The following is a 56,570-nucleotide window of genomic DNA, read 5'->3' as shown; positions in this document are numbered from 1 at the left end:
GCCGTCCGCGCCCCGCGCGTTCACCGAGAGGATCACCGGGGTCGGCGGCGGGTCGATCAGAGTGAACGTTTCGAGCCAGCCCGCGGGGTTCTTGGCGAGCAGCAGCCGCAGGTCGCGGTCCTGGAACTGCACGACGTCGTAGCGGCCCGCGACGGCCTGCACCTGGTACATGCGCTCCAGGGCGACCTGCGGGGGCACGCCGAAGCAAGCGGCCACGGCCGCCGACGTCGCCGCGTTCGCCTTGTTGGCGCGGCCCGGCAGCTGGAGGTTGATCGGCCAGGCCGAGCCGTGCGGGTCCACGACGTGGTCGCCCTGGAGGGCCCAGCTCGCGGTCGGCCGGCGGAAGCCGCACTCCCCGCAGAACCAGTCGTCGCCGGGGCGCTGCATCACGCCGCCGCACGCCGGGCACGACCAGGCGTCGTCCTTCCACTCCTGGCCGGCGGCGACCCACACCACGTTCGGCGAGGAGGAGGCGGCCCAGACGATCAGCGGGTCGTCCGCGTTCGCGATCACGATGGACTTCGAACCGGCAAGCCCCTCGCGCCACTTCTCGGCGAGCATGCGGGTCTCACCGGCGCGGTCCAGCTGGTCGCGCGAGAGGTTGAGCAGCGCGATCGCCTTCGGGTCGGTGTCGCGGGCGACGCCGGCCAGGTACTTCTCGTCGACCTCGATCACGCCGTACTTGGCCTCGCCGCCGCCGGCCAGGGCGGAGGTGATGCCCGCGGGCATGTTCGCCCCCAGCGCGTTCGAGACGACGGGGCCGCTGGCGCGCAGGGCCTCCGCGAGCAGTCGCGTGGTCGTCGTCTTGCCGTTCGTGGCCGAGACGAGCACCACGTCCAGGTGCTGGGCGACCCGCGCGAGCAGCTCGGGGTCGAGCCGCAGCGCGACCTTGCCGCCGATCACTGATCCGCTGCCGCGGCCCGCCGCCCGCGACACCGCGGCCGCGGCCCGGCCGGCCGTCACGGCCAGCTTGGCGCGCGGAGTCATCGGCTCCGAGTTGCCTGCCATCTTCCTGGGTCCTCCTTGCGTACGGCGCCGCGCCTGCCCCCGGCATCGTTTATGGGCTCAGCCTATCGAGATCCTCTGACAAGCCCGAACAGCGGCACCACCAGCGCATCGTGGTGCCTACTGGACCGTACCCTTACGGCCATGCGACACGGCTCGATCCCGGGCGCCTCAGGGCGCGTACGACCCCTGACCCTGCTCGGCGAAGCCGTGCTCCACCAACCCTGCGCCCAGGTCACGGACTTCGGACCCGGTCTCGCGCGCCTGGTCGAGGACATGTTCGCGACGATGTACGCGGCGCAGGGCGTGGGCCTCGCGGCGAACCAGGTCGGCGAGGGCCTGCGGGTGTTCGTCTTCGACTGTGAGGATGACGACGACGTGCGCCACGTCGGCCACGTCGTGAACCCGCGCCTGGTCGAGGCCGACGGCGAGGTGATCCGCGGCCCCGAGGGCTGTCTGTCGCTCCCCGGCCTGGAGGCGGGCACGCCCCGCTTCGACCACGCGCGCGTGGAGGGGGTCGACGTCGAGGGCGCGCCCGTGGTGATCCACGGAACGGGCTGGTTCGCCCGCTGCCTCCAGCACGAGTGCGACCATTTGGAGGGCCGTACGTACACGGAGCGGGTCACCGGGTGGCGGCGCAGGAGGGTCCTGCGTCAGGCGGCGAGGGCGTCGTGGGCCGTGCCTTCCTGAGGTGTCGCGGGCGGGCTCAGAACCCGGGGCCGCCCACCTTGTCGCCCGCCGCGGCGAGCCGGCCCCACAGCAGGTCGGCGAGTCCGCGCACCAACTCGGCGCGCTCGCACGGGCGATCACCGAGCCACCAGTCACCAGCGGCGTGCATCATGCCGACGATTCCGTGGCCCCAGACGCGCGCGAGCTGCTGGCTGCCCGGGCCGAGGTCCACACGCTCCTCGATGACCTCGGCCAGCTCCTCGCCCATCCGTCGCAGCAACGGGAACGAGTGCCGTCCGACGTCGAACCCGGATTCGGCGGGGGAGCCCTCCGACGGATGCATGAGGAAGCGGTAGACCTGAGGACGGGCCTCGATCGCCGCGAGGTAGGTGTCGAGCGTCGCCTCCACGCGCTCGCGGCGCTCCGCGGGCGCGTCCAGGGCGGCCCGCAGCGAGGCGAGCAGCGCGTCCGTGTGGCGCGTGGCGAGCGCCGCGTACAGGCCGCCCTTGTCGCCGAAGTGCCGGTACAGGATCGGCTTGGTGATCCCGGCCTCCGCAGCGATCGCGTTCATCGAGGCGCCTGGGCCGTCCCGGAGCACCACGCGGTCCGCGGCCTCCAGCAGCTCGCGCCGCCGACGCTCGGCGGCGGACTGCTGGTCCGCGCGCTGATCGGTCCGCTGTGTGGTCACCATGAGTTCTTCTCCCCGCCCCTGCGATTGCCTGACGCACGCGAAAGGTAACACCCCATGGCTATTCGGTATCGAACGCGCACTCGGAGGTTGACATGGGCTACTCGCCAGTAACAGACTCGCGTTACCTTAAGTAACACAGCATTGCGTGCGCCCTGGAGGGGTTATGGCCGAGTTCACCATGGATCTCAACGACGAGCAGAAGGAAGTCCGTGACTGGCTTCACGGCTTCGCCGCCGATGTGATCCGCCCCGCGGCCGCCGAGTGGGACGAGCGCGAGGAGACCCCCTGGCCGGTCATCCAGGAAGCGGCCAAGCTCGGAATCTACTCCCTGGACTTCTACGCGCAGCAGTTCTTCGACCCCTCGGGCCTCGGCATCCCGATGGCCATGGAGGAGCTGTTCTGGGGCGACGCGGGCATCGGCCTGTCCATCGTCGGCACCGGCCTCGCCGCCGTCGGCGTCCTCGCCAACGGCACCGAGGAGCAGATCGGCACCTGGATACCGCAGATGTACGGCGACGTGAACGACGTGAAGGTGGCCGCCTTCTGCTCGTCCGAGCCGGACGCGGGCTCCGACGTCGCCGCCATGCGCACGCGTGCCGTCTACGACGAGGCCAAGGACGAGTGGGTCCTCAACGGCACCAAGACCTGGGCGACGAACGGCGGCATCGCCAACGTCCACGTGGTGGTCGCCTCCGTGGACCCGGAGCTCGGCTCCAAGGGCCACGCCTCCTTCATCGTGCCGCCGAACACCCCCGGCCTGTCCCAGGGCCAGAAGTTCAAGAAGCACGGCATCCGCGCCTCGCACACCGCCGAGGTCGTGCTGGAGAACGTCCGGATCCCCGGCTCCTGCCTGCTCGGCGGCAAGGACAAGCTCGACGAGCGCCTCGCCCGCGCGCGCGAGAAGGCCAAGAAGGGCGGCGAGCGCGTGAAGAACGCCGCGATGGCCACCTTCGAGGCCTCGCGTCCCGCCGTCGGCGCCATGGCGGTCGGCACCGCCCGCGCCGCCTACGAGGAGGCACTGGAGTACGCGAAGACGCGTGAGCAGTTCGGCCGCCCGATCATCGACAACCAGGGCGTGGCCTTCCAGCTCGCCGACATGCGCACCCAGATCGACGCCGCGCGCCTCCTGGTGTGGCGCGCCTCCTGGATGGCGTCCACGGGCAAGAAGTTCGAGAACGCCGAGGGCTCCATGTCCAAGCTGTTCGCGAGCGAGACCGCCAAGAAGGTCAGCGCCCAGGCCGTCCAGATCCTCGGCGGCAACGGCTTCACCCGCGAGTACCCCGTGGAGCGCATGCACCGCGACGCCGCGATCTACACGATCTTCGAGGGCACGAGCGAGATCCAGCGCCTGGTCATCGCCCGCACCCTTTCGGGCATGCCGATCCGCTAGCCCCCTGGGCGTGCGCCGGTGGCCCTACCCGTCCTCGTCGGCGGAGCCGGCCGCGCCGGCCAGAGCGGAGGCGGGGTCGGAGGTCGCCGGGCCCGCGGGCGTCCAGCGGCCCCGCTGCTTGCGGTAGGGCCACCAGCGGCCGTCCCGGCCGAGCCGCAGTTGGGCCTGTCCGTCCGCGGTGCTCCAGCGGCAGCGGGCGGCCTTGAGGGCGGGGCGCTCGTCGTCGTCCCAGGCGGCGTCGAGCGCGGCACGCGCGCGTGCGAGCCCGTCCGCGTCCGGCGCCCACTCCTCGTCCAGTACGTCGAGCGCGGCGGCGCCCCCGTACTCCCAGGCGCGCACGGCGAGCGTCAGGCCCTCCCGGCCGCGGCCCCCGGTCTCGGCGAGCCGCGCCCGGATGTGCGGCGCGGGGGACGCGGCCGCCAGGCGCACGGCGTCCTGCGGGACCGTCAACTCCGGCAGCGCGGCCCGCTGTTCGTGGCCGGGGGACAGCGCGTCCGCGAGCAGCCGGTGCGCCTCGGTCGCCGCCTGCGCGCCGAGGAAGCCGAGCGCGTCGACGTCCGTGCCCGCGGGCGGCGGCGTCTCAGTGTCGAGCGACGGCGGCAGTCCGGGCTCGTCGGGCAGCGGCGGAGGACCCGGCAGCGGCGGCAGCACGATCGCCGACGCGTACGCCTCGGCGGCGTCCACGCCCTCGGTCTCCTGGTCCTCGCGCGGCGCCTCCTGTTCGGTGCGCACGGTGCTGCGCACCTGAAGCTCGTCGAGCAGCGCGCGCTCGCCGCGCCCGCGCAGCAGAAGCAGCACGAACGGGTCCTGGTCCAGCAGGCGCGCGAGCTGATAGCTCAGCGCCGCCGTGTGTGCGCAGTGGTCCCAGGCGTCGCAGTCGCAGCGCGGCTCCAAGTCGCCGATCCCCGGCAGGAGTTCCACACCCGAGGCCGAGGCGTCCTCCACGAGGTGCGGCGGCATGTCGCGGTCCAGGAGCGCCGCGATGTGCCCGGCACGCTCGGCCGCCATCGTCAGGAAGCCGTCCCACTCGTCCTCGTCCAGGCACTGCAGCAGCACGTCCGAGCGGTACGTCGCGCCGCCCCGGTCCTCCACCACCGCCGTGATGCGGCCCGGCCTGACCGAGACCGCGCCCACCGCACCGGCGCGCGCGAGCCTGCGCCCCGCCTTCAGTTGCGCGGTGTCGAGCGCGGTGTCCTCCAGCGCCTTCAGCCAGGCCTGCCCCCACCAGGTCTCGGCGAACGCGCGCCCGCGCGCGGGTGGCAGCGCCGCGAACGTGCGCATGTCGTCTTCCGTGTGACTCATCGATTGCCCCCTCGCAGCTCGACCAGGTCCGCCAGTTCCGCGTCGGTGAGTTCGGTCAGTGCCGCCTCGCCGGAGCCGAGCACCGCGTCCGCCAACTCCTGCTTGCGGAGCAGCATCTCCGCGATGCGGTCCTCGATCGTGCCCTCGGCGATCAGCCGGTGCACCTGCACCGGCCTGGTCTGCCCGATGCGGTACGCGCGGTCGGTGGCCTGCGCCTCCACGGCCGGGTTCCACCAGCGGTCGTAGTGCACGACGTGCTCCGCGCGCGTGAGGTTGAGTCCGGTGCCCGCGGCCTTCAGGGAGAGCAGGAACACGGGCACCTCGCCCTCCTGGAAGCGCCGCACCATGGACTCGCGCTCCGCGACCGGGGTGCCTCCGTGGAGGAACATCACCGGGACGCCGCGGGCCGCCAGATGCTGTTCCACGAGGCGGGCCATCTGCACGTACTGCGTGAACACCAGCGCGCTCGCGTCCTCGGCCAGGATCGTGTCCAGGAGCTCGTCGAGGAGTTCCAGCTTCCCGGAGCGGCCGGTGATGCGCGGCTTGTCCTCCTTGAGGTACTGCGCCGGGTGGTTGCAGATCTGCTTGAGGCCGGTGAGCAGCTTGACGATCAGGCCGCGCCGCTCGAATCCGGCCGCCCCGGCGATCTCCGCGAGCGTCTCGCGCACCACGGCTTCGTAGAGGCCCGCCTGTTCGGCGGTCAGGGACACCGCGCGGTCCGTCTCGGTCTTGGGCGGCAGCTCCGGTGCGATGCCGGGGTCCGACTTGCGCCGACGCAACAGGAAGGGCCCCACGAGCTTGGCCAGGCGCTCCGCCGCTGCCGGGTCCTTGCCGCCCTCGATCGCCTGGGCGTAGCGCGTGCGGAACGTGCCGAGGCGGCCCAGCAGGCCGGGTGTCGTCCAGTCGAGGAGGGCCCACAGCTCGGAGAGGTTGTTCTCGACCGGGGTGCCGGTGAGCGCCACGCGCGCGCGTGCGCTGATGGTGCGCAGCTCCTTGGCCGTCGCCGAGTACGGGTTCTTCACGTGCTGCGCCTCGTCGGCGACGAGCATTCCCCAGGGGGCGGTGCCGAGTTGGGCCGCGTCCAGGCGCATCGTGCCGTACGTGGTGAGGACGAACTCGCCGTCGGCGAGGTTCTCCAGGGAGCGGCGCCCGCCGTGGAAGCGGCGCACCGGGGTGCCAGGCGCGAACTTCTCGATCTCGCGCTGCCAGTTGCCCATCAGGGACGTCGGGCACACCACGAGCGTCGGCCCGGCGCTCTGCGGGGAGGTCTGGCGGTGCAGGTGCAGCGCGATCAGGGTGATCGTCTTGCCCAGGCCCATGTCGTCGGCGAGGCAGGCGCCGAGGCCGAGCGAGGTCATCCGGGCGAGCCAGTTGAGTCCGCGCAGCTGGTAGTCGCGCAAGTCGGCCTGGAGTGCCGCCGGTTGGCCGACCGGCTCCATGCCCTCGGGGTCGGCGAGGCGGTCCCGCAGGGTCGTGAGCCAGCCCGTGGGGCGCACGTCGACCCGGCGGCCCTCGATCTCGGTCGAGCCCGTGAGAACGGCGCTCAACGCGTCGACGGGGGTGACCTTGCGGTCCTGGTGGGAGCGGACGCGGCGGGCCTCCGCGGGGTCGATGAGCACCCACTGGTCGCGCAGCCGCACCATCGGGCGGTTCGCCTCGGCGAGCACGTCCAGCTCCTCGCGGCTCAACTCCTGGTCGCCCAGGGCGAACCGCCAGTCGAAGGCCAGCAGGGCGTCGGCGGACAGGAAGGACGGCCCGTCGGAGGACAGCCCGTCGGGGTCCTCACCCTCGGCCGGGCCGATCACCGCACGGGCCGTCAGCTTGCGGGCAAGCTCCTTGGGCCAGTGCACCTCCACGCCGGCCGCCGACAGCGCCCGCGCGCCCTCGCCGAGCAGCTCGGCGACCTCGTCGTCGGCCAGTTCGACGGCGTCCGGAACGGTCGCGGAGAGCAGCGGCGCGAGCGGCGTCCACGCGCGCGTGGCACGGCGCAGCGCCAACAACGCGTCCATACGGGCACGGTCGCCGAATGCCTGTCCGGAGGCGCCGGTACCGGCCCACACCTGGGCCGCGTCCGCGACCAGGGTGGGGTCGCTGACGCTGTGCAGCTGAAGCACGGCGCGGAACGGGGCGCGGGGCTCGTCGTCGGCGAGCAGTTCGAGCCCGGGGACCTCCACGCGCAGCGAGATCCGTACGCCCGCGTCGAGTCCCGCCGCGACATCCCCCGCCCAGGGGCGCAGCTCGGGCACCCGCTGCGGAGCCCGCGCCGCGAACGCCGGTGCACCGGCGGCGTGCGCGGCGGCGGGGGAGCGCGGCAGGGCGTCGGCCACCGCGTCCAGGAACGCGCGCAGCAGTTGCTCCGGGGCGTGCAGGCGCGGCGGTTCGTGCCCGTCCAGCGGCACGGCGTGCGCCTCGGGCGGCATCGCCGCGGCCAGCTCCCTGACCCGGTCGAGGTCGGCGGCCAGCAGCGGTCCCGCGCGCCACGCGTCGTGTCCTTCGGCGCTCACGCCGGGCAACAGGAGCCCACGGGCGACGAGTTGGAGCGCCAGGAGGCCGGCCGTGCCCCAGAAGCTCGCGGTCGGGTCGGCGTCCGCGGTGGCACGCGCGCGGGTGAGCACCGGCAGCGCGGTGCGCACGGGCAGGGTGACGGCCGGCACGGTCACGGAATCCACGGCGTCCTCGCCGGGCAGCGCGAGGCGCAGCTCAGTGCGGGCGCCCGCCTCCGGCAGCGGCGGCTCGCCGCCGTCGGGCCGCCAGAAGGCCACGGTCGACGTGCGGGCCGGGTCGGCCGGAGTGAACACGACGCCGCAGCGCGCGAGTTCGGCGGTTTCGGAGGGAGTGGGCGGAGCGGTGCGGGTCTGCTCGGAGATGGCGACGTCCTCGTATTCATCAAACTTGACTACTCACCCTGGAGGCGCCGAGGGTACACCCCCGAAACGGCCCGACGCGCCTCCATATGTCGTGATCTGGATCACCTGACCCTTAAGGGTGGGGCTTACCCCCCTCTCGAGGTGGGGTGAACCCAGGCGGTACTCGGGTGGTGGCGCCATGGTCGATCAAGGTCCGTGATCCATAGGTTCCTAGAGGTCGGGCGACGCGTAGCCCGCCGCATCGACCTCACCCACCACAGACCGGAGACCGCCATGCCCTCGGCCGTCGGAACCCTGCCGAAACCCGCCACCAGGCCGGTTTCCCCCTCCCAAGGGGGAAGCGAGTTCACGCCCCTGCTGCGTGCCGTCAAGGGGCAGGGGCTGCTGGAACGGCGCACCGGCTGGTACGTGCGCACCATCGTGGTCAACGCCCTGTGCCTCGGCGCCGTCGTCACGGGCATGGCCCTCATCGGCGGCTCGTGGTGGGTGCTCGCCCTGGCCCCGGTCCTCGCGGTGCTGTGCGCGCGCACAGCCTTCATCGGGCACGACGCGGGCCACGCCCAGATCACCGGGAACCGCTCGGTGAGCCGGCTGATCGGCCTGGTCCACGGCAATCTGCTGCTCGGCATGTCCTACAGCTGGTGGAACGACAAGCACAACCGGCACCACGCCAACCCGAACCACATCGAGAAGGACCCCGACGTCGCCGCCGACGTCCTCGTCTTCACCAGCAAGCAGGCCGCCACGCGCGCGGGGTTCCGCGGCTGGCTCACCCGCCACCAGGCCTGGCTCTTCTTCCCGCTCACCCTGCTCGAGGGCCTCGCCCTGAAGCTCTACGGATTCCAGGACCTGCGCCGCCAGGGCCGCCGCGAACGCCTCGTGGAGGGCGCCTTCCTGGTCGCGCACGTGGCCGGATACCTCGCCCTGCTGCTCACCACGATGTCGCTCGGCCACGCGCTCGTCTTCGCGGCCCTCCACCAGGCGCTGTTCGGGCTGCACCTGGGCATGGCCTTCGCGCCCAACCACAAGGGCATGGAGATGCCCGACCCGGACGGCGACAAGTGGGGCCACCTGCGCCGCCAGGTCCTCACCTCCCGCAACATCAAGGGCGGCGCGCTGACCGACTGGTTCCTCGGCGGACTCAACTACCAGATCGAGCACCACCTGTTCCCGAGCATGCCCCGCCCCCACCTGCGCCTCGCCCAGCCCATGGTGAAGGCGCACTGCCGGGGGCTCGGCATCCCCTTCGTGGAGACGGGCCTCGTCGACTCCTACCGCCAGGCGCTGCGCCACATGTATGAAGTGGGAGAGCCGCTGCGGGCCGACATCTGACGACCTCCACGCGGTACGCGGGGACGCGGAATCAGGGATGTCTCAGGGTCCCTCGACGGAACTGCGGGCGACGTGGGCCCGTTTCTCACAGCAGAGGGCGAGCCCGCCCCACCCAGGCGAGGGCGGGCCGCCCCCGAAGGAGGCCACACATGTCGAAGAACGCGAAGATCGCCGCGGGAGGTGTGGCGGCCGGCATCATCCTGCTGATCTGGCTGCCCTGGTGGGCGGCCCTGCTCATCGTGCTGGGCGCGCCCACCGCCGCGTACCTGATGCTCGACCCCTCGCAGCGGCGCAGGCTGCGCCGCGTCTCGCGCAAGGAGCTGGGGCGCTGAGGAAAGCGTGACGGCCAAAGCCGCGCGGGGCGTTCGCGCCCCGTGCGGCCTTGGCGGTTCACGTGGGGCGTACGGCCATCTTGTCGAGCGCTTCGAGCAGGCTCGGCAGCTCCTTGCCGCGGCCGACCGGCAGCACCTCGCCCGGCTCGTCGTCGAGGAGCACGAAGGCGATGTCGTCGGTCCGCGCGACCATCGACCAGCCGGGCCCGTCGGCGCGCAGCGTCCGGGCGTCGCCGGAGGCGAACGAGGACCGCACGCGGCCCAGGGGCGGCGGCGCGTCCACGTACCCGCGCACCTCCGAGAGGACCCGCCGGATGCCGGTGTGCGAACCGCTCGGAGCGGCCTGTGCCGCGTCGCCCTCCTGGGGCGCCTCGGCGTCCTCATCCGTGGCGAACTGCGAGTCGTCGAGCTGCTCCCGCCAGACGGCCCACTGGAGCGCTATCTCGTCCGCTCCTAGGCGTCGTTGGGCCGGGCCCCACGTCTCCGTGTCGGGCGGCGTCAGCGGCGGCGTGTCCGCGTACTCGGGGTCGGGCTCGGGGTCGTGCGGCGCGGGGACGCCCGGGGCGGCCACCGCGAGCGCGAGCGGCCAGCCCGGCAGCGCCGCGACCATGCTGTCCTCGTCGGGCGAGAGCTCGTACTCCATCCCGCAGTCCCACGACGCGATGGCGACGGCGACGAGCGACACGTCGTCGACGACGACGGTCCAGCGGGCACCCTGCCCGTCCTGGCCGAGCACCAGGCCGTACCCCTCGGCCAGCGGTGCGAGCCCCAGGGCCGCGCAGGCCTCCGGGTAGTCGTCACCGAGCACGCTCGGGAACTTCGCAGGCGTCAGCAACACCGCCGTCAGCACGTACAGCGCGTCGTCCCCTTCGACCGCCGCTTCGTCCACTCCGGTCACGCCGGCCTCCCCTGAACTTCGTTCCACCGGCGAGACCTTAGCCAGTGCCCGACGGCGCCGTACAGGGGGGTCCGCGGTCGATGACCAGGAAAATCAGCGGCAGGTCGGCTCCTGTAGCCCTGCCGTGAACAAAGTGTCGACATCCAGTGCCCTTGACGTGCGCTCCCGCGCGTGGGTCACCCGACGGGCAGCCCAAGGAGGGAGCGGGCGACGGTTCGTGGCGGTTCGTCGCGTTCCCGCGCGAGGGCGATGACGGCCCTGCAGGCGAGTTCGTTGACCCCGAAGGCCAGTGCGCTCGGCTCGACCCAGCCCGCCGCCTCGTCGGCGCGCTCCTGGTCGTCCTCGACGCATGCCGTCACGTAGGCGGCAGCGGCCTCGAAGAGATTGTGCGCACGCTCCCTCCGGCCCGGCGTGCCGCCGTCCTCGCGCCACGTCCTCCACGCCTTGCGGACTCGATCGATCATGGACGCCACCGTCCCCCTGCCGGTAACCGCCGACGTGTGTCGCGCGGTTGCGGCCATGGTGACAGACCCGGCCGCGGAGCGGATCCCGCGCGGTGGGGCTCAGTCGGGTTCGGTTCTCGGCTCCTTGACCGCGGGTCAGGCCTCTCCGTCCTCGAACTCCCGCACCGCGAGCGCCAGGAAGCGCTCGTCCTCGTCGACGTACGAGGTCAGGCGCCAGCCGGCGGCGTCGAGGAGCGGGCGCAGATTGGACTCGGCGCGCAGGTCGTCCGGCGTGAGCGCGCGCCCGTGACGGGCGGCGAGGGCGGCCCGGCCGATGGGATGGAAGAGCGCGAGCAGTCCGCCGGGACGCGCCACGCGCGCCAACTCGCGCAGATTCTCCGCCGGTTGCGGCAGATGGGAGATGAGCCCTGCGCCGAACACCGCGTCCAGCACGCCCGCGCGGAGCGGCAGCCGGGCCACGTCCGTGAGCAGCAGTCGCCCCTCGGTGTCCCTGCCCGCCCGCACGGCCCGCTCCAACATGGCCGGCGTCAGGTCGGCGCCCAGGACCACTCCGGAGGGCCCCACGGCCGCACGCAGCGGCGACAGCGCCCGCCCCGTGCCGCAGCCGGCGTCGAGCACGCGGCTTCCCGGGCGCAGCCCCATCGCGGCCACCGCGGACGCGTAGGCGGGGCCGTCGTCGGGAAAACGGACGTCCCAGTCCGCGGCCCTGGCCGTGAAGAACTCCTGCACACGTGTGGCGTCATCGTTCATGCGCTCCATGATTGCGCAGCGCACTGACAGCGGCGCCCAGGCGCGTCCTGTGACACGAGTGGGGGACACGGGCGCCGAAAGGTCCCTTCTCCGTCGAAGACTTCGGCGAAGACATCGCATGCACGTGCGGTGCGCATGTTCGACACTCCCGCGACCGTTCCGAACCGCATCTCCTCCGTATTCCAAAACCTTTCGGACTGCGCCCCTGTTGCGCGCCCCCGCCGGAATACCGTCCCTGACCCATGGGACACCTGGACCACGCCGCCTTCGGCTGGCTTACCCCCGTGCTGTCGTACGCGATGGCGTGCATCGGCGCGGCGCTCGGGCTGCGCTGCACCGTGCGCGCCCTGAACACCACGGGCCGCGCCCGGCGCAACTGGCTGCTCACCGCCGCCTCCGCCATCGGCACCGGCATCTGGACCATGCACTTCGTGGCGATGCTCGGCTTCACGGTCACCGGCACCGAGATCCGCTACGACGTGCCGCTGACCATCCTCAGCCTGCTGGTCGCCGTGGCGGTCGTCGGCGTCGGCGTGTTCGCGGTCGGTCATCACCGCGAGCGGGGGCGCGCGCTGGTCCTGGGCGGCCTCACCACGGGCATCGGCGTGGCCAGCATGCACTACCTGGGGATGGCGGCCCTGCGCCTGCACGGGCAGGTCCACTACGACCCGCTGCTGGTGGCGCTCTCCGTGGTGATCGCCGTCGTCGCCGCGACCGCCGCGCTGTGGGCGGGCCTCAACATCAAGTCGCCGGGCGCCGTCGCGGTCGCCTCCCTCGTCATGGGCGGCGCCGTGAGCAGCATGCACTACACCGGGATGATGGCGGTGAGCGTGCGGGTGACCCCCTCCACGGCGGAGCTCGCCGGGGCCACGGCGATGCAGTTCATCTTCCCGCTGGCCGTGGGGCTCGGCTCCTACCTCTTCCTGACTTCGGCGTTCGTCGCGCTGTCCCCGACCGCGGACGAGAAGGAGGCCTCCACGTCGGCGCAGCGCCCGCTGGAGAACCTCACTCCCTGACCGCACGAACACCGGCCCGGCACCGGCACGCGACCGTGCCCCGACCCCGATCGAGGAGGCCATGCGCCCGCCCCGCAGAACCCCCAGCTCCGGCCCTCCGCAGGCGAGTTCGGCCCCCGCGCGCGGCCGGCGGGCGCACGCCGGACCGCCCGCCGACGAAGACGTCCTGGTGGAGCCGGAAGAGCCCCGCGGGGCGCCACCCGCGCGCGGGGGAGCCGTGAATCTGCGTCCGCGCACGGTCCGGGCGAAGATCATCTGCCTCCTGATGGTGCCCGTCGTCTCGCTGCTCGCCCTGTGGGCCTTCGCCACCGTGAGCACCGCCCAGGACGTCGCGCGGCTGCGGCAGTTGCAGCGGGTCGACGAGTCGGTGCGTGCGCCGGTCGGCGCCGCCGTGGCCGCTCTGCAGCGCGAACGGACCGCGGCCGTCGCCTACGCCACCGAGCCCACCGCGGGCCGCGGCGACGACCTCACCAGGCGCGCCGCCACCACCGACCGCGTCGTCTCCGCCCTGCGCATCGGCAAGGACGGCACGGTCGCGGACGGCGCGGACCTCCCGCGCGCGGTGGCCGGCCGGCTGGAGTCGTTCGTCGCCGGCGTCGAGCACCTGCGGAGCGTGCGCAAGGCCGTGCGGGAACGGCGCACCGGCTGGGACGACGCCTACGGGCAGTACACCAGGTCCGTCGACAGCGCCTTCGCGGTGAGCGGCTCGCTCACCGGCATCCAGGACTCCGAACTCGGCTCCGACGCGCGCGTGCTCCTGGAATTCGGCCGCTCCGGCGAGATGCTCGCCCGGGAGAACGCGGTGCTCGTCGGTGCCCGCCTCGCCGGTTCCCTGGACGGCGAGCGGCTGCGGCTGTTCACCGGTGCGGTGGAGACCCGCGGAAACCTGATCGGCACGGCCGCTCGCGACCTGCGCGGTCCCGAACGAGCCGCCTGGAAACGGCTGGCGGCGGGCCGCGCCTACGGAGACGTACGCGCCGTCGAGGACCGCACCCTCATCGCGGAACCGGGCGGCAAGGCGCTCGCCGCCGCGTCCGCCGACTCCTGGAACACGGCGTACGCGACCGTGCAGGACCGATTGCGCGCCATCGAGACGGACGCCGCACGCGGTGCCGCGGTCCGCGCGGACCCGCTCACCCGCGGAGTCCTCACCCCGGCGGGAGCGGCCGTGCTGCTCGGACTCGTCGCCGTGGCGGCCTCGTTGGTGATCTCCGTGCGCATCGGCCGCGGCCTCGTCGTCGAACTCGTCAGCCTGCGCAACACCGCGTTGGAGATCGCCCGCCGCAAACTGCCCGAGACCATGCGCAGGCTGCGGGCCGGCGAGGAGATCGACGTGGCGGCCGAAGCCCCGCAGGGCCCGCCCGCCGAGGACGAGACCGGCCAGGTGTCCGAGGCGCTCACCACCGTGCATCGCGCGGCCCTGTACGCCGCCGTGGAGCGCGCCGAACTCGCCAGCGGCATCTCCGGGGTGTTCGTCAACCTCGCCCGCCGCAGCCAGGTCCTCGTCCACCGCCAACTCGGCCTCCTGGACAGCATGGAGCGGCGCGCCGACGACCCGAGCGAACTCGGCGACCTGTTCCGGCTCGACCACCTCACCACACGGATGCGCCGCCACGCGGAGAGCCTGATCATCCTCTCCGGGGCCGCGCCGGGCCGCGCCTGGCGGCAGCCCGTCCCGCTGACGAACGTCGTGCGGGCCGCGGTCTCCGAGATCGAGGACTACGCGCGCGTGGAGGTGCGTCATCTCTCCGCCGCCCAGGTGACGGGGGCCGCCGTCGCCGACCTCACCCACCTGGTGGCCGAACTAGTCGAGAACGCCGCCCAGTTCTCGCCCCCGCACACCAAGGTGCGCATCAGCGGCGAGCCCGTCGGCAACGGCTACGCGATCGAGATCGAGGACCGCGGCCTCGGCATGGGCAAGGAGAGCCTCGCCGAGGCCAACCAGCGCATCGGGCACTCGGAGGCCCTCGACCTGTTCGACAGCGACCAGCTCGGCCTCTTCGTGGTCAGCAGGCTAGCCAAACGCCACGAGATCAAGGTGCACCTGCGTACCTCCCCGTACGGGGGCACCACCGCCGTCGTCCTCCTGCCGACCCCCTTGCTGCACAAGGACGGCGAGGTCGGGCCGAGCGCCCACGACGCGCACCGACCGTCCCAGGAAGAGCGCCGCTACGCGCGCGTGCCCGAGCCCGAAGCGGGGCCGATGAACGACAGCCACCCCGTCCCCGCGCCGGCGCCCCGCCCGGCGCTCGCCCCCTCGGCGGAGCCGGAGAGCCCGCGGCACCCGCCGGGCGTCACCGCGCTGCGCCTGCGCACCCCGCCGGAACCGGTGAACCGCGAACTCCCGGAGGACACCGGGGACGACGACGCGGCCCCACCCCCCGACGGCCTCCCACGCCGGGTACGCCAGGCCAGCCTCGCGCCCCAACTGCGCGAGCGGCCGGCCGAACCGGCGCCCCCCGCGCGCGTGCCCGCACCGGACGAGCGCACCCCCGAACAGGTCCGGGCCCGGATGACCTCCTTCCGGGACGGCTGGGCCAGAGGCGGCGGCCGCCCGCCCGGCCCCGACACCCATGAAGGAGACTCCGCATGATCAAGGAACCGACTACCACGGGCACGGCGCACGGTTCCGGTGAACTGGACTGGCTCCTGGACGACTTGGTGCTGCGCGTGCCCGAACTGCGGCATGCCGTGATCCTCTCCAACGACGGGCTCGCCGTCGGCTCCTCCAGCGGGCTGCGCAGGGAGGACGCCGAACACCTCTCGGCCGTCGCCTCCGGCTTCAACAGCCTCGCCAAGGGCACGGGGCGGCACTTCGGAACCGGCGGGGTGCGGCAGACCATGGTCGAGATGGATGAAGGTTTCCTCTTCGTGGCGGCCGCCGGTGACGGTTCCTGCCTCGCCGTCCTGAGCACCGGCACGGCCGACATCGGGCTCGTCGCCTACGAGATGGCGCGCCTGGTCAAGAGGGTGGGCGAACACCTCTACACGGCCCCCAGAGCCGTCGGGCACCCGCCCACCGCGGGCTGAGGGGCACAGGTGCCGACATGAACGACGACGACCCCGGCAGCCAGTGGTTCGACCAGGAGGCCGGGCCCTTGGTCCGCCCCTACGCGATGACCGGTGGGCGCACCGCGGCGGGGCCCCAGGGAGCTCACTTCGACCTGATCGCCCTGGTGTCGCTCGACACCGCGGCGCCGGGCGCCCACGACGACACCGCCCTCGGCCCCGAGCACCGGGCGATCATCGAACTGTGCCGCACGGAGACCCAGACGGTCGCCGAGCTGGCCGCGGGCACCGACGTACCCGTGGGCGTGGTCCGCGTGCTCCTCGGCGACCTGCTCGAACTGGCCTGCGTGAAGGTCAGCAGGCCGGTGCCGCCCGCACAACTACCCGACGAGAAGATCCTGAGAGAAGTCATCGATGGGCTCAGAGCACTCTGACACCACGGCAGGTGGACCCACCGTCGACCTGGCCCTGAAGATTCTGGTCGCGGGTGGATTCGGCGTGGGCAAGACCACCCTGGTCGGCGCGGTCAGCGAGATCAGGCCGCTGCGCACCGAGGAACGCCTGAGCGAACTGGGCCAGGACGTGGACGACACCGGGCCGGTCGAACGCAAGACGACCACGACCGTCGCCATGGACTTCGGCCGCATCACCATCAGGTCCGGTCTGTCGCTCTACCTGTTCGGCACGCCGGGGCAGGACCGCTTCTGGTTCCTGTGGGACGAGCTCTCCCAGGGCTCGCTCGGCGCGGTGGTCCTCGCGGACACCCGGCGGCTCGAGGACTGCTTCCCCGCCGTGGACTACTTCGAGCACCGGCACATCCCGTTCGTCGTGGCGGTCAACTGCTTCGCGGACAGCAAGGCCTTCGGTGCGCACCAAGTGGCCCGGGCCCTGGACCTCGACCGCGGGACCCCCGTGGTGCTGTGCGACGCGCGCGACCGTGACTCGGGAAAGGAGGTGCTGATCAGACTGGTCGAGTACGCCGGGCGGATGCACTCCGCCCGGCTGCTCGACTCCGTGGGCTGACGCCCGTGGCCGGCCGGTTCAGCCGGTCATGTCGCCCAGCGCCACGACCTTCTCGACCCGCACACGGACGACGAGTTCGCCCGGCACCGCGTTGCGCCGGCCGAACTCCTCGGCCCGGTCGGCGCCCATGTACCGCCCACCGATCCTGGTGGCCGAATCCAGCAACTCGTCCGGGTCCTCGCTGAGCTCGGCGCGGCCCTGGATGGACACGAACGAGAACGGGGGCCGCTCGTCGTCGACGCAGAGGGCGACCCGCCCGTCCCGGGCCAGATTGCGGCCCTTGACCGTGTCCTTGCCGGTGTTGAACACGATGTCGTCGCCGTCGAGGACGAACCAGACGGGGGCGATGTGCGGGCTGCCGTCCGCCCTCACCGTGGACAACTTGGCGGTGTGGGTGCCCTCGGAGACGAAGGCCTTCCATTGCTCATCGGTCATCTTGTGTGCCATGCGCCCATCCTCCTTGCCCGGATGCCCACCGTGGGGAAGGCTTGCGAATGAGATCCTCCGGGCAGGGGAGCGGATCCCCTCCGGGGCGGGGAGCCACAGGAAAGCGGGGACAGGGGATCATGGGGCAGCAGTACGAAGGACTCGGGTGGCTGCTGGACGACCTGACGCAGCGCGTCGAACATGTGCGGCACGCTCTGGTCCTGTCCAACGACGGCCTCGTGGCGGGAGCGAGCACGGGCCTGCGCCGCGAGGACGCCGAGCACCTCGCCGCCGTCTCGTCCGGACTGCACAGCCTCGCCAAGGGCTCCGGCCGGTACTTCGGCACCGGCGGAGTGCGCCAGACGATGATCGAGTTCGATGACGCGGTGCTGTTCGTGACCGCGGCCGGCGAGGGCAGCTGCCTGTGCGTGCTCAGCGCGGCCGAGGCCGACATCGGGCAGGTCGCGTACGAGATGACGCTGCTCGTGCACCGGGTCGGCGAGCATCTCACCGTCGATGCCCGCAATCCGGAGCGGGGCCCGCTCGCAGACCTCTGACCTGCGGCGACCGGTCAGCCGGAAGGGTTATCCACAGGCCCGCACGAGGCTCGGTGATCCGGGCTACGGTTTCTCTCGAGCGGTCACGGAGAGTGACCGTGTCTGATTCGCAGACGGGGGAGAACCATCGTGCAAGGCGACATCATGACCAGGCCCCAGAGCAGCGCGGCGCGGGAACTGGGGCTGAAACGCGGCGAGTTCGACCTCGCCGTCCGGCTGGGACGCATCCGCACCGTCCCGGCGCCGGGCGGCGGCCGACGCCGCGTCCCGCGCGAGGAGATCGACCGCATCCGTGAGGCCGATGGCTTCCCGGACACACTGCTCGAGCAGGTCAGGGTCGTGGGCACGGCGGAGGGCGCCGAGCTCATGGACATCCCGTCGACACGCTTCACCAGGCTGGCCCGCGCCGGGATGCTGACGCCCGCGAAGTTCTACGTCAATCGGTACCGGACGGTGGTGTGGCAGTACCTCGCCCAGGAGCTACGGGAGTTCGCGGGCGCCGAGGTCAACGGGCCGCTTCTGACGGGGCGGGCGCCGGACCGGGTGCGCGCCAGGCTGCAGGCAGGCGCGGACCTGCGGCCGAAGAACTGGCGGGCCAGGCACGCCGGATATCTGCTCGGCCTGGCGGACGGCCCGTGGGAACGGGCGGCGGCCGTCGCCACGCTCCTGGACCCCACGCAGCTCGCGGAGCTCGTCGCGGACCCCTACGAGCGGGCCCACCTGGGCCGGCTGCGGCCCGATGAGTTCTGGCACGGAGCACCGGAGTCGCCGAACGCCGAGATCGTCCAGCGCATCCTGACCGCCGACGACCCGGACGAGATCAGCTGGCTGCGCGGAAACCTGCTGCTCAACCTGGAGGAGGCCCGAAGGTGGCGCCCTGCGCCGCGACCCGTCGGGCACCTGGAGCCCGCGGCGGCGCTGCCGCGGACCTCGCCGGAGCCCGTCGCCGAGCCTCCAGAGCCTTCACCGGAACGGCCGCGGGGCCTGTGGGCCCGCCTCACCGGAAGAGGAGCCTGAGCGGCCGCCGCGGAACCGACGGCCGCGGGTTCGTCAGCCCTCGAGCTTGCGGAACAGCCCCTCCTGGACCACGGAGACCAGCAGCCGGCCCTCCGTGTCGTAGATGCGACCGCGGGCCAGGCCACGGCCGCCCGTCGCGATCGGCGACTCCTGGTCGTACAGGAACCACTCATCGGCACGGAAGGGACGGTGGAACCACATGGCGTGGTCGAGCGAGGCCATGTCGAAGCCGCGCGGACCCCACAGCGGTTCGATCGGCAGCCGGACCGCGTCGAGGAGCGTCATGTCGCTCGCGTAGGTGAGCGCGCAGGTGTGCACGAGCGGATCGTCGCCGAGGGGGCCCACGGCACGCATCCACACCGCGCTGCGCGGCTCGGCCGCCTCGATGTCCTCGGGCGACCAGCGCAGCCGGTCGACGTAGCGGATGTCGAACGGCTGGCGGCGGGCCATCCGCTCCAGAGCGTCGGGCAGCGCGCCCAGATGGCCCCGCACCTCGTCGGCGATCGTCGGCAGCGACTCCGGGTCCGGCACCAGCCGGGCCGGCGGCAACTGGTGCTCGAAGGCACCCTCTTCGGGCTTGTGGAAGGAGGCGGTGAGATTGAAGATCGTGCGACCCTGCTGCACGGCGGTGACCCGCCGCGTGGTGAACGAGCGCCCGTCGCGCATCCGCTCGACCTGGTACACGATCGGCACGCCGGGGCGGCCGGGGCGGATGAAGTACGCGTGCAGCGAGTGCACGGGGCGGTCGCCCTCGGTGGTGCGTCCCGCCGCCACCAGGGCCTGCCCCGCGACCTGCCCGCCGAAGACGCGCTGGAGGGACTCGTCCGGGCTGAGTCCGCGGAAGATGTTGACCTCGATCTGCTCCAGGTCGAGCAGGTCGACGAGCTTCTCCGCAGGATTCGTCATGGGTGGATCTCTCTCGTGTGTGCGGCCGGAAGGGCCCGGCGCGGGGGCGCGGCCGGAATCTACCGGCCGGCCGTCCTCGGATCTACAACTGACCGACGTCCGTGACCCGGACGACGGCACGGCCCTCGGCATCGGACGCCGCGAGGTCGACCTCGGCACTGATGCCCCAGTCGTGGTCGCCGTTCGGGTCCGCGAAGGTCTGGCGCACCTTCCACAGCCCGTGCTCCGGATCTTCCTCGATCATGAGCAGCTTGGGGCCGCGCGCGTCGGGGCCTGTACCAAGGTCCTCGTACTCGTCCCAGTACTTGTCCATCGCGTCGCCCCAGGCGTCCGCGTCCCACCCCGCGTCCGCGTCCATCTCGCCGAGCTCCTCGACGTTGTCGAGCGCCGCGAGTTCCACGCGGCGGAACATGGCGTTGCGGACGAGGACCCGGAAGGCGCGGGCGTTCGTCGTGACCGGCTTGACCTGGTCGGCCTTCTCCTGGGCCTCCTCGGCGGTCATCTCGCCCGGGTTGGCGAGCTGCTCCCACTCGTCCAGGAGGCTGGAGTCGACCTGGCGCACCATCTCGCCGAGCCAGGCGATCAGGTCCTCCAGGTCCTCCGACTTCAGGTCGTCGGGCACCGTGTGGTCGAGCGTCTTGTACGCGCTCGCCAGGTAGCGCAGGACGATGCCCTCGGTACGGGCGAGCTCGTACAAGGACACGAACTCCGTGAACGTCATGGCGCGTTCGTACATGTCGCGGATCACGGACTTCGGCGACAGCGGATGGTCGCCGACCCACGGGTGGCTCTGCCGGTACGTGTCGTAGGCGTGGAAGAGCAGCTCCTCCATGGGCTTCGGGTACGAGATGTCCTGGAGGCGCTCCATCCGGTCCTCGTACTCGACCCCGTCCGCCTTCATCAGCGCGACGGCCTCGCCGCGCGCCTTGTTCTGCTGGGCGTGCAGGATCTGCCGCGGGTCGTCGAGCGTGGACTCCACGACGGACACCATGTCCAGGGCGTACGAGGGCGACTCCTTGTCCAGCAGGTCGAACGCGGCGAGGGCGAATGTCGACAGCGGCTGGTTCAGCGCGAAGTCCTGCTGCAGATCGACGGTCAGGCGCACGATGCGGCCGGTCGGATCCGGTGTGTCCAGCTTCTCGACGATGCCGCCGTCCAGGAGCGAGCGGTAGATCGCGATGGCCCGGCGGATGTGCCGCAGCTGCGCCCTGCGCGGCTCGTGGTTGTCCTCGAGGAGGTGCCGCATCGCGTCGAAGGCGTTGCCCGGGCGGGCGATGACCGACAGGAGCATCGTGTGCGTGACGCGGAAGCGCGAGGTGAGAGGCTCGGGGTCGGAGCCGATCAGCTTCTCGAAGGTGTTCTCCGTCCAGGCGACGAAGCCCTCCGGAGCCTTCTTGCGGACGACCTTACGGCGCTTCTTGGCGTCGTCGCCCGCCTTCGCGAGGGCCTTCTCGTTCTCGATGACGTGCTCGGGCGCCTGCGCCACGACGAGGCCGGCCGTGTCGAACCCGGCGCGTCCCGCGCGTCCGGCGATCTGGTGGAACTCCCGCGCGCGCAGCGTCCGCACCCGCGTGCCGTCGTACTTGGTGAGGGCCGTGAACAGCACGGTACGGATCGGCACGTTGACACCGACGCCGAGGGTGTCGGTGCCGCAGATGACCTTCAACAGGCCCGCCTGGGCCAGCTTCTCCACCAGACGGCGGTACTTCGGCAGCATGCCGGCGTGGTGCACGCCGATGCCATGGCGTACGTAACGGGACAGGTTGCGGCCGAACTTGGTGGTGAACCGGAAGTTGCCGATCAGCTCGGCGATCTGGTCCTTCTCCGCGCGCGTGCACATGTTGATGCTCATCAGCGACTGCGCGCGCTCGACGGCCTGTGCCTGCGTGAAGTGCACGATGTAGACGGGCGCCTGCTTCGTCTCGAGAAGCTCGGTGAGCGTCTCGGTGATCGGCGTGAGCCGGTACTCGTACGAGAGCGGGACGGGGCGCGTCGCCGAGCGGACCACCGACGTGGTCCTGCCGGTGCGGCGCGTGAGGTCCTTCTCGAACATGGAGACGTCGCCGAGCGTCGCCGACATCAGGATGAACTGTGCCTGGGGCAGCTCGAGCAGCGGAATCTGCCAGGCCCAGCCGCGGTCCCCCTCCGCGTAGAAGTGGAACTCGTCCATCACGACCTGGCCGATGTCGGCCTGCGCGCCGTCGCGCAGCGCGATGGACGCGAGGACCTCGGCGGTGCAGCAGATGACGGGCGCGTCCGCGTTCACGGAGGCGTCGCCGGTCAGCATGCCGACGTTCTCCGTACCGAAGAGCTTGCACAGCTCGAAGAACTTCTCGGACACCAGCGCCTTGATCGGTGCCGTGTAGAAGGTGACCTCGTCCCGCGCCAGCGCGGCGAAGTGCGCACCTGCGGCGATCATGGACTTGCCGGACCCGGTGGGCGTGGAAACGATCACGTTCGCGCCCGACACCACCTCGATCAGCGCCTCCTCCTGGTGGGGATAGAGGGTGAGCCCACGCTCCTCGGCCCACGACTCGAAGGCGTCATAGAGGGCGTCCGGGTCGGCGGTCTTCGGGAGCTGATCGATAAGGGTCACGGCACCATCTTGCCTGCCTTCCGGCTCGATCCGGCAATCGGATGTCCGGGCGAAGATCACGAAGGCTACGCTGGGTCGCCGACGGGGCGTCAGCACGCGCGCGGCCCTCACGGGGCAACTCGGCGCAGCAACACGGGACATGTCGGTACATCGCGCGCGGCCGGCACAACAGAAACAGGGGCGGATCACAGCCATGATGGGACCGGCACACTCGCTGTCAGGAGCGGCGGCCTGGCTGGGGGTGGGGGCGGCGACGACGGCAGCCGGGTACCCGATGCCATGGCCGGTCCTCCTCGTCGGAGCGCTGATCTGCGCGGGCGCCGCGCTCGCCCCGGACCTCGACCACAAGTCGGCGACCATCTCGGGCGCCTTCGGACCCATCTCCCGGGGCCTGTGCGAGATCGTCGACAAGCTCTCGTACGGCGTCTACAAGGCGACGCGGATGAAGGGCGACCCCCGGCGCTCGGGCGGTCACCGCACGCTCACCCACACGTGGGTGTGGGCGGTCCTCATCGGGGCGGGCACCTCGGCCCTGGCGATCTTCGGTGGCCGTTGGGCCGTCCTCGGGATCCTCTTCGTGCACATGGTGCTCGCCATCGAGGGCCTGCTGTGGCGGGCGGCCCGCGGGCACAGCAGCGACCTCCTCGTGTGGCTGCTCGCGGCGACCAGCGCATGGATCCTCGCGGGCATCCTGGACCAGCCGGGCAACGGCTCGGACTGGCTGTTCACGGACCCCGGCCAGGAGTACCTGTGGCTGGGCCTGCCGATCGTGCTGGGCGCGCTGGTGCACGACATCGGGGACGCGCTCACCGTCTCGGGCTGCCCGATCCTGTGGCCCATCCCGATCGGCCACAAGCGCTGGTTCCCGATCGGGCCGCCGAAGCCGATGCGGTTCCGGGCCGGCAGCTGGATCGAGCTGAAGGTGCTCATGCCGGTGTTCATGCTGGCCGGCGGCGTGGGGTGCGCGGCCGCGCTGAACTTCATCTGACCGCGGGCCGGCCCGCCCCAGGGCCGGCATCAGCCGCCCAGGTCCGCGGACGACCACACCCGGCCCGTGTCGTCCACCAGGTCGACCCGGTCGATCGAGCCCGCCGACCCCTGGGCGATCCAGGTGGCTCGCCCGGACGACGACAGCCACCAGTGGCCCGCGTCGCGGACGGAGCCGTCCTTCAGCAGGAGCCGGCATGTGTAGTAGCCGCCGGGGCCACCGTCCGCGATCTGCATGACGACCACCTGCCGGTCACCCACGCGGCTGGGCTCGACCGTGCCCACCGTCGTGCCGGACCGGGTGACGAGCGTCGCCCCGTGCTCGCTCGCCGTGACCGCGGGCGGATTCCCGCGGCCCAGGTGGCCGAGGACCGTGCCGCCGACGCCTCCCGCGCACACGCCGGCGAGCACGGCCGCCCCGACGAGCAGGGCCGGTCGCAGCGCGCGGCGCCGCGCGGGCCGGTGCACGTCGAGGCGTTCCAGGACCCGCGCGTCGAACCCCGCCGGGGCGGCGAGCGCGGGCGCCGCGGGCAGCACGCTGTCGACCGCCGCGGACAGGTCGTCGTACACGGAGCGGCAGGTCGTGCACTGGGAGAGGTGGCGCAGCAGTTCGTCCTGCCCACCGGAGAGGGTGCCGAGGGCAAGAGCGACCAGCTCGTCCTCATCGGGGTGGCGTGCCATCGCTGCTCTCCTCCTTCGACGCCTCACGCAGCCTTCGCAGGCCGGTCCGGATCCGGGTCTTGGCGGTACCGAGCGGGATGTCCTCGTGCCGGCCCACCTCCTGCGCCGTGCACCCGCCGAGCACCGCCAGGGCGACCGCGCGCGCCTGCTCGACGGGGAGCGCGCGCAGCCGGCGGACGGCGCGGTCGCTCTCGAGCGAGACCAGGGCGAGGCGCTCCGTGCTCTCGCTCTGCAGCGTCACATCGAGCAGCCGCTCCAGCGTCTCGGCCAGCACGGGCACGGGCCTGCGGGCGCGTACGGCGTCGATGGCTGCGTTGCGCGTGATGGTGAGCAGCCAGGTCAGGGCCGAGGCGCGGCGGGCGTCGTAGCTGCCCGCGGCCCGCCAGGCCCGGACGAACACCTCCTGGCTCACGTCCTCGGCCAGCGCGGAGTCACGGGTGACCGACAGCGCGAGGCCGTACACCGCGTCCTGGAAGCGGCGTACGAAGGCGACGGCCGCCTGCTCGTCGCCCAGGGCGAACCCGGCGACGAGCGAGGCGTCGTCGGCGCGATCCGCCCGCGAGAACAGTTCCACGCCCCCTTATACGTACGAGAGAGGTGAAGGGATTGCACGCGACGTCCGTGTTCCGTCGGGTGGCGCAATCCATCGGCGTCCCCGGTTCGTACAACCTGCACGAGAAGGGACGGCATGATCATGAAGAACCTCAGGATCGGCATGGCCGGCTTCGCGCTCGTGGCGGCCCTCGGACTGGCGGGCTGCGGAGGTGGTGGCGGAGGCTCGGACGGCGGCACGCCCGCGGCCAAGGACGCCTCCACGCTGCGTACGAGCGACTCACCGATGGGCAAGATCCTCGTCGACGGCAAGGGACGCACGCTGTACCTGTTCACCAGCGACGGGAAGAACAGCAACTCCATGAAGTGCGACGCGGAGTGCGTCAAGGAATGGCCGCACATGGAGGGCAGGCCGAAGGCGGGCGCCGGGGTCCGGGCGGACCTCATCGCCACGACGAAGGGGAGCGGCACGGCGCAGGCGACGTACGCCGGACACCCGCTGTACTACTACGCCGACGACCACAAGGCGGGGGACACGAACGGGCAGGGCATCGACCAGATCTGGTACGTCGTCGACGCCCACGGCAATGCGATCAAGAAGGCGGCACCCGGGGGCACCGAGGACAACGACACTGGTGGCAACGGCTACTGAGGCGACGCCGGCCGGAAGCCGCCCCGAACAGAGGGCTCCCGACCGCCGCCATCGGCACGTCAGCCGTGCCAGGACCGCCACAGCGCCGCGTACGCGCCGTCGGCCGCGACCAGCTCGTCGTGGCTGCCGAGTTCGCGGATCCGGCCGTCCTCGACCACCGCGATCACGTCCGCGTCGTGCGCGGTGTGCAGCCGGTGCGCGATGGCCACGACCGTGCGGCCGTCGAGTACCCGGCCGAGCGAGCGCTCCAGGTTGCGGGCCGCCCGCGGGTCGAGCAGCGAGGTCGCCTCGTCCAGGACCAGCGTGTGCGGGTCGGCCAGGACGAGCCGGGCCAGCGCGATCTGCTGGGCCTGCGCCGGGGTGAGGGCGACCCCGCCCGAGCCGACGTCCGTGTCGAGGCCGTCGGCGAGAGCCCCGGCCCACCCGTCGGCGTCGACCGCGCCCAGGGCGGCCCACAGCTCCGCGTCCTCGGCGCCGGTGCGGGCCAGCCGGAGGTTGTCGCGCAGGGAGCCCACGAAGACGTGGTGCTCCTGGTTGACCAGGGCCACATGCGAGCGCACCCGCTCGGCCTGCATCCGGGACAGTTCCGCGCCGCCCAGCGTGACCTGCCCGGTACGCGGTGCGTAGATCCCGGCGAGCAGTCGCCCGAGCGTCGACTTGCCCGCTCCCGAGGGGCCGACCAGGGCGAGCCGCGTGCCCGGCTCGACCTCAAGGGACACCTTGCGCAGCACGTCTACGCCCTCGCGGTAGCCGAAGTGCACCGCGTCCGCCTGGACATCACGGCCGTCGGGCCGCACGGAGGCGTCGCCCGCATCCGGCTCGATGTCCCGCACACCCACGAGCCGGGCGAGGGACACCTGGGCGACCTGAAGCTCGTCGTACCAGCGCAGGATCAGGCCGAGCGGATCCACCAGCATCTGCGCGATGAGCGCACTCGTGGTCAGCTGCCCCACGCCGATCCAGCCCTGGAGGACGAAGACACCGCCGACCATCAGCACCGACAGCAGCACGAGGACGTGCACGGTGTTGATCACCGGGAAGAGCACGGAGCGCAGGTAGAGGGTGTAGCGCTCCCATGCGGTCCACTCTCGGACCCGCCGCTCCGACAGCTCGATGCGGCGGTCGCCGAGCCGGTGCGCCTCGATGGTGCGCCCGGCGTCCACGGTCTCGGCGAGCGCGGCGGCGACGGCCGCGTACCCGGCGGCCTCCGAGCGGTACGCGGACGGCGCCCGCTTGAAGTACCAGCGGCAGCCGAGCACCAGGACGGGCACCGCGATGAGCAGCGCGGGCGCCAGCGGCGGCGCGGTCACCGCGAGCCCCCCGACGAGCAGCGCCGCCCACACGACCCCGATGGACAGCTGGGGCACGGCCTCCCGCATCGCGTTCGCGAGCCGGTCGATGTCCGTGGTGATCCGGGACAGCAGGTCCCCCGTGCCGGCCCGCTCCAGGACGCCGGGCGGCAGGCCCACGGACCGCACGAGGAAGTCCTCCCGCAGATCCGCCAGCATCCGCTCCCCGAGCATCGCCCCGCGCAGCCGCACCTGCCGGATGAACACGGCCTGGACCACCAGGGCCAGGGCGAACAGGCCGATGGTGCGCGCCAGTTGGGGCCCTTCGAGCGAGCGGACGCCGCCCGGGTCCTCGGAGACGTCCTGGATCAGCCCGCCGAGCAGATAAGGGCCGACCATCGACGCGATGACGGCGACCGTGTTCACGCCGATGAGCAGGAGGAACTCGCGCCGGTGGCGCTGGTACAGCTCGCGCACATAGGCGCGGACCGTGGCCGGGGCGCCGACCGGCAGAGTGTGCGCCGTGGTGGGAGCCGCCGGGTCGTAGGCCGGGGGCGCTACGCCGATCATGCCGTCTCCTCGATGTCGATCTCGATATCGGTTCCGGCGCTGACCCCGGCGCCGGGGGAGGACTTCTCCTCGTCGGTCTCGCGGGTGACGACCGCGCGGTACCGGGGCTCGGTGCGCACCAGTTCGCGGTGCTCGCCGACCGCGGCGACCGTCCCCTCGTGGACGAACACCACGCGGTCGGCGCGGTCCAGGACCAGCGGCGACGAGGTCAGTACGACGGTCGTGCGACCGCCGCGCAGCGCGCGCACGCCCTGGGCGATCCGGGCCTCGGTGTGCGAGTCGACGGCGGACGTCGGCTCGTCGAGCACCAGCGTCTCCGGGTCGGTGACCAGCGAGCGGGCCAGAGCGAGGCGCTGGCGCTGGCCGCCGGAGAGGGACCGGCCGCGTTCGGTGATGCGGGCGGTCATCGGGTCCTCGTCCGGGGCGCCCTGCGTGAGGGCGTCCAGAACGTCGGAGCACTGGGCGGCGGCCAGCGCCTCGGTGGGCGAGACACCACCGGAGGCCGGAACGTCGAGGAGTTCGGCGAGGGTGCCGGAGAGCAGCACCGGGTCCTTGTCCTGGACGAGCACGGTCGTGCGCGCGACATCCAGCGGCAGCTCGTCGAGCGGCACGCCGTCGAGGAGGACGGACGGCGCCGGTTCCTCCGCGCCGTCGTCGGCGGCGGAAGCGGGGTGCCCGCCGAGCCGGTCGGCGAGACGCCCCGCCAGGTCCGGGTCGCCGCAGACCACGGCGGTGAGCCACCCCGCGGGCGCCAGCACGCCGGTCGCCGGGTCGTACAGGTCGCCGGCCGGCGCCTTCGCCTCGCGCAGCCCGCCGTCCGGTTCCGTGACGCGCTCCAACGACAGCACTCGGGAGGCGCGCTGCGCGGACGGCCGGGAGAACGAGTAGGCCATGGCGATCTCTTCGAAGTGGCGCAGCGGGTAATTGAGGAGCATCACCCCGCTGTAGACGGTGACCAGTTCACCGACGGTGATCCGGCCCTCGCGCGCGAGATGGACCCCGTACCAGACGAGGGCGATCGTCAGCAGCCCCGGAAGGAGGACCTGGATCGCGGAGATCAGCGCCCACATGCGCGCGCTGCGCACGGCGGCCCGGCGCACGTCCTGCGAGGCGCGGCGGTAGCGGTCGAGGAACAGCTCCTCGCCGCCGATGCCGCGCAGCACGCGCAGGCCCGCGACGGTGTCCGAGGCGAGTTCAGTGGCGTGCCCCGCCTTCTCGCGCTGGTGGTCCGCGCGCCGCGTGGCGCGGGGGAGCAGGGGCAGGACGGCGAGGGCCAGCACCGGCATGCCCAGCGCGACGACGATGCCAAGGGCGGGCTGGTAGATCAGGAGGCCGATGGCGGCGATGACGACGGTGAGCGCGGCGGCGGCGAAGCGGGAGAGCGCCTCGACGAACCAGCCGATCTTCTCCACGTCACCGGTGGACACGGCGACGACCTCGCCCGCGGCGACCCGGCGGGTCAGCGCGGCGCCCAGCGTCGCGGTCTTGCGGGCGAGCAGTTGCTGGACGCGGGCGGCGGCGGTGATCCAGTTCGTGACCGCCGTGCGGTGCAGCATCGTGTCGCCGACCGCGACGCCGATGCCGAGCAGCACGATCAGCGCGCCGGCCTTGGCGAGACCGGAGCCGGAGCGGTCGACGACCGCCTGCACCGCGTAGCCGACGCCGTACGCGAGGCCGGCGACGGAGACGAAGTGGATCAGGCCCCAGGCAAGGGACTTGGCCTGTCCACCGAGCTGGTTCCGGCCGAGCCAGAGCAGGAACCGGGGGCCCGAGCGTGCGTCCGGCACACCCGGGTCTGGATACGGAAGGTCGGAGATCTGCATGACGTCCCAGGGCTCGAAGCGGGGTGGATCGAAGAAGCGGACTCAACGGCAGCAAACCGTGAAAGGTTCGCGTCCCGTGCCGAGCCGAGGCAAACGGTTTTCCGGCTGTGGGCAAAGAAACGGACCGGATCGTTCGCCGCGATCGGAGTCGGTCCCGTGGTTTCCGGCCGGTGGTGCGACCATGGAACGCATGCGGAGTGCGGGTGCGATCAGGGCGGGCGTCGCGATGGCGGCCTGCGGTGTGCTGCTGACGACGGTGGCCGCCTGCGGCGCCGACAGCGGCGACGGCGGGAAGAAGAGCACGGGCGGCGCGGAGGCGTCGGGCGGAGCGTCCAAGGGCGCCGAGGCGCGCGCGGCGGACCTCAAGCGCATCCCGGGCGTGGGAGACCGCTACCAGAAGCAGATCCCGGCGAACGCCCGGCAGGTCGTCGCCGTGTACGGCGACGACAAGGACGCCGCGGGCGCCAGCATCGCCCTGTTCACCAAGTCCGGCGACACCTGGAAGAAGCAGCGCGGCTGGTCGGGGCACAACGGCAAGAAGGGCTGGACGACCAGCCACCACGAGGGCGACAAGCGCAGCCCCGTCGGAGTCTTCACGCTCAGTGACGCGGGCGGCGTGCTCGCCGACCCGGGAGCGAAGCTGCCGTACACGCAGACGGCGTCGATCCAGGCCCCGCACTACTGGGCGAAGTCGCACTGGCACGACTTCGACTACGTCATCGCCATCGACTACAACCGCGCCAAGGGCACCCCGCCCAACGACCCGACCCGGCCGCAGGGCCAGTCCAAGGGCGGCAGCATCTGGCTGCACATGGACCACGGCAGCGGCACCTCGGGCTGCGTGAGCCAGTCGAAGGGCGACATGGAGTACCTGCTCAAGACGCTCGACCCGAAGCAGCACCCGGTGGTCGTGATGGGCGACAAGGCCGAGCTCAAGGCGTGACGCACGCCGGGCGTCGGCGCCCCCGCACGGGGCGCCGCCGCCCTGCGTGCCCGTGCTCAGGTCTCGCTCGGCTTCTCCGAGTCGACACCGCCGCGCTCCTTGCGCCATCCACCGCGCGTGAAGTCGGGGATCTGCTGCGGCGCGCCCTTCGCCTTGATCGAGAGGTGGCTCAGCGGAACCGGTGAGGTCCAGGTGGCGGCGTCGTACACATCGAAGTCGGGCACCAGCCCGAGGCGCATCGTCTGCATCAGGCGGAACACCATGATGTAGTCCATGCCGCCGTGCCCGCCCGGCGGGTTCGCGTGCTCCTTCCACAGCCAGTGGTCCCAGTCGGCGTACTTCGCGAAGTCGCCCCAGGCGTCGTCGGTGTGGTCGGGCTCGATGTAGATCCGCGCCGGATAGTCCTCGAACACGCCCTTCGTCCCGCCGAGTTGGTTGATCCGCGAGTACGGGTGCGGGGTGCTGACATCGTGCTCCAGGCGGATCACCCGGCCCTTCGCCGTCTGGACCAGGCTGATCGTGCGGTCCGACTCGATGTACGTCTCCTTCCAGCTCGGGTCGCCCTTGGGCATGTGCGCCTCGCGGTACTCGGCGAGGCCGAGGGCGGGGGTGCCGAAGCTGGAGATGTGGGTGACGCGGTCGCCGCGGTTGATGTTCATGTAGTTCGCGACCGGGCCGAAGCCGTGGTTCGGGTACAGGTCGCCGCGCAGCCGTGTGTGCCACAGGCGGCGCCACGGGCCCTCGTAGTAGTCCGGGTCGAACATCAGGCCGCGCAGGTCGTGGTTGTACGCGCCGGCGCCGTGCAGCAGCTCACCGAACTTGCCCGCGTGGGCCATCCGCAGGACGCGCATCTCGTTGCGCCCGTAGCAGCAGTTCTCCAGCTGCATGCAGTGTCTTCGGGTGCGCTCGGACAGGTTCACCAGCTCCCACAGCTGGTCGAGCTGGAGTGCGATGGGACATTCGACGCCGACGTGCTTGCCGTTCAGCATCGCCGTCTTCGCCATCTCGAAGTGCCAGTCCCACGGCGTCGCCACGTACACGAAGTCGATGTCCCCGCGCTTGCACAGGTTCTCGAAGTCGTGATCGCCCTTGACGTAGGAGGCGGGCGCGGGCTGCCCCGCCGCCGTCACCTTCGCCGCCGCCTTGGCGGTCTTGTCCTTGACCGGGTCGCACAGGGCGACGACCTGGACTCCCGGGATCGCCAGGAAGAGGTCGATCATGCTGCCGCCGCGGTTGCCGAGGCCGACGATGCCGACCCTCACCGTGGAGCGCCGCTCGAACGGTACGCCGATCATCGTGTCGCCCTGCCGGGCCGGCGCCGCCGCCGTGGTGGCCTCGGCCGCGCCGGATGCCTCCGCCGCCTGCGCGGGCGAGCCCGAACCCAGCCCGACGAGCCCGAGTCCGGCGCCTGCGGCACCCGCGGTGCGCAACACGTCGCGGCGGGACCGGCCGTCGGGTTCGGGGGAGTCGAGGGGGCTGCGCTCGTTGTCGTGCATCGGACCTCCAACAGGGTGGGTGCGGTGCCGGGAGCAAGCGCAAGCCACCCTGCTGGGAGTGAGAGCAGGGGCGCAAGAGGTCTAATCGGACGGGTAGTTGGACTTCTGGCATCGGGTCTTTGGACTCATGTGAGGACACATGAGGGGACTCATGCGAGGGCTCGTGTGAGGACGCATGTGACGCGCTCTCACGCGCGGGCCGCGCCGCCGCGGCGCGTGGCCCGCTCCAGCTCGACCAGCACCGAGTAGTACGAGCGGCCCGTCGCATGGTCCATGCCGACCTCGCACATCCGGTTCGCCGACAGATGGGCGTCGTACGCGCGCGATGTCACCTCCGCGGCCTCCTTCGCCGTGGCGGACTCGGTCAGCTCCTTGTGGAGCATGCCCCGGTCGCCCGCGAAGCCGCAGCAGCCCGCGTCGTCCGGAAGCACCACCTCGTCGGCGCAGGCCTCGGCGACGGCTCTCAACTGGGCCACGTCGCCCAGGTGTTCCATGGAGCACGTCGGATGCAGCACGGCGGAGCCGATCGTGCGCTCGATGGTGAGCTTCGGCAGCAACTCCTCCGCGGCCCAGACGAGGGAGTCCACGATCGTGAGCTCCGCGTGCAACTCCCGGTTGTCGTCGGTGAGATACGGCACCACCTCGTGCGCGATGCCCAGCGTGCACGAGGAGGCGTCCACCACGAGGGGGAGCCGGCCGCCGCCGGTCCAGGCCCAGGCCGACTCGACGATCCGGTTCGCCATCACCGTGTTGCCCTCGTCGTAGCCCTTGGAGTGCCAGATGGTGGCGCAGCACGTCCCCGCCACGTTGTCCGGGATCCACACCGGCTTGCCCGCGCGCGCGGAGACCGCGACAACGGCCTGAGGCAGCGATACGTCGCCGGGGGTGCCGAAGATGCGGTTCACGCACGCCGGGTAGTAGACGGCCGTGGCCCCCACGCGCGCGGTACGCGGTAGTTTCCGGGCCGCCGCGGCAGGTACCTCGGGCAGCCACTCGGGCACCAGATCCGGCCGGATCGCCTTGCGCGCGGCGCCCGTCACGGTCGTCAGGAGGCGGTCGCCGATCTTGTCCGCCGCCGCAACGGCGAGCCGGGCCGAGGCCTCCACCGCCTTGAAGTTCCTCGCGACGAGCGCGGCCGTCCGCTCCTCGCGCGGCGAGTGCCGGGCATGCCGGAAGCCCTTCATGAACGCCCCCGTGTCGATACCGACCGGGCACGCCAGCTTGCATGTGGAGTCACCGGCGCAGGTGTCCACGGCGTCGTACCCGTAGGCGTCGATCAGCTCGTCCTCGACCGGGGAGCCGGACGGCTGGCGCATCATCTCGCGGCGCAGCACGATCCGCTGGCGCGGCGTGGTCGTCAGGTCCTCACTGGGGCACGTGGGTTCGCAGAAGCCGCACTCGATGCACGGGTCGGCGATCAGCTCCACCTTCGGGATCGTCTTGAGGCCCCGCAGATGCGCCTTCGGGTCGCGGTCGAGCACGATGCGCGGCGCGAGCACCCCGTCCGGGTCGATGACCTGCTTCGTGCGCCACATCAACTCCGTGGCCCTGGGGCCCCATTCGAGCTCCAGGAAGGGGGCGATGTTGCGGCCCGTCGCGTGCTCCGCCTTCAGGGAGCCGTCGAACCGGTCGACCGTGAGGCGGCAGAACTCGTCCATGAACGCCGCGTACCGCTCCACGTCCGCGGGCTCGCCCGCGTCGAACGCCAGCAGGAAGTGCAGATTGCCGTGCGCGGCGTGGCCCGCGACCGCGGCGTCGAAGCCGTGCCGCGTCTGGAGTTCGAGCAGCGCCTCGCAGGCCTCCGCGAGCCGCGAGGGCGGCACCGCGAAGTCCTCCGTGATGAGCGTCGTGCCCGAGGGGCGCGAGCCGCCGACCGCCGTCACGAACGCCTTGCGAGCCTTCCAGTAGCCCGCGATCGTCTTCGCGTCCCGCGTGAACCCATTGGTCACCGAGGCGACGGGCGCCACGAGTTCGAGACCTTCGAGGGCCCTCGCGGCCGCCTCCTCGTACGCGGCCTGCGCGCTCTCGTCCGGGGCGCGGAACTCCACGAGCAGCGCCGTCGTCTCCTTGGGCAGCTCCGCCCAGTCCTGCGGCACGCCCTGCACGCTGACCGAGGCGCGCAGCGTATTGCCGTCCATCAGCTCCACGGCCAGGGCGCCCGCCTCGTTGAAGACCGGCACCGCCGCCGCGGCCGCGGGCAGGGAGGGGAAGAACAGCAGCGCCGTCGACACCCTCCGGTCCAACGGCAGGGTGTCGAAGACGACTTCGGAGATGAACCCGAAGGTGCCCTCCGAACCCACCATCAGGCCGCGCAGGATCTCCACCGGCGTCCCTCCGTCGAGGAAGGCGTCGAGACGGTAGCCGTTCGTGTTCTTGATCTCGTACTTGGCGCGGATCCTGCGGGTCAGCTCCGCGTCCTGCTCGATCTCCCGCTTGATTGCCAACAGGCCCTCGCACAGCGCCGGTTCGGCGTGCGCGAGATCCTCGTCCGCGCGCGGGTCGCCCGTGTCCACGACCGTGCCGGACGGCAGCACGCAGGTCAGCGAGGAGACCGTCCTGTACGAGTTCCGGGTCGTGCCCGCCGTCATCCCCGACGCGTTGTTCGCCACCACGCCGCCCACCGTGCAGGCGATCGCGCTCGCCGGGTCCGGGCCGAGCACGCGCCCGTGCCGCGCGAGCGTGGCGTTCGCCCGCACGATCGTGGTGCCCGGGCCGATCCGGGCGCTCGAGCCGTCGCCGAGCACCTTGATGCCCGCCCAGAACTTGCGGACGTCGACGAGGATGTCCTCGCCCTGCGCCTGGCCGTTCAGCGACGTGCCCGCCGCGCGGAAGACGACCTCGCGGCCCTTTCCGTGCGCGTACGAGAGCACCGCCGACACGTCGTCGATGTCCTCGGCGACCACCACGACCTGCGGGACGAAGCGGTACGGGCTGGCGTCCGACGCGTAGCGCACGAGATCCGAGATCTTGGTGAGCACCTTGTCCGCGCCGAGCAGTTCCGTCAGCTCCGAGCGCAGCGGCTCGGGCGTACCACCGGCCTGCCGGTCCGGGACCCGGTCGGGCGCGGGCCCCGACGCGCGGGCTCCGGGGCGCAGGGCTTCCGGCTTCGGCTCCAGCAGCGGCATGGCCTCTCCTAGCTCAGCAATCGCGGTCGTGCGGGGACCCGAACAGCGTGTTCAGCAGCACCGTCAACTGCGCGCGCTGCTCCTTGTCCAATGGGGCCAGGATCTCCTCTGCCGCCGCGCGGCGCGCGCTGCGCAGCTCCCGCAGAGCGGCCCGGCCCTTGTCGGTGAGCTCGATCCGGATGACCCGGCGGTTCGTGGGATCCGGCGCGCGGCGCACCAGATCGGCCGCCTCCAGGCCGTCCACCGTCGTCGTCACGGCGCGCGGGACCACCTCCAGGCGCTCGGCCAGATCGGCCATGCGCGGCGGCGTCTCGTAGTGCACGAGCGTGCGCAGCAGCCGGGACTGCGCGGGGGTGATTCCGACCGGCTCCAGCTGGCGGCGCTGTATCCGCTGCAGGCGGCGGGTCAGCCGCAGCAGCTGCTCGGCGAGGAAACCGTCGGCGTCCGGTGTCTTCATGCCGGGAACATTATCAGGACCTCGTGCATTGTGAATAGAGGTAACAATGCACTAAGCTCCTCGAAGTCGAATCCCAGAAGTGCCTAGGAGGCCCATGCGCAGCCCCGAGATTCCCTGGACGCCACCTCCCGATGCCAAGGCATCGGGCCAGCCGCGGCAGATCCGCCGCATCCTGTCCCTGTTCCGCCCCTACCGCGCCCGGCTCGCCCTCGTCGGCCTGCTGGTCTGCGCCGCCTCGCTGGTCACGGTCGCGACGCCGTTCCTGCTCAAGGAGATCCTCGACGTCGCCATCCCGCAGGGCCGCACCGGGCTGCTCAGCCTGCTCGCCCTCGGCATGATCGTCAGCGCCGTCGTGACGAGCGTGTTCGGCGTCCTGCAGACCCTGATCTCGACGACGGTCGGCCAGCGCGTCATGCACGACCTGCGCACGGCCGTCTACGGCCGGCTGCAGAGCATGTCCCTCGCCTTCTTCACCCGGACCCGCACCGGCGAGGTCCAGTCCCGCATCGCCAACGACATCGGTGGCATGCAGGCGACCGTGACCTCCACGGCGACGTCCCTCGTCTCGAACCTGACGAGTGTCGTCGCCACGGTCGTCGCGATGATCGCCCTCGACTGGCGCCTGACGATCGTCTCGCTCCTTCTGCTGCCGGTCTTCGTGTGGATCAGCCGCAGAGTCGGCCGCGAGCGCAAGAAGATCGCCACGCAGCGGCAGAAGCAGATGGCCGCGATGGCGGCCACGGTCACCGAGTCGCTCTCCGTCAGCGGCATCCTGCTCGGCCGCACCATGGGCCGCGCCGACTCCCTCACCCGGGCGTTCGCCGACGAGTCGGACGAGCTGGTCGACCTGGAGGTCAGGTCGAACATGGCGGGGCGCTGGCGGATGGCCGTCATCAGCATCGTCATGGCCGCCATGCCCGCGGTCATCTACTGGGCGGCCGGAATCGCCCTGCACTTCGGCGGCCCCACCGTCTCGATCGGCACGCTCGTCGCCTTCGTCTCGCTCCAGCAGGGCCTGTTCCGGCCGACCGTGAGCCTGCTGCAGACCGGCGTCCAGATCCAGACCTCGCTCGCCCTGTTCCAGCGCATCTTCGAGTACCTGGACCTGCCGGTCGACATCACCGAGCGGGAGGACGCGGTGCGCCTCGACACCGTCAAGGGCGAGGTCCGTTTCGAGAACGTCGAGTTCCGCTACGACGGAGACGACGCTGCCGACGAGCGGCAGGCCCCGATCCTCGACGGCATCGACCTCACCGTCCCCGCGGGCGGCAGTCTCGCCGTCGTCGGCCCCACCGGCTCAGGCAAGTCCACGCTCAGCTATCTGGTGCCGCGGCTGTACGACGTCACGGGCGGCCGCGTCACGCTCGACGGCGTGGACGTACGCGACCTGGACTTCGACACGCTCGCGCGCGCCATCGGCGTGGTCTCCCAGGAGACGTACCTCTTCCACGCCTCCGTCGCCGAGAACCTGCGGTTCGCGAAGCCCGACGCCACCGACGAGGAGTTGTACGCGGCGGCCCGCGCGGCCCAGATCCACGAGCACATAGCCTCCCTGCCGGACGGTTACGACACCGTGGTCGGCGAGCGCGGTCACCGCTTCTCCGGCGGCGAGAAGCAGCGCCTGGCCATCGCCCGCACGATTCTGCGGGACCCGCCGGTGCTCATCCTCGACGAGGCGACCAGCGCGCTGGACACCCGCACCGAGCACGCCGTGCAGGAGGCCATCGACGCGCTCTCGGCCAACCGCACGACGCTCACGATCGCGCACCGCCTCTCGACCGTCCGCGGCGCCGATCAGATCGTGGTCCTGGACGGCGGGCGCATAGCCGAGCGCGGCACGCACGAGGAACTGCTCGACCAGCAGGGCCGATACGCGGCGCTGGTGCGACGGGACGCGCGCGTGGAAGCGGCGGCGTGACAGGCGTGACAGGTGTGACAAGGGCCGTGCCGGTCGGTCGTGCCAGGTCCGATGCCCGGTCCGCCATGACATCGGCGCGAACAGCGGGGAGAGAGACCGTGAGGGAGTGGAGGAGGCCAGGGATATGTCAGGGATGTTCTGACGCGCGGGTTACCGTTCCGGCATGCAGACCGAGACTCCGCGACGGAGCACGACGCGACTCACGCGCCGAGGACGCGTCGCCATGACGGTGACCGGGGCCGTCGTGGCGGCAACAGCCGTCGCCGTACCGCTGGCACTGGCGGGTGGGGACGACTCGAGCCGGGTGCTGACCATTCCGGAGGGCTGGCGTTCGGGCCAGGTGTACGAGGCCGTGGACAAGGCGCTCGCCGTCCCGTCCGGCACCACGAAGAAGGCCGCGTCCAAGGCGCACCTCAAACTGCCGGGTGACGCGGGTGGCAACGCCGAGGGGTACCTCTTCCCGGCGACGTATCCCTTGAACGACAGGTCGACCCCGCAGTCGGTCCTTTCGTACATGGTCGACACGGCCAACAAGAGGTTCGGCGGCAGCGGCACCACCGCGGGAGCCGAGCGCAACGCCGTGAATCCCTACCAGCGCGTGATCATCGCGAGCATCGTGCAGGCCGAGGCGGACAACAAGGAGGACATGGGCAGGGTCGCCCGCGTCATATACAACCGGCTCGACCACGACATGCCGCTGCAGATGGACTCCACCATCAACTACGCGCTCGGCCGTTCCACGCTGGACACCACGCACGACGACACCAAGATCAACAACCCGTACAACACCTACGCGCGCAAGGGGCTGCCGCCCACTCCGATCGGCAACCCGGGGGAGCAGGCGATGCAGGCGGCGACGAGCCCCGCGGCGGGCGACTGGCTGTACTTCGTGACGGTCAAGCCGGGGGACACGCGCTTCACCGCGGACATGTCCGTGCAGGAGAAGAACGTGGCGGAGTTCAACAAGAACCAGGCGAAGGCCAAGAAGGACGGCTGACGGGGGCCGCCTCTTCGTGCCTCGCCGCCGCGTCGCCGCACCGCCTCACACCGCGACCGGCGCCCGCCGCCCCAGCAGTCGCTCGATGTCGCGGACCGCGGCCCGCCCCGCGCGGTTCGCCCCGATGGTGCTCGCCGAAGGCCCGTAGCCCACCAGGTGGATCCGGGGATCGAGGGCCGCGTGCGTGCCCTCCATCCGGATCCCGCCGCCGGCCTCCCGCAGCTTCAGCGGTGCCAGATGCTCGATGGACGCCCGGAAGCCGGTGGCCCAGAGGATCACGTCGGCCGCCACCTCCTGCCCGTCGTCCCAGGCCACGCCGGTCGGAGTGATCCGGTCGAACATGGGGTGCCGGTCGAGGACACCGTTCGCGCGGGCTTCGCGGATCGCGTCGTTCACCGGCAGCCCGGTCACCGACACGACGCTCAGCGGCGCGAGCCCCTGGCGTACCCGTTCCTCGACCATGGCCACGGCGGCCCGCCCCTGCTCCTCGCCGAAGGGGCCCTCGCGGAAGACGGGCGGTCGGCGCGTCACCCAGGTCGTCGAGGCGGCGTACGGAGCGATCTCCATCAGGTGCTGCGTCCCGGAGGCCCCGCCGCCCACGACCACGACCCGCAGGCCGGCGAACTCCTCGGGCCCCTGGTACTGCGCGGTGTGCAGCTGGCGGCCGCGGAAGGTCTCCTGCCCCGGGTAGCGCGGCCAGAACGGCCGGTCCCAGGTCCCCGTCGCGTTGATCAGGGCGCGCGTCGACCACACCCCGTCCGAGGTCTCGACGAGCAGCCGCCCGCCCTCGCCCTCGCGCACCGCCCGCACGTCGACCGGCCGCCGAACGCGCAGGTCGAAGGTCTCCTCGTACGAGGTGAAGTAACCGGAAACGACCTCGGAGGACGGTCGCGCGGGATCGGCGCCGGTCAGCTCCATGCCCGGGAGGGCGTGCATGCCGTGCACCTTGCCGTACGTGAGCGAGGGCCACCGGAACTGCCAGGCGCCGCCCGGGCGGGGCGCGTGGTCGAGGACGACGAAGTCCCGCTCGGGCTCGAAGCCCACGCGGCGCAGGTGATAGGCGGCGGAGAGGCCGGCCTGACCGGCGCCGATGACCACGACGTCGACGTCGCGGTCGACCGGGCGCGCCTGAGCCGTGAAGGTGTCGTCGCGTTCGTCTCGTGCCCCGATGTCGTTCACGTTTCTACTAACTCCATCGGGGCGCGAGATCTTCCCGCTCGTACGCTTCACGTCCTGACCCGGGACGGACCTTGATGTGTTCAGGACTCCTTGCCGTACGTGCGCGGAGCAGTGGTGGAGGGCGGCAGCTCGCCGTTGAAGCGTGTGTCGACGTACTTCGAGAAGTCGACCTTGCGTGGAATCAGCTTGAGCCGCGTGAAGGCGTCGGCGATCTGCTGCTCGGAGGCGATCACGTTCTTGTCGACGGCGACCGTGACACGTGTGCCGTTCGTCCGCCGCACGGCGTCGTACGCCGCCCCGTAGGGCAGTCCGGTGTCCTTGGCCCACACCTTCGCCCACGCCTGCGGGTGCTTGTAGACCCAGTTCTGGGCACGCCGCAGCCGGTCGAGATAGTCCTTGATGGCGGCCGACTTCTTCTTGTCGGCGAGGGCGCCGGGGGCGGCGACCTGGAAGGCGAGCCCGTTGGTGACCCCGTCGCCGTCGGTGAGTACGCGGCCGAGCTTCGCGCGCAGCGCCTGCGAGGTGTACGGGTCCCAGACGGCCCACGCGTCGACCTTGCCCGCGGTGAACGCGGCCAGTGCGTCGGCCGGTTGCAGATACTTGAGCTTCACGTCCTTGAGGCCGAGCCCGACCTTCTTGAGCGAGGCGACGAGCTGGTAGTGCGCGGAGGACCCCTGGGCCACGGCGATCGACCTGCCCTTGAGCCCGGCCGGGCTCTTCAGCTTCGAGCCCTTCGGAACGAGGATCGTGTCGCCCTTGGCGGTCCCGTGGCTGGCGGACACCACCTTGATCTTCGAGTCGGCACCGGCCGCGAAGACGGGTGGCGTGTTGCCGACACCGCCGACGTCCACGGCCTTGGCGTTGATGGCTTCGAGGAGCGGCGGCCCCGAGGTGAAGGTGGACCAGCGAATCTTGTAGTCGAGGTCGTCGAGCTCACCGGCCGCCCTCAGTACGGCCTCCGAACCACCCTTCTGGTCGCCGACGTTGAGGGTGAGTGAGCCCTGCCCGTCGGTGCCACCGCCGGCCCCGCCGCTGCCGGTGGAGGTGCTTGCGGTGGAGGCGCCGGAGCAGGCGGCGAGCAGGAGGGCGAGTGGGGTGAGGAGGGCGCCGGCTATGAGGGGGCGTCGCATGCCAAGTCCGTTCGAGGTGAGGGTGTTTGCTGTATTCAGGGGGAGGGATGGGATCAGTGGGACGACTCGTCCACGCCCAGCCGGTGCAGCAGCTCCGCGCGCAGCTCGGCGAAGCGCGGATCGGTGAGATCGCGCGGCCGCTCCAGATCGATGCGGGCCTCGTGGGCGATGACGCCGTCGTCCATGACGAGGACCCGGTCGGCGAGCAGCACCGCCTCCTCGACGTCATGTGTCACCAACAGCACGGCGTAGCCCCGCTGTTGCCACAGCTCGCCGACCAGTCGCTGGGCCTTGATCCGCGTCAGCGCGTCGAGCGCGCCGAACGGCTCGTCGAGCAGCAGCAGGTCGGGTTCGCGCACGAGGGCACGGGCCAGCGAGGCGCGTTGGGCCTCGCCGCCGGAGAGCGTCTTGGGCCAGGCGTCCGTACGGTGCCCGAGCCCCACCTCGTCCAACGCCTGCTCGGCGACGTCGCGTTCGGGCTTGCCCGGCAGACCGAGCAGGACGTTGCGCCACACCCGCTTCCACGGCATGAGCCGCGGCGCCTGGAACGCGACGGCCTTGCGCCGTGGCACGAGCACGGTGCCGTCGATGTCACGGTCGAGCCCGGCGAGGATGCGCAGCAGCGTGGACTTGCCGCACCCGCTGCGCCCCAGAAGGGCGACGAACTCCCCAGGCTGAATGTCGAGTTGAAGGTCGTCGATGACGGCGCGCCCGCCGAACGACCGGCTGAGCCCTTCGACGTGCACGGCGGAACCGGCACCGACGGCGGTCTCGGGCGAGGGGGCCGGCGGGGTCACCGGCCGGTGAACGTCGGTCGCCATTGCAGCAGCACCTTTTCGAGAGAACGGACGACGAAGTCGGCGAGCAGGCCGAGGAACGCGTAGACGATCAGGCAGACGACGATGACGTCGGTGCGCAGGAAGTCCCGGGCCTGCACCATGAGGAACCCGATGCCGGCATCGGCGTTGATCTGCTCGGCGAAGACGAGCGCCAGCCAAGCGATGCCGAGCGAGTACCGCAGCCCGGTCATGGCTCCGGGCAGCGCACCCGGCAGTACGACATGGCGTACGAGACCCCACCGGCTGAGCCCCAACGACTCGCCCGCCTCGATGAGTTGGGAGTCCACGCCACGAATCCCGGCGTACACATTCAGATACAGCGGAAAGGAGACCCCGAGGGTGATGATGGCGACCTTCGGTGCCTCGCCGATGCCGAACCAGATGATGAACAACGGGATCAGGCCGACGAACGGCACGGTCCGCAGCATCTGCACACTCGCGTCGACGAGGTCCTCGCCGACCCGGAACAGCCCGGACAGCAGCGCGAGCCCAACCCCAACGACGACACCGCACAGCAGCCCGACGGCGACACGCTGAAGCGAGACACCCATGGCCGCGGGCAGCGACCCGTCGGAGACGAGATCCGCACCGACGCGCGCGATGGTGCCGGGCGACGCCAGCACCTCGGGCGTCAACACCCCTACGGATGTGAGGACTTGCCACAGTACGAGGAGCAGTAGCGGCCCACTGGTGCGGCGCAGCCAGCGGGGCACGCGGGTGCGCCGGGTGGAGGAGGGAACGAGGGGAACGAGCTCGGGCGGCGACGCCGGGGAGCCGGGCGAGGCGCCGGGATCGGCGGTCGCGCCCTGTTTTTCGGCAGGCGAAACGGGCGGAGCATGACTGATGCTCATGGCACTCCATGGCAGGCGAGGGCGCGCCTCGGCGTCAGCGGGCGCGCGTCAGCGGCGCGCCGTCACGGACGAACACCGAAGCGGCAGCGAAAAGAAGGTGAGGGAAAAGCCAGAGGTGAGGCGAGAGGAGAAGGCGTCAGCAGCCGGGACGACACGCGGCAGAAGCCACCCGCAGCAGGTCGATGTGACCGCGCGTGGTGAGCATGGCTGAACGCAACATGCGGCAGAACGTATCCACTTGTCGACCCACGGTCAACATCGTCTCAGCGCGTGGACCCGGCTCCCGGAATCCGGTCCGGCCCACCGCGGGCCGAAGCGCGTCGAGCGAGGGACAATGTCCCCATGTCAGACGTCTTCACGACCCGAGTCCTGGACCTCACTACCGGCTCCGCCGAGCGCATCGTCGACCTCACCCGCGACTGCGAGTCCTTCCTGCGCGAGGCCGCCCACGGCCGCGACGGCCTCCTCAACCTCTTCGTCCCCCATGCCACGGCCGGCATCGCCATCATCGAAACGGGCGCGGGCAGCGACGACGACCTCCTCGCCGCCCTCCACACCCTCCTCCCCGCCGACGACCGCTGGCAGCACAGCCACGGCTCCCCGGGCCACGGCCGCGACCACGTCCTCCCGGCGATCGTGCCGCCGCATGCGACGCTGCCGGTGGTGGACGGTGGTCTGGAGCTGGGCACGTGGCAGTCGGTGTGCCTGGTGGACACCAACATCTCTAATACCAATCGTCACGTTCGGTTGACCTTCATGGGGTGACCTGGGACGGAGCAAGATCGTCCTGGGGGTGGCCGTCGATTCTCCTTACGCTGCGCGCGACGAGGAGAGGCGATGCACGACACGAACCTGGACGCGGTCGAACGGCCTTATGACGGATGCGGCAAGTGCCTGTTGGGCGTACGCCGGCTGTCCCGCATGAAGGCCGCGACCTCGTCACCGGAACGGCAGCGCGAGGACGTGCTCGCGGCTGCGGCCTCGGTTGGGGCCCACATCATCGGGTGGGCCGACGACTGGGAGGTCTCCGGCGCGACGGACCCGGTGACGCGACCGCGGCTCGGTCCCTGGCTTCGCGACGAGCGAGGCCCGTATGACGGCTTGGTAGCTGCAGCCGTCGACCGCCTGGGCCGCAACGTGGTCGACTGTCTGAACACCGGCTACAAGATGCGCGATGAGAACAAGCAGCTCGTCACGTACGGCCACGACGGTGCCTGGGACCTGAACGACTCAGCCGACGAGAACCGCTTCACGATCGAGGCCTGGGGCGCGCAGATGGAACTGCGCGCGATTCAGCGTCGTAACAGGAGCGCGACCGTGAAGATGCGGGCTGCCGGTCGCCCCAAGGGAAAGCCGTCCTACGGTTTCCGGCATGTGCGAGTGGTCATGGGCGGCAAGGTCGACCACGTCGAATGGCACCCGCACGCCGCTGAAGTGATACGTGAAGTTGCGCGCCGTGTGCTCGCGGACCCGGTCAACGTGACACCCAGTAGTGAGGCGGCCCGCTTGAATCGGGCGCAGGAACTGGCACCGGTTGACCATCTCGCCGTCATGTACGGGCGTCCCGCACGCGGGCGTCCCTGGTACCCGACGACTCTCCGCGAAATCCTGCTCTCCGAAGCTGCCCTTGGGTACCTGATGCACAAGGGAAAGCCAGTGATCGGGTCGGATGGTAAACCGACCCGTATATGTAAAGGGCTGTGGGACAGGGGCACACATGAAGCGCTGAAGAAGGCGATCAATTCCCGCAGGATGCCTTCGCGTCGCTCGAATCAGCCGTACCTGCTCACTGAGGTGGCGCTTTGCGGGAACTGCCATAACCGGCTCTACACGCAGACGTCGGCCGACGCGCCTCCACGCTATGTCTGTACTGCAAGGAACAAGGGCTGGCCGAGCGGCTGGAACTGCAAGCCTGCACCGCTGATTCGGGCTCACCACCTGGACACTTGGGTTGAGGGGTGGTTCCTGGAGAAGTACGGCGCGGGCGAGATCTTCGAAACCGTCTACGACTCGGGTAACGGCGTTGCTGAGCGCATCACCGAGTTGCAAACGAGCAGGGAGCGACTGCGTGCGGACCGGGAAGCCGGCCTGTACGACAGTCACGACGACTCTGCGTGGTTCCGTGAGCGGTATGCCTCACTCGGGCAGGAACTCGCTGCGCTGGAACGGGAACCTACGCAGCCACCCGGAATGGTCCAGAGGCCCACAGGGGAGACGATCGCTGATCGCTGGGAGGCCGCGCTGGACGTGCAGGCTCGCAAGGAGATGCTCTTGGACTTCGGCGTGCGGATTACGCTGTTCCCCGCGGCTGCGCCTGTTCGCTGGGTTCCGGGGATTGTGCATGGTCCAGAGCGGGACCGATTGGTCATCCGTATGCGATGAGCAACGCCCAGGCTGCGTGAGTTCTGTGCCGGGGGATTGCCAGGTATCAGCGATTCCCCGGCACCACCAAGGCGTCTACGCCGCACCAGTCTTGGCGTCATGGGTCGAGATGCAGGGCGGAGGCGCATGACGCCGATCAGTGGTTTCGGTCCCGACGGGACCTTGTGGGCGCCAGCGGACAGGCCGCGACATTCAATGGGCGTGTCGAAGGGGTGGCGTCTGACCACCTCGCACGACGGAGTCGCCACATCGGTACAGCAGTTGCTTGGGAGTGAGGGCCCGCCTGTTCGGTCGGAGGGCGGATACGAGGTGGCCCTGGCCAGCGACGACCTCGACATCATCCTGAGCGGCCCCGAACCGCTGTCGCGGCGCTACGTACTGAGGGTTGATGGCGACCCCGTGCATGTCTGCGACGGGCGCGTGCTGCTGGCTCCGATGGACGACGCAGGAGCGGCCTGCGGCTGTCCGAGGACGCTCGGAGCGAAGATGGCTGCGGCGCGGTCCGGTACGGGGCCGCGGCCGGAGTGCCGTGTGAGCTTCAGGTTCGAGGCAGAACCGGGACTGGGAGTCTTTGAGTTCGTCTCGGCGTCATGGGAGTTGAACGATACGACGCCGACTCTCACCGGCAAGGAAGGCCCCGAACTGCCGATGTCCAGGACACTCTCCTTGCAGAGGCGAATAATGCGGACGCGCTCGGGTACCGAAGTGAGTTTGGCGATTCCCGTCTTGACCCGGAACTGCGGGGTCGGGCGCCGTCGCCGAGCGCATGGCCTCGCAGCTTGAATTCCAGACGGCGCGACGACTGCCCTGACGGCTGATGAGGTTCCAGTCGTACCACTCGACAGCGTTGCCGACGGAGGCGGCGAGGAGCTGTCGGAGGGGGTGTGCGGGTGGGGCCGGGTGGTCGTCTCTGTCATGAGCCTGACGCCAACTTCGGAAAGCCCCAGCGGCGCTGCCCTCGGCGGCGGCTCAGGCCTGCGGGGAGAGCTCGCCCATCGCGCCCCAACCCTCGTTCGGGATGTCGCCGCGCCACCCGCGCCTGCTCACTGCAGCGCAGCTTTGGCTGAAGCGCGCGGCCGCCTGTGAGGGGCGCACGCCAAGAACCGCGTGGCAATCTGAGGCCACGCGGCACAGGGGTCGAAGTCGGTTGTCGATTATCGAGCCAGGGCGGCCTCCTGGGCCACGAGAGCCTCGAATTCAGCCACGGCCTTTTCGGCGAGCGGGTCGCTCATCATGTTCTCGAGCACCGGCAGGGCAAGGGTGGCACTTTGCGCGCCGACGAGGGCCAGCGAGACCACGTCTTCGACCGACCTGACGCTTGCCACGATCATCTTTGTCGGAGTGGGCGCAATGATCTCACTCATGTTTCGCACGAGAGTGAGTCCGTCGAGTCCGGCGTCGTTCAACCTGCCAAGATACGGCGCGATGTAGTCAACGTTGATCGACGCCGCGAAGATCGCCTGCGCGAGGCTGTAGACCGCCGTGACGAGGACCGGAGTCCCCTTGGAGACGAGGTGGGCGGCGACGCTGAAGCCGTCGCTGGTGGCGGGAACCTTGACGACGATTCGATCTCCCAACTGCGCGAGTCGGTCGGCGCTGGCGCGGAGAGATTCCCGGTTGCTGCCCGTCGCCTGGAAGTAGATCTCCTTGGCCCCGCATGCGGCGAACTCGGAGTACAGGTCCGGAAGCGTCTCCGGGCCGTAGCCACGCTTGGCGACGATGGCGGGGTTGCTGGTCACGCCGTGCACGAGGCCATCTCGGAGCAGCGGCGCGACAGCCTCGACGTCTGCAGTGTCAGCGAAAAGCTTCATTCGGGTCTCCTCGTATTGGTGTCTCGACGGGCTGTCGCGGCGGGTGCGACTGCCAGCGTCAGTTCTCGAGGCTTAACGGTTGACGGTGGTGCCGGTGGCCGTCCGCCCTCTTCGTGGGCATCAAAGGAGCGTGCTGTACTCATATGATGCCCTTGGATCGTACACTCGTCTCGTAAGGGGGAGCAATGGGTGCTCGAACCTGCGCGGAAGGGCGTCGCTCCGCCGTGTCAGCGGTCTGGCGGACACATCACGGCGCTGTGCGATGATCTGGCGCGGAGTGGGAATGCCGAGATCGACTTGCTCCCGTGCAAGCGAGCGACCAGGTGAAGCCCGTAGGAGGTAGGTATGGCGTCGAACGGTGCAGACCTGGGCGCACCCGCCTCGGGCTCGCTGGACTCCGACCCGGGATTCGGTCCGGAGCAATCGCTCCTGATGTACAGGGCGGCGAATCTGCACTTCCGGGAGGGCATGTCCAACCTGGACGTCTCCAGGACGCTCGGCATCAGTCGATTTCGGGTCGCGAGGTTGCTCGAGCAAGCCACGAACTCAGGGGTCGTGAACTCCCGGGTGATGTTCCCTGCGGAGACTGAGGTCGACCTCTCCGCCGAGCTGGCCCAGACGTTTGGGCTGAGGTCAGCCCATGTGCTTGTTGAAGACGGCGATGAGACGTGGAAGCGGAATGGCGTATCCGCTCTTGCCCTTGATGTGACTCGTGGTCTCTTGCGGGATGGCCAGCGACTCGGTCTCGCGTGGGGACGAACGATCGACGCGGTGATCCGTACTGCGTCGCATCTCCAAATTGATCTCCCTACAGTGGAAGTAGTCCAGTTGGTGGGAGGGGTCCCGTCGAATACCGGGGGTCTCGAGGCTTCCGACCTGGTGCGCAAGCTCGCCAGATTGACGGGTGGCGAGGGGGTCGTTCTCAATGCGCCATTGGTTGCCCCCTCTCGGCGCGTGGCCTCGGGCCTCCGGGCAGAACGGTCGATCGCTGCCGCTCTTGCGGCCGGCGCTTCAGCCGACGTAGTCCTCTTCGGGGTCGGTGCCTGGCGTGCGGGGCAGTCGCAGATAGAAAGCCTCTTGGGTGAGAAGGACCATGCCTCTGCCGTGCGGGCCGGTGCCGTGGCGGATGCTTGCGGAATCTTGATCTCTGCATCTGGCGAGATCCTGCGGGGCGGGTTGTCAGAGAGGATCATCGGCATCGGCCCGGATGAACTGCTCCGCACTCCGCGGCGGGTTGCCGTAGTGCTTGGAGCCCAGAGGACCGCTGCGGTTCGTGCGGCGCTTTCTGCCGGGTTGATCACTGACCTCGTTGTCGAGGAATGCGTCGCCAGAGAAGTGTTGGCCAACGCGGCCTAGCGCACCTGGTCTGCTGTACGCCCCGCCGGGGCGCATTGTCCGGCGCCGCGACAGGTTCCTCCCGAGGACAACCGCGAGGCGATCGCCCTCGGGATCCCTAGTGTCTTGCGTGGCACGGATTCACTCGCTGGTGATCCGCGATAGCGGGACCACGCCGACCACAGGTGGCGGCCCACGATCCGCAGATACGGCTCTAGGAGAGATCCCCTGCCTTGACCTCAGTAGGGCGCGGGTGCCGAATCGCGTAGACCCCGTACAGCGCGATCACGGCGAAGCATGCCGTCACCACAAGGAAACTCGTGCTCGCCGAACTGAGGTCGAGGACCCACCCCTGGGCCATGGGGGCGATAGCGCCACCACAGATGGCCATCACAAGTCCTGCAGCGCCGAACTTGGTGTCCTGACCCAGGCCTTCCAGCGAGATCCCGTAGATGGTCGGGAAGAGCAGAGAGATGCATGCGCTGAGGCCTACCAGGGCGACCGCGCCGATGATGTTGTGGGACAGCACGACGGTCAGCGACAGCACGATGCCGACCACGCACATGAACGTCATCAGCTTGCGGGCGTCGATACGCCCCATGATGCCGACCATGATGAACCGGAAGGCCAGGAAGACAAGCAACGAGGCCTGCAGCCAATAGCCTGCTGTCGCATCGCTGACATCGAGGTTGTCTGTGACGTAGTGCAGGGTGAACGTCCAGATGCATGTCTGCGCAGCGATGTTGAAGAACTGGGCAATGACGCCGAAAGAGTAGTGCGGGTTCTTCACGAGCCGCCCGAGCCTGCTGCCGGGAAGCGACGAGGAGACTCGGCGATCGGCACCGAAGGCCGCGTTCTTCGGCACGCGCACCAGGAAGATCGCCAGGGCGATGAGTACGTAGCACGCGGCGAGACCCAAGTACGGACCCATGACCGCTTCAAGCTCGCTGGACTGGGTCGCGGCGAGTTCTGCCTGGGACAGTTCCGCACGTTGAGCACTCGTGGCGGGGCTGACGTTGGGGAGGATGAACAACGTGGCGAGCAGTACCCCGAGGTTTGCGCCGATCGGATTGAACGCCTGCGCGAAGTTCAGCCGCCGAGTGGCGTTGGCCCGGGGGCCCATCGCCATGACATAGGGGTTGGCAGACGTCTCCAGGATCGAGAGTCCCGACGCCAGGGTGAAGAGGGCGACGAGGAACATCGAGTAGGTCATCATCTCCGCGGCCGGGAGGAAGAGGGACCCGCCCGCTGCTGCGAGGAGCAGTCCGACAAGCACACCGCCCTTGTACCCGAGGCGCGAACTGATCCACGCGGCAGGAATGGCCAGGGTGAAGTACGCGCCGTAATAGGCGAACTGGACCAGTGAGGACTGAAGCGTACTCATCGAGAAGGTCGAGCCGAACACCTTCACGAGCGGGTCCGTCATCGTGCTGGCCGCGCCCCACGCGGCGAAGCAGATGACGATGAGGACGAAGGGGAGCAGCAGCCCCTTGTGCAGGAGCGGCGCGCGCTCTGATGTCGGCTCGCCCGCGGGACGGGGGTCGTCCGCCAATGGGAGGGTCACTGTGCCAGTCCCTACGCCTTCAGAACTCTCGGTCATGTAGCCCAACCCCTTCGTCGATACGGCCACTGCCCCCATCTTTCGAGCGGTGGGGGCTCAAATGAAGCGTGCGGAAGCCTGGTCCGGATGTCAAGAGATTGGCCCCGGGCAGGTTTGCGGTGTGGGCGTCGGCGGCGGCGCCTTGACCGCCGTGCCCGCGGCCGCAGGTCAGAGGCTGGGTGCGCGCTACATTGAGGCGAAGGATTCGAGCGGCCGTCGAGAGGGCTTCATGGCTTCGCGTAGTGCAACAGCGACTTCTGAGACTCCTTCGAAGGAGACGCTCGCGGCCAAGGCCGCGTGGATGCAGCTTGTCGAGGACCGCACGAATATCGAGATCGCGGAGATCCTGGGTGTCAGTCGACTTCGGGTCCCCAAGCTCGTCCGGTGGGCCCAGGAGCACGGGCTGGCGACTGTGACCATCTGCCCGCCTGCGGGTGTCGATTGGGTTCTGGCGGAGAGGCTGCGTGCGGAGTACGGGCTCGCTGAAGCGCTCGTAAGCCCGAACGGCTCCCTGTCGTCGGTCGGGCGCCTTGGTGCTCGGTACGTCAGCGAAGTGCTCACGGAGGGCGGACGCCTCGGAGTGGCGTGGGGGAGGGCCCTCGAGGCGGTGGCCGGCGGTCTCGAGCAGCTTCCACGCATCCCGCAATCGGAGATTGTGCAGCTCATCGGGGGACTCCCGCAGCCAGAGACTGCGAAGCACGCAACAGAACTGCTCGTCCGTTTGTCACGAGTTTTTGGCGGGAACGCAACGGCGCTGCTGTCCCCGATGGTCCTTCCCGACGCGGTGACGGCCCAAGGGCTGAGGGGGGAGCCGTCGATCGCTCAAGCGTTCACCAAGATGGCGAAGATGGACGTCGCCGTCGTGGGTATCGGTGCTTGGGCGTCGGGTGGATCTCGGGTTCGGGCGGAGCTCCGGCCAGAGGAACTGGAGGAGATGAGCGACACCGTGGCGGATGTTTGCGGCACGCTGTTGGACGCTGATGGCGGTGTTGTCCACAGGGATGTCAGCGGGCGCATCATGTCGGTCGACACGCAAACCCTTCAGGAGTGCCCCGTCCGTGTCGGTGTCGCGCTCGGGGAGGCGAAGGCGCGCGCAATTCGCGCAGCCCTGAAATCGGGACTCCTGACTGTGTTGTGCACGGACAGTGCGACCGCAGAGCTGTTGCTCGAGGACGGCTGACTCGGCGGAGGCGCTGTGTCACCGTGGGAGGCGAGGGGCGGGGGCGGCAGCGCTAAGCCGGCAAGATTGCCAAGCTCGACTTTGCTGGAGCGTCCACGCTCTCGGTGCGGTTGGTCGCTGTGTGCGGTCGCCGCTACGCCAGGTGTGAACGGCCTGGGGTGCGGTGGGAAGGCTGACTCCGTCTCGGAGGCAGGCGATCGGTCGATGAGGGCGTCCCCTGGGTGACCCTGTTGGGCATCGAGGGCTCCGAATGATGTGCAAATCGCCGTTCGGCGTAGGTCTTGACAGGGGCGTGGTTGGCGCGGAACCCTCAGACTATTGATTGCTCCAAAAGTGGAGTATTCGGCCTGTGCCGTCGACGAATGGATTCATCTCGCCCGACGGCTGGGGCCAAGCCATCCGACCTCGCGTGGTTCGGGGGATGGCCTGTACGGCCTGACGAGCACCCCTGATGCGGATGACGAGCCGACGTGGCGCCTCAGTCGCTTGAAGAGAAAGGGTCAACGATGACCGCAGTAGCACCAGTTCGGACCATCATCAGCCCTGGTCGATATGTACAGGGACCCGGCTCGATCGCCAGGCTCGGTGACTACCTCTCGGCCATCGGTAAGACCCCGTTGCTGGTGTCGGGGAACACCACCTGGACCGTAGCCGGCCACGACATTGAGGATTCGCTTGCCGCAGCTGGGCTGCCCGTGAGCAGGACGACCTTTGGTGGGGTGACAACCGCCAAGGAGATTGACCGCATCGTGGATGTGATCAAGGAGCACGAAGCTGACGTGGTCGTGGCCGTCGGGGGCGGGAGCGTCATCGATGCCGTGAAGTCCGCCGGTTTCCTTGCGGGGATCCGGTGGGTCACCGTCCCGACTATCGCCTCAACCGATGCGTCGACGTCGGCCGTAGCCGTGATCTACGCGGAGGACGGGAAGTACGAGGAGTACCGCTTCTTCCCGCGGAACCCGGACCTCGTACTCATCGATACGACGATCGTTGCGAAGGCTCCCACGGAGCTCCTCGCTGCCGGGATCGGCGACGCATTGGCCACTTGGATCGAAGCGCGGGCCACCGCGCAATCGCACTCCGTGGCCATGTCGGGTGGGCACCAGACGAAAGCCGCCTCTGCTCTGGCGAAGCTGAGCTGGGATCTGTTGTGGGAGAACGCCCTGCCTGCGCTCGATGCTGTCCGCGACAACGTTGTGACGCCGGCGCTGGAACAAGTTGTCGAGGCGAACACGCTACTGTCGGGACTCGGTTTTGAATCCGGAGGACTGGCGGCAGCTCATGCGATCCACAACGGCCTCACGGTGGTTCCGCAGACTGCAGGCTTGGTGCACGGCCAGAAGGTGAATATCGGCTCCCTGACGCAATTGGTATTGGAGGGCGCCCCGACCAGCGACATCGCCGACTTCATCGAGTTCACGACCCGGGTCGGTCTCCCGACGACACTCACCGAGCTGACCATCGATCCCTCGGACATGGAGTCTCTGGACAGGATTGCCGCGGCAGCTACGGCTCCTTCCGAGACTATCCACGCGATGCCCTTCGACGTCACGGCGAGGGACGTGGCGGGGGCACTGCGGTCCATCGAGCGGCTCTCGCGACGAGTACGGCACCAGGCCGCATTGCCGGAGCCCGAGCCCTTCACTTACCTGCGCAAATGAACCCTGGCCGGTGCCGTGTGCAGCAGACCATGGCCCCGTCTGCGCGCCGCCCGAGCGGCGGTGCCATGGTCTGCTGACTTATCTGGTTGGCGCACGGGGAGGCTGGTGACTCTGAGGCCAGCCTGGAGGCGGTGCGGCACAGCGCGTGTGGGAGACACCGTCTTCGACGAGCTGAAATGTCAACTGGCCAGCAACTCTCTGCCTGACCGTCCATTCTGGGCGCATGGCTTCCATGGATCCCGCCGGTACGAACGGGCAGTCGACAATCACATCGATGACACGGCGTGACATCTTCAAGTACCTGCGTGGAATCTCGCGCCCCTGGTGGGGCGAAATGGGCGAGGTCACGTTCCTGGAGGGCCTCTACGACCTGGACCGAACTCCAGACGGGAATAGCCGACTTCCGGCTATCCGCGACGACATCCAGCAGCACCGGATCAATAACCAGGATCTGCCAGACGACTGGATCTTCGAGGACTCCCGATTGGGGCTGTCCGACGGTCCGGACGAGGTACTGCTCACGTTTCTGGCGCGCATGGTCCATCCGGAGGTGGCGGCTGACGTCGAGGAGGCGAACAAGCACGTCGAGGCGCTGAACCTGCTGCTGGAGCTGGACGGATGGGCCCTGCGGCCACACCAGTTCCTGTCGGGTCGCCCCCTGTTTCAGCCGGTACGAGTTCCGCCCAGAGGTCCGCTGATCTCGCTGCCGCTGGAGGACGAGGACACCGGGAAGTTCGACCTGGTCCTGGGCCAGGTCTTCAGTCTCCTGGACTGCGCCGGCGAGGAGGCCGCACGCGATCTACTCTCGACTGCGGTCCTGGCCCTTCGCCGTGATGGCGGCTACTTCCACCCCATGCCTGGTGACAATTGGACGGATGCCACCTACGAGGCCGTCCTGACGGTGGAGCGCGAGCTTCTGCCCACCTGCACACCGGAGGCGAAGGAGGTGATCTGGCGGACCCTGCAGTCCGTGCTCGTCCATCTCGGGCGCGTCGATGTCCAAGACCTTGTGGTCGAAGGTGACGCCCGGCCGCTGCCCAACATCCCACCGGACTGGCGAACCCAAGCCGCAGCGCCTGCTACCCCCATGGTTCGTGGCTTCCGACTCCCTTTCACCACCACTGAGTTCGATGTCACTCGTAGAGAATTCACCGACCTGGAGATCCGCGCTTCGCAGAGCGACAGTGGGTTCCACTACCTCTATGACACTCGTGCTCGTCGGATGATCACCGACTTCGTCCTCGACGATCGGCCGCAGGTAGCGACCCTGTGCAGTGTCACGATCATCAAGAAGGGCGACACCTTCACACCGAGGATCAAGGTTTGGAAGAAGGACAAGAAGAAGGCCGGAGAAGTCTCGGCCTCCCAGACCGTGCCTGAGACCGGGGCTACCAGGGCGGTCAAGGCGCTCGTCGACACCGGGGACGTACACGAGAACTTCTGGAAAGTCATCAACTTCCTGCAGGGCTGCACTGGCCTGAGCACGCCTGGTAGCTCGCTCCAACTCATGGCCGGTGACGAGGATCAGCTCGCCGAGTTGCTGACCGGCCAGGACCGGACGATGGTTCTCGGTGCGGTCAGAACAGCCATCGGGGGAGGGCTCACAGAGGAAGACATCCGACTGATCAGCAACCGCAAGGAGCAGCTCCACAGGTTCGAGCGACTGCTGACCGATCCGGACTACTTCCAGCAGGAAGTGGGCCTGGCAACGACACGCGGCGCGGAGGCGGTCTGGCAGGCCTTCTTCGAGGCGAATCAGTGGATATTCGGCTACGGCCTCAACCTCATCGCCTGCGAATCCATCAACGACGGCAAGCTGGAGCGAATCACCGCCGGGGCCAACATTTTCGGCGGGGCCGGGAAGCGCATCGACGCCATCATGCGTTCCAAGGGCCTGATCAGCAGCATGCTCTTCTGCGAGATCAAGACCCATAGCACCGAACTGCTCTCGAAGACTCCGTACCGCGCGGGCGTGTACCAGGCATCGAAGGAGCTCAGCGGGGGTGTAGCACAGGTGCAAAAGACAACCAGCAAGGCCCAACAGCTCATATCCCACGAGTTCCTGACACGGATCTACGACGAGGACGGCACCTCGACCGGCATCGAACTGTCCACCACCCGCCCGCGGCAGGTCGTGGTGATCGGGAGCCTGCGCGAGTTCACCGACAACGGCGCCGTGAACCCGGAGAAGATGAGCTCCTTCGAGTTGTACCGGACATCCATCCAGGACGTCGAGGTCATCACGTTCGACGAGCTCTACCAGCGGGCCTGCTTCATCGTCGAGGACCACTGAGGCCTCATAAGTTCCCAGGTGGGCCGCCGTGCTCGTAGGTATGGGCATGACACGAACCGCGGCACCCGGTTCACGACCGTTACGGTGATGAACCGGGTGCCACAGTTGATGCAGTCACCTCGGGGGTGCTCATGCCCAACTGTCCACCCGTCAGGGGTTGATCGAGACAGGATTCGGTGTGTTCAGCTTGCCTTGCGCTATCGCGGTCGCCGGCATGGGGTAAAGCGGCAACCGCGGCACGAGCGTGGCTTGGACGGCGTGGTAGATGTCGGGTTTACCGGACCACACCTTGCCGTTCGGCGTGTTGGACGGGTCGAGTTGGTGGATCCACGAGCCGTGTTCGTGGTCGAGCAGGAAGGCGTCTGCGTAGTCCCACCATGCCCGGTACCAGGCTTCGAACTCCGTCTCGTGAGTGCGGCGATAAAGGGATGCAGCGGCGCTGATGGCCTCCGCTACGACCCAGTGCATGCGATCCCGCACTACAGGGAGGCCGGCCCAGTCCGTGGTGTACACGAAGCCGGCTGTTCCATCCACTTGCCAGCCGTCCGCGACGGCTTGGCGGAACAGCGCTGTGGCTGCTTCGACGAGCCAGACGTTGTCCTCGTCGGGGCGGGCCGCCTCGGTGTGAAGGAACAGACGACACCATTCGAGCGCATGTCCGACTGTGGCGCCGAACGGCTTGAAGGGGTGGTCCGGCTGGTCGCGATTGAGTTCCAGACGAGCGCTCCAGTCACTGCTGTAATGCTCGGGGATACGCCAGCCGTGCGCCTTGGCCGTGTCCGCGACGAAGGCGCACACACGCGTGGCGCGATCGATCCACTCACTATTACCCGTGACTGAGGCAGCCGTGAGCATGGCTTCCACGGCATGCATGTTTGCGTTGAGGCCCCGATAGTCGTCGAGCTCGGTGAAGTCCGAGTTCCAGGTGTCCACGCACAGGCCGGTGACGGCGTCGTAGAACCGCTCGAGGAATACCCGCTCGGCGCGTTCGAAGAGCTCTCGGGCTCCGGGCAGCCCCGCCTGGAGCAGCGCGCACGAGGCGAGCAGCACGAAGGCGTGGTCGTAACAGCTCTTTCCCGGTTCGACGGTGCCGTCGTCCTGGACGGCGGGGTGCCAGCCATCGTGCGCCTGGTCGTGGAGCCGTCCGGTGAGCCCCTCCATGGCATGCTTCGCGATCAGCGTGGCGCCGGGAACTCCCAGCACGGCTCCGACCCCGTAGGCATAGGCCATTCGGCAGGTGAGCCAGGTATAGGTCGGCTGCCCCGGCGTGGGAGCGCCCTTTGTGTCAAGCCATCGCGCACCCCCTTCGGGGTGCGCCGTCTCGCGGCCGAACTCCAGGAGGTCGAGGGAGTGACGTTGCAACCAGGCGTGATGCGTGGCGGAATCGAGCCAGTTCATCTCGTTCGAATCCCCTTCTGACGATGGTGAACTCACCTGAGGACGGCGGCACCGCCGGCGAACTGGGCGGTCTCCCCGAGCTCGCGTTCGATCCGAAGCAGTCGATTCCACTTGGCGGTGCGTTCCGAGCGCATCGTCGAGCCGACCTTGATCTGCCCGGTGCGCCAGCCAACAGCCAGGTCGGCGAGCCAGTTGTCCTCGGTTTCACCAGAGCGGGCGGAGAGCACGGTCCGAAAACCTGCGTCCTGGGCGGTGCGCACGACGGAGCGAGCCTGGGACAAGGTGCCGATCTGGTTGGGCTTGACGAGTACTGCGTTGCCGATCTGTTCGGAGATCCCGCGTTGCAGTCGGGTCGAGTTGGTGACGAACAGGTCGTCGCCGAGCAACTGAGTGCTCCCGATCTTCGCGGTTGCCTGCTTCCAGCCTTCCCAGTCGTCCTCGGCGAGGAGATCCTCGACAGAGACAACGGGGTAGGCGTCGATCCACTCCAGGAACTCGTCGAGGAGTTCCTCGCTGCTCAAGGAGCGATCCTCGGTGCGGAGCACGTACTTGCCGTCTCGCAGGAGCTGGGTGGCTGCCACGTCCACCGCGATGGCGACCTGGGTCCCGGGCTCGAGCCCCGCGGCGCGAATGCCTTCAGTGACCAGATCGAAGGCGTCTCGGTTCCGGGTCAGAGGGAAAGCCAGCCCGCCCTCGTCGGCAACGAGAGCCGTGGAAAGGCCACGCTTCTCGGCCGCGGAGGCAGTGCCACGACGGACACGCCAGCACCACTCAAGGGCCTGCCGGAAGGAGCTGGCGCCGACCGGGACGACGAGGATGTCCTGGATGTCGATCGCGCCGGCTGCGTGCGCCCCGCCAGAGATGATGTTGATCATCGGCATGGGGAGCAGAGGCGATGCGCTTGAGTCGAGAACACTGCGGTACAGGGGAAGGCGACGAGCGTCAGCGGCGGCCAGCGCGTTCGCGACCGAGATCGCCAGCACGGCGTTGGCCCCCACGGTCGCAAGGCCAGGGCTCGCGTCCGTGGCTTGAAGAGCCGCGTCGACGGTCGTCTGATCGAGGGCATCCAGTCCTTGGACGGCGTCGGCCAGTATGCCCTCGACGTTGGCGACTGCTTGTGTGACAGCTCGACCTGCGTAGCGGCTACCGCCGTCGCGCAGTTCTACGGCCT

48 protein-coding genes (2 of these 48 running past the window's edge) are annotated in these 56,570 nt (G+C 70.0%); 22 read left to right on the top strand and 26 right to left on the bottom strand.

The window, feature by feature from the left end; translation table 11 throughout:
• A protein-coding gene (locus ACZ7L4_RS39430) for a MurT ligase domain-containing protein (protein ID WP_472109885.1) crosses the window boundary here: on the bottom strand, positions 1 to 1,008 show its 5' portion. The gene continues 231 nt to the left of window position 1, outside the view; only the first 1,008 of its 1,239 coding nucleotides appear in the window; the start codon lies at positions 1,006 to 1,008; its stop codon lies beyond the left edge, outside the window.
• A gap of 141 nt (positions 1,009 to 1,149) precedes the next feature.
• Here ACZ7L4_RS39430 and def point away from each other — a divergent pair, with 141 nt between their 5' ends.
• Positions 1,150 to 1,695: a peptide deformylase gene (def, locus tag ACZ7L4_RS39425; RefSeq protein ID WP_472109884.1), complete on the top strand. Its 546-nt coding sequence runs from the start codon at positions 1,150 to 1,152 to the stop codon at positions 1,693 to 1,695.
• A 16-nt stretch (positions 1,696 to 1,711) separates the two neighbouring features.
• Here def and ACZ7L4_RS39420 read toward each other — a convergent pair whose 3' ends face one another.
• The gene (locus tag ACZ7L4_RS39420; RefSeq protein ID WP_450813192.1) at positions 1,712 to 2,365 is read right to left on the bottom strand and encodes a TetR/AcrR family transcriptional regulator; all 654 of its coding nucleotides are present in this window, start codon (positions 2,363 to 2,365) and stop codon (positions 1,712 to 1,714) included.
• A gap of 163 nt (positions 2,366 to 2,528) precedes the next feature.
• On the opposite strand from ACZ7L4_RS39420, the gene ACZ7L4_RS39415 reads away from it, so the two are divergent.
• Positions 2,529 to 3,755: an acyl-CoA dehydrogenase family protein gene (locus ACZ7L4_RS39415; RefSeq protein ID WP_450813190.1), complete on the top strand. Its 1,227-nt coding sequence runs from the start codon at positions 2,529 to 2,531 to the stop codon at positions 3,753 to 3,755.
• 24 nt (positions 3,756 to 3,779) lie between these two features.
• On the opposite strand, the gene ACZ7L4_RS39410 is transcribed toward ACZ7L4_RS39415, so the two are convergent.
• Positions 3,780 to 5,057: an SWIM zinc finger family protein gene (locus tag ACZ7L4_RS39410; protein WP_472109883.1), complete on the bottom strand. Its 1,278-nt coding sequence runs from the start codon at positions 5,055 to 5,057 to the stop codon at positions 3,780 to 3,782.
• The gene (locus ACZ7L4_RS39405; protein ID WP_472109882.1) at positions 5,054 to 7,855 is read right to left on the bottom strand and encodes a DEAD/DEAH box helicase; all 2,802 of its coding nucleotides are present in this window, start codon (positions 7,853 to 7,855) and stop codon (positions 5,054 to 5,056) included. The genes ACZ7L4_RS39410 and ACZ7L4_RS39405 overlap by 4 nt, the downstream gene beginning before the upstream one ends.
• A gap of 342 nt (positions 7,856 to 8,197) precedes the next feature.
• On the opposite strand from ACZ7L4_RS39405, the gene ACZ7L4_RS39400 reads away from it, so the two are divergent.
• Positions 8,198 to 9,256 carry a fatty acid desaturase family protein gene (locus ACZ7L4_RS39400; protein ID WP_472109881.1) on the top strand — a complete coding sequence of 353 codons (1,059 nt, stop codon included), beginning with the start codon at positions 8,198 to 8,200 and terminating at the stop codon, positions 9,254 to 9,256.
• A 149-nt stretch (positions 9,257 to 9,405) separates the two neighbouring features.
• Positions 9,406 to 9,588 carry a hypothetical protein gene (locus ACZ7L4_RS39395; RefSeq protein WP_472109880.1) on the top strand — a complete coding sequence of 61 codons (183 nt, stop codon included), beginning with the start codon at positions 9,406 to 9,408 and terminating at the stop codon, positions 9,586 to 9,588.
• A 58-nt stretch (positions 9,589 to 9,646) separates the two neighbouring features.
• Here ACZ7L4_RS39395 and ACZ7L4_RS39390 read toward each other — a convergent pair whose 3' ends face one another.
• The 3 genes from ACZ7L4_RS39390 to ACZ7L4_RS39380 all read right to left on the bottom strand — a co-directional run bounded on the left by ACZ7L4_RS39390 (position 9,647) and on the right by ACZ7L4_RS39380 (position 11,700).
• The gene (locus ACZ7L4_RS39390) at positions 9,647 to 10,486 is read right to left on the bottom strand and encodes a hypothetical protein (protein WP_472109879.1); all 840 of its coding nucleotides are present in this window, start codon (positions 10,484 to 10,486) and stop codon (positions 9,647 to 9,649) included.
• A gap of 176 nt (positions 10,487 to 10,662) precedes the next feature.
• Positions 10,663 to 10,950, bottom strand: coding sequence for a hypothetical protein (locus ACZ7L4_RS39385; RefSeq protein WP_472109878.1), 288 nt, complete (start codon positions 10,948 to 10,950; stop codon positions 10,663 to 10,665).
• 135 nt (positions 10,951 to 11,085) lie between these two features.
• On the bottom strand, positions 11,086 to 11,700 hold the full coding sequence (locus tag ACZ7L4_RS39380) for a class I SAM-dependent methyltransferase (protein WP_472109877.1): 615 nt from the start codon (positions 11,698 to 11,700) through the stop codon (positions 11,086 to 11,088).
• 242 nt (positions 11,701 to 11,942) lie between these two features.
• On the opposite strand from ACZ7L4_RS39380, the gene ACZ7L4_RS39375 reads away from it, so the two are divergent.
• The 5 genes from ACZ7L4_RS39375 (at position 11,943) to ACZ7L4_RS39355 (ending at position 16,748) form a co-directional block, all read left to right on the top strand.
• On the top strand, positions 11,943 to 12,716 hold the full coding sequence (locus tag ACZ7L4_RS39375) for an MHYT domain-containing protein (protein ID WP_472109876.1): 774 nt from the start codon (positions 11,943 to 11,945) through the stop codon (positions 12,714 to 12,716).
• Positions 12,717 to 12,777: 61 nt separating this feature from the next.
• Positions 12,778 to 15,309 (top strand): sensor histidine kinase, encoded by a 2,532-nt coding sequence (locus ACZ7L4_RS39370; protein ID WP_472109875.1) that lies wholly within the window; start codon positions 12,778 to 12,780, stop codon positions 15,307 to 15,309.
• Entirely contained in the window at positions 15,306 to 15,746 is a 441-nt protein-coding gene (locus tag ACZ7L4_RS39365; RefSeq protein WP_472109874.1) for a roadblock/LC7 domain-containing protein, read from the top strand. Before ACZ7L4_RS39370 ends, ACZ7L4_RS39365 begins: the two co-directional genes overlap by 4 nt.
• Positions 15,747 to 15,763: 17 nt before the next feature.
• The gene (locus tag ACZ7L4_RS39360; RefSeq protein ID WP_472109873.1) at positions 15,764 to 16,159 is read left to right on the top strand and encodes a DUF742 domain-containing protein; all 396 of its coding nucleotides are present in this window, start codon (positions 15,764 to 15,766) and stop codon (positions 16,157 to 16,159) included.
• Entirely contained in the window at positions 16,140 to 16,748 is a 609-nt protein-coding gene (locus tag ACZ7L4_RS39355; RefSeq protein WP_472109872.1) for a GTP-binding protein, read from the top strand. The genes ACZ7L4_RS39360 and ACZ7L4_RS39355 overlap by 20 nt, the downstream gene beginning before the upstream one ends.
• Positions 16,749 to 16,766: 18 nt before the next feature.
• Here the strand turns inward: ACZ7L4_RS39355 and ACZ7L4_RS39350 are convergent, their stop codons facing one another.
• Entirely contained in the window at positions 16,767 to 17,195 is a 429-nt protein-coding gene (locus ACZ7L4_RS39350; protein WP_356383267.1) for a PPOX class F420-dependent oxidoreductase, read from the bottom strand.
• 119 nt (positions 17,196 to 17,314) lie between these two features.
• On the opposite strand from ACZ7L4_RS39350, the gene ACZ7L4_RS39345 reads away from it, so the two are divergent.
• A complete protein-coding gene (locus ACZ7L4_RS39345; protein WP_472109871.1) occupies positions 17,315 to 17,731 on the top strand; it encodes a roadblock/LC7 domain-containing protein in 417 nt (138 codons plus the stop codon).
• A 144-nt stretch (positions 17,732 to 17,875) separates the two neighbouring features.
• Positions 17,876 to 18,748: a DUF6397 family protein gene (locus tag ACZ7L4_RS39340; RefSeq protein ID WP_472109870.1), complete on the top strand. Its 873-nt coding sequence runs from the start codon at positions 17,876 to 17,878 to the stop codon at positions 18,746 to 18,748.
• Between the two features lie 33 nt (positions 18,749 to 18,781).
• On the opposite strand, the gene ACZ7L4_RS39335 is transcribed toward ACZ7L4_RS39340, so the two are convergent.
• Together ACZ7L4_RS39335 and ACZ7L4_RS39330 are read right to left on the bottom strand one after the other, a co-directional pair.
• Positions 18,782 to 19,654, bottom strand: a complete 873-nt coding sequence (locus ACZ7L4_RS39335; protein WP_450813172.1) for an acyl-CoA thioesterase — start codon at positions 19,652 to 19,654, stop codon at positions 18,782 to 18,784.
• Positions 19,655 to 19,736: 82 nt separating this feature from the next.
• On the bottom strand, positions 19,737 to 22,250 hold the full coding sequence (locus ACZ7L4_RS39330) for a DEAD/DEAH box helicase (protein WP_472109869.1): 2,514 nt from the start codon (positions 22,248 to 22,250) through the stop codon (positions 19,737 to 19,739).
• Between the two features lie 193 nt (positions 22,251 to 22,443).
• On the opposite strand from ACZ7L4_RS39330, the gene ACZ7L4_RS39325 reads away from it, so the two are divergent.
• On the top strand, positions 22,444 to 23,238 hold the full coding sequence (locus ACZ7L4_RS39325; RefSeq protein ID WP_422405856.1) for a metal-dependent hydrolase: 795 nt from the start codon (positions 22,444 to 22,446) through the stop codon (positions 23,236 to 23,238).
• Between the two features lie 29 nt (positions 23,239 to 23,267).
• On the opposite strand, the gene ACZ7L4_RS39320 is transcribed toward ACZ7L4_RS39325, so the two are convergent.
• Positions 23,268 to 23,918, bottom strand: a complete 651-nt coding sequence (locus ACZ7L4_RS39320; RefSeq protein ID WP_472109868.1) for an anti-sigma factor — start codon at positions 23,916 to 23,918, stop codon at positions 23,268 to 23,270.
• The gene (locus ACZ7L4_RS39315) at positions 23,899 to 24,492 is read right to left on the bottom strand and encodes an RNA polymerase sigma factor (RefSeq protein WP_450813167.1); all 594 of its coding nucleotides are present in this window, start codon (positions 24,490 to 24,492) and stop codon (positions 23,899 to 23,901) included. The genes ACZ7L4_RS39320 and ACZ7L4_RS39315 overlap by 20 nt, the downstream gene beginning before the upstream one ends.
• A gap of 114 nt (positions 24,493 to 24,606) precedes the next feature.
• Between ACZ7L4_RS39315 and ACZ7L4_RS39310 the strand changes: the two genes are divergently transcribed.
• Positions 24,607 to 25,122 (top strand): COG4315 family predicted lipoprotein, encoded by a 516-nt coding sequence (locus ACZ7L4_RS39310; protein ID WP_472109867.1) that lies wholly within the window; start codon positions 24,607 to 24,609, stop codon positions 25,120 to 25,122.
• A 59-nt stretch (positions 25,123 to 25,181) separates the two neighbouring features.
• Here ACZ7L4_RS39310 and ACZ7L4_RS39305 read toward each other — a convergent pair whose 3' ends face one another.
• Together ACZ7L4_RS39305 and ACZ7L4_RS39300 are read right to left on the bottom strand one after the other, a co-directional pair.
• Positions 25,182 to 26,981, bottom strand: a complete 1,800-nt coding sequence (locus tag ACZ7L4_RS39305; protein WP_472109866.1) for an ABC transporter ATP-binding protein — start codon at positions 26,979 to 26,981, stop codon at positions 25,182 to 25,184.
• Positions 26,978 to 28,804, bottom strand: coding sequence for an ABC transporter transmembrane domain-containing protein (locus tag ACZ7L4_RS39300; RefSeq protein WP_472109865.1), 1,827 nt, complete (start codon positions 28,802 to 28,804; stop codon positions 26,978 to 26,980). The genes ACZ7L4_RS39305 and ACZ7L4_RS39300 overlap by 4 nt, the downstream gene beginning before the upstream one ends.
• 190 nt (positions 28,805 to 28,994) lie before the next feature.
• On the opposite strand from ACZ7L4_RS39300, the gene ACZ7L4_RS39295 reads away from it, so the two are divergent.
• Entirely contained in the window at positions 28,995 to 29,747 is a 753-nt protein-coding gene (locus ACZ7L4_RS39295; protein WP_472109864.1) for a L,D-transpeptidase family protein, read from the top strand.
• A gap of 56 nt (positions 29,748 to 29,803) precedes the next feature.
• Here ACZ7L4_RS39295 and ACZ7L4_RS39290 read toward each other — a convergent pair whose 3' ends face one another.
• The 3 genes from ACZ7L4_RS39290 to ACZ7L4_RS39280 form a co-directional block, all read right to left on the bottom strand.
• Positions 29,804 to 31,243, bottom strand: a complete 1,440-nt coding sequence (locus ACZ7L4_RS39290; protein WP_472109863.1) for a Gfo/Idh/MocA family protein — start codon at positions 31,241 to 31,243, stop codon at positions 29,804 to 29,806.
• A gap of 188 nt (positions 31,244 to 31,431) precedes the next feature.
• Entirely contained in the window at positions 31,432 to 34,368 is a 2,937-nt protein-coding gene (locus ACZ7L4_RS39285; RefSeq protein ID WP_472109862.1) for an FAD-binding and (Fe-S)-binding domain-containing protein, read from the bottom strand.
• Positions 34,369 to 34,381: 13 nt separating this feature from the next.
• Complete coding sequence (locus ACZ7L4_RS39280; RefSeq protein ID WP_385769052.1) at positions 34,382 to 34,825, bottom strand: MarR family winged helix-turn-helix transcriptional regulator; 444 nt, start codon at positions 34,823 to 34,825, stop codon at positions 34,382 to 34,384.
• Between the two features lie 94 nt (positions 34,826 to 34,919).
• Here ACZ7L4_RS39280 and ACZ7L4_RS39275 point away from each other — a divergent pair, with 94 nt between their 5' ends.
• Complete coding sequence (locus ACZ7L4_RS39275; RefSeq protein ID WP_472109861.1) at positions 34,920 to 36,743, top strand: ABC transporter ATP-binding protein; 1,824 nt, start codon at positions 34,920 to 34,922, stop codon at positions 36,741 to 36,743.
• Positions 36,744 to 36,906: 163 nt separating this feature from the next.
• Complete coding sequence (gene mltG / locus ACZ7L4_RS39270) at positions 36,907 to 37,740, top strand: endolytic transglycosylase MltG (protein WP_472109860.1); 834 nt, start codon at positions 36,907 to 36,909, stop codon at positions 37,738 to 37,740.
• 45 nt (positions 37,741 to 37,785) lie between these two features.
• Here mltG and ACZ7L4_RS39265 read toward each other — a convergent pair whose 3' ends face one another.
• The 5 genes from ACZ7L4_RS39265 to ACZ7L4_RS39245 form a co-directional block, all read right to left on the bottom strand.
• The gene (locus tag ACZ7L4_RS39265; RefSeq protein ID WP_472110020.1) at positions 37,786 to 38,910 is read right to left on the bottom strand and encodes an NAD(P)-binding domain-containing protein; all 1,125 of its coding nucleotides are present in this window, start codon (positions 38,908 to 38,910) and stop codon (positions 37,786 to 37,788) included.
• A gap of 89 nt (positions 38,911 to 38,999) precedes the next feature.
• Positions 39,000 to 40,049 carry an ABC transporter substrate-binding protein gene (locus tag ACZ7L4_RS39260; protein ID WP_472109859.1) on the bottom strand — a complete coding sequence of 350 codons (1,050 nt, stop codon included), beginning with the start codon at positions 40,047 to 40,049 and terminating at the stop codon, positions 39,000 to 39,002.
• Between the two features lie 53 nt (positions 40,050 to 40,102).
• Positions 40,103 to 40,870, bottom strand: coding sequence for an ABC transporter ATP-binding protein (locus ACZ7L4_RS39255; RefSeq protein ID WP_472109858.1), 768 nt, complete (start codon positions 40,868 to 40,870; stop codon positions 40,103 to 40,105).
• Entirely contained in the window at positions 40,843 to 41,739 is an 897-nt protein-coding gene (locus tag ACZ7L4_RS39250) for an ABC transporter permease (protein WP_472109857.1), read from the bottom strand. The genes ACZ7L4_RS39255 and ACZ7L4_RS39250 overlap by 28 nt, the downstream gene beginning before the upstream one ends.
• Before the next feature lie 136 nt (positions 41,740 to 41,875).
• Positions 41,876 to 41,944 (bottom strand): putative leader peptide, encoded by a 69-nt coding sequence (locus tag ACZ7L4_RS39245; RefSeq protein ID WP_351331176.1) that lies wholly within the window; start codon positions 41,942 to 41,944, stop codon positions 41,876 to 41,878.
• Positions 41,945 to 42,081: 137 nt separating this feature from the next.
• Between ACZ7L4_RS39245 and ACZ7L4_RS39240 the strand changes: the two genes are divergently transcribed.
• Positions 42,082 to 42,504 (top strand): secondary thiamine-phosphate synthase enzyme YjbQ, encoded by a 423-nt coding sequence (locus tag ACZ7L4_RS39240; protein WP_472109856.1) that lies wholly within the window; start codon positions 42,082 to 42,084, stop codon positions 42,502 to 42,504.
• A 72-nt stretch (positions 42,505 to 42,576) separates the two neighbouring features.
• On the top strand, positions 42,577 to 44,121 hold the full coding sequence (locus tag ACZ7L4_RS39235) for a recombinase family protein (protein ID WP_472109855.1): 1,545 nt from the start codon (positions 42,577 to 42,579) through the stop codon (positions 44,119 to 44,121).
• A gap of 1,154 nt (positions 44,122 to 45,275) precedes the next feature.
• On the opposite strand, the gene ACZ7L4_RS39230 is transcribed toward ACZ7L4_RS39235, so the two are convergent.
• Positions 45,276 to 45,932 (bottom strand): transaldolase family protein, encoded by a 657-nt coding sequence (locus ACZ7L4_RS39230; RefSeq protein ID WP_472109854.1) that lies wholly within the window; start codon positions 45,930 to 45,932, stop codon positions 45,276 to 45,278.
• A 345-nt stretch (positions 45,933 to 46,277) separates the two neighbouring features.
• On the opposite strand from ACZ7L4_RS39230, the gene ACZ7L4_RS39225 reads away from it, so the two are divergent.
• Positions 46,278 to 47,288: a sugar-binding transcriptional regulator gene (locus tag ACZ7L4_RS39225; protein WP_472109853.1), complete on the top strand. Its 1,011-nt coding sequence runs from the start codon at positions 46,278 to 46,280 to the stop codon at positions 47,286 to 47,288.
• 193 nt (positions 47,289 to 47,481) lie between these two features.
• On the opposite strand, the gene fucP is transcribed toward ACZ7L4_RS39225, so the two are convergent.
• Positions 47,482 to 48,867, bottom strand: coding sequence for an L-fucose:H+ symporter permease (fucP, locus tag ACZ7L4_RS39220; protein ID WP_472109852.1), 1,386 nt, complete (start codon positions 48,865 to 48,867; stop codon positions 47,482 to 47,484).
• A gap of 121 nt (positions 48,868 to 48,988) precedes the next feature.
• Between fucP and ACZ7L4_RS39215 the strand changes: the two genes are divergently transcribed.
• The 3 genes from ACZ7L4_RS39215 to ACZ7L4_RS39205 all read left to right on the top strand — a co-directional run bounded on the left by ACZ7L4_RS39215 (position 48,989) and on the right by ACZ7L4_RS39205 (position 54,001).
• Positions 48,989 to 50,047, top strand: coding sequence for a sugar-binding transcriptional regulator (locus ACZ7L4_RS39215; RefSeq protein WP_472109851.1), 1,059 nt, complete (start codon positions 48,989 to 48,991; stop codon positions 50,045 to 50,047).
• A 506-nt stretch (positions 50,048 to 50,553) separates the two neighbouring features.
• Entirely contained in the window at positions 50,554 to 51,708 is a 1,155-nt protein-coding gene (locus ACZ7L4_RS39210) for a glycerol dehydrogenase (protein ID WP_472109850.1), read from the top strand.
• Between the two features lie 223 nt (positions 51,709 to 51,931).
• Positions 51,932 to 54,001 (top strand): Shedu anti-phage system protein SduA domain-containing protein, encoded by a 2,070-nt coding sequence (locus tag ACZ7L4_RS39205; RefSeq protein WP_472109849.1) that lies wholly within the window; start codon positions 51,932 to 51,934, stop codon positions 53,999 to 54,001.
• A 150-nt stretch (positions 54,002 to 54,151) separates the two neighbouring features.
• Here ACZ7L4_RS39205 and ACZ7L4_RS39200 read toward each other — a convergent pair whose 3' ends face one another.
• Positions 54,152 to 55,399: an AGE family epimerase/isomerase gene (locus ACZ7L4_RS39200; protein ID WP_472109848.1), complete on the bottom strand. Its 1,248-nt coding sequence runs from the start codon at positions 55,397 to 55,399 to the stop codon at positions 54,152 to 54,154.
• 32 nt (positions 55,400 to 55,431) lie between these two features.
• Positions 55,432 to 56,570, bottom strand: partial view of a phosphopyruvate hydratase gene (eno, locus tag ACZ7L4_RS39195; protein WP_472109847.1) — the 3' portion only. 145 nt of this gene lie beyond the right edge of the window; the window shows 1,139 of its 1,284 coding nt (coding positions 146–1,284); the start codon falls outside the window, past its right edge; its stop codon occupies positions 55,432 to 55,434.

The sequence above is a fragment of the Streptomyces sp. NPDC107575 genome (assembly GCF_055657265.1).
Note: the sequence above shows the minus strand (reverse complement) of the source record. Positions and strands in the feature narration are given on the sequence as shown.

Coding starts and splice junctions, on each gene's coding strand:
- def (WP_472109884.1), top strand. CDS start 1,150: ATGCGACACGGCTCGATCCCGGGCGCCTCAGGGCGCGTACGACCCCTG.
- ACZ7L4_RS39420 (WP_450813192.1), bottom strand. CDS start 2,365: ATGGTGACCACACAGCGGACCGATCAGCGCGCGGACCAGCAGTCCGCC.
- ACZ7L4_RS39415 (WP_450813190.1), top strand. CDS start 2,529: ATGGCCGAGTTCACCATGGATCTCAACGACGAGCAGAAGGAAGTCCGT.
- ACZ7L4_RS39410 (WP_472109883.1), bottom strand. CDS start 5,057: ATGAGTCACACGGAAGACGACATGCGCACGTTCGCGGCGCTGCCACCC.
- ACZ7L4_RS39400 (WP_472109881.1), top strand. CDS start 8,198: ATGCCCTCGGCCGTCGGAACCCTGCCGAAACCCGCCACCAGGCCGGTT.
- ACZ7L4_RS39395 (WP_472109880.1), top strand. CDS start 9,406: ATGTCGAAGAACGCGAAGATCGCCGCGGGAGGTGTGGCGGCCGGCATC.
- ACZ7L4_RS39385 (WP_472109878.1), bottom strand. CDS start 10,950: ATGATCGATCGAGTCCGCAAGGCGTGGAGGACGTGGCGCGAGGACGGC.
- ACZ7L4_RS39380 (WP_472109877.1), bottom strand. CDS start 11,700: ATGAACGATGACGCCACACGTGTGCAGGAGTTCTTCACGGCCAGGGCC.
- ACZ7L4_RS39375 (WP_472109876.1), top strand. CDS start 11,943: ATGGGACACCTGGACCACGCCGCCTTCGGCTGGCTTACCCCCGTGCTG.
- ACZ7L4_RS39370 (WP_472109875.1), top strand. CDS start 12,778: ATGCGCCCGCCCCGCAGAACCCCCAGCTCCGGCCCTCCGCAGGCGAGT.
- ACZ7L4_RS39365 (WP_472109874.1), top strand. CDS start 15,306: ATGATCAAGGAACCGACTACCACGGGCACGGCGCACGGTTCCGGTGAA.
- ACZ7L4_RS39360 (WP_472109873.1), top strand. CDS start 15,764: ATGAACGACGACGACCCCGGCAGCCAGTGGTTCGACCAGGAGGCCGGG.
- ACZ7L4_RS39355 (WP_472109872.1), top strand. CDS start 16,140: ATGGGCTCAGAGCACTCTGACACCACGGCAGGTGGACCCACCGTCGAC.
- ACZ7L4_RS39350 (WP_356383267.1), bottom strand. CDS start 17,195: ATGGCACACAAGATGACCGATGAGCAATGGAAGGCCTTCGTCTCCGAG.
- ACZ7L4_RS39345 (WP_472109871.1), top strand. CDS start 17,315: ATGGGGCAGCAGTACGAAGGACTCGGGTGGCTGCTGGACGACCTGACG.
- ACZ7L4_RS39340 (WP_472109870.1), top strand. CDS start 17,876: ATGACCAGGCCCCAGAGCAGCGCGGCGCGGGAACTGGGGCTGAAACGC.
- ACZ7L4_RS39335 (WP_450813172.1), bottom strand. CDS start 19,654: ATGACGAATCCTGCGGAGAAGCTCGTCGACCTGCTCGACCTGGAGCAG.
- ACZ7L4_RS39325 (WP_422405856.1), top strand. CDS start 22,444: ATGATGGGACCGGCACACTCGCTGTCAGGAGCGGCGGCCTGGCTGGGG.
- ACZ7L4_RS39320 (WP_472109868.1), bottom strand. CDS start 23,918: ATGGCACGCCACCCCGATGAGGACGAGCTGGTCGCTCTTGCCCTCGGC.
- ACZ7L4_RS39310 (WP_472109867.1), top strand. CDS start 24,607: ATGATCATGAAGAACCTCAGGATCGGCATGGCCGGCTTCGCGCTCGTG.
- ACZ7L4_RS39305 (WP_472109866.1), bottom strand. CDS start 26,981: ATGATCGGCGTAGCGCCCCCGGCCTACGACCCGGCGGCTCCCACCACG.
- ACZ7L4_RS39300 (WP_472109865.1), bottom strand. CDS start 28,804: ATGCAGATCTCCGACCTTCCGTATCCAGACCCGGGTGTGCCGGACGCA.
- ACZ7L4_RS39295 (WP_472109864.1), top strand. CDS start 28,995: ATGCGGAGTGCGGGTGCGATCAGGGCGGGCGTCGCGATGGCGGCCTGC.
- ACZ7L4_RS39290 (WP_472109863.1), bottom strand. CDS start 31,243: ATGCACGACAACGAGCGCAGCCCCCTCGACTCCCCCGAACCCGACGGC.
- ACZ7L4_RS39285 (WP_472109862.1), bottom strand. CDS start 34,368: ATGCCGCTGCTGGAGCCGAAGCCGGAAGCCCTGCGCCCCGGAGCCCGC.
- ACZ7L4_RS39280 (WP_385769052.1), bottom strand. CDS start 34,825: ATGAAGACACCGGACGCCGACGGTTTCCTCGCCGAGCAGCTGCTGCGG.
- ACZ7L4_RS39275 (WP_472109861.1), top strand. CDS start 34,920: ATGCGCAGCCCCGAGATTCCCTGGACGCCACCTCCCGATGCCAAGGCA.
- mltG (WP_472109860.1), top strand. CDS start 36,907: ATGCAGACCGAGACTCCGCGACGGAGCACGACGCGACTCACGCGCCGA.
- ACZ7L4_RS39260 (WP_472109859.1), bottom strand. CDS start 40,049: ATGCGACGCCCCCTCATAGCCGGCGCCCTCCTCACCCCACTCGCCCTC.
- ACZ7L4_RS39255 (WP_472109858.1), bottom strand. CDS start 40,870: ATGGCGACCGACGTTCACCGGCCGGTGACCCCGCCGGCCCCCTCGCCC.
- ACZ7L4_RS39250 (WP_472109857.1), bottom strand. CDS start 41,739: ATGAGCATCAGTCATGCTCCGCCCGTTTCGCCTGCCGAAAAACAGGGC.
- ACZ7L4_RS39240 (WP_472109856.1), top strand. CDS start 42,082: ATGTCAGACGTCTTCACGACCCGAGTCCTGGACCTCACTACCGGCTCC.
- ACZ7L4_RS39235 (WP_472109855.1), top strand. CDS start 42,577: ATGCACGACACGAACCTGGACGCGGTCGAACGGCCTTATGACGGATGC.
- ACZ7L4_RS39230 (WP_472109854.1), bottom strand. CDS start 45,932: ATGAAGCTTTTCGCTGACACTGCAGACGTCGAGGCTGTCGCGCCGCTG.
- ACZ7L4_RS39225 (WP_472109853.1), top strand. CDS start 46,278: ATGGCGTCGAACGGTGCAGACCTGGGCGCACCCGCCTCGGGCTCGCTG.
- fucP (WP_472109852.1), bottom strand. CDS start 48,867: ATGACCGAGAGTTCTGAAGGCGTAGGGACTGGCACAGTGACCCTCCCA.
- ACZ7L4_RS39210 (WP_472109850.1), top strand. CDS start 50,554: ATGACCGCAGTAGCACCAGTTCGGACCATCATCAGCCCTGGTCGATAT.
- ACZ7L4_RS39205 (WP_472109849.1), top strand. CDS start 51,932: ATGGCTTCCATGGATCCCGCCGGTACGAACGGGCAGTCGACAATCACA.
- ACZ7L4_RS39200 (WP_472109848.1), bottom strand. CDS start 55,399: ATGAACTGGCTCGATTCCGCCACGCATCACGCCTGGTTGCAACGTCAC.